Here is a 56,935-nt window from a genome sequence, read left to right as displayed (position 1 = left end):
GTCCGCCAGCAACGGCGTCCTCTACTACCGCACCGACCTGTTCGAGGCGGCAGGCCTCGACGCGCCCACCACCTGGTCGAAGTTCTACGCGGCGGCCGAGAAGCTCACCGACCGGGGCGCCAACCGCTTCGGCTACACCATCCGCGGCGGCGAGGGCTCCATCGCGCAGGCCCTCGACGCGATGTACGGCCAGTCCGGCATCGGCTCCTTCTGGGACGGCGACAGGACCACCGTCAACCACCCCAAGAACGTGGCCGCGTTGAAGAAGTACGCCGCGCTCTACAAGAAGGCCACGCCGTCGGCCGACCTCAACAACGACTTCACCAAGATGAACGCCCAGTGGGACAACGGCCGCATCGGCATGCTCAGCCACAACCTCGGCTCCTACGCGGACCATGTGAAGGCCCTCGGCCCGGGCAGGTTCCGCGGCCTGCCCAACCCGACGACCGACGCCGGGGTCCGCGTCCAGGTCTCCAACCCCGTCGACGGCCTGGCTCTGTTCAAGCCGGGCAAGAAGAAGAGAGCCGCCTGGAAGTTCATCGAGTTCGCGGCCTCGCACGCCGCCAACAGCAAGTGGAACGAGTCGGCGGGCGCCATTCCCGCCAACACCGAGGCCGCGAAGGACCCCTGGGTGAAGAAGGCGGAGCCCACCGCGCTGGCGGCGGCCGCGCTGAGCGACGGTTCGACGAAGATCGTCCAGCTGCCCTACCACCTGCCCGACTGGAACACCCTCAGCAAGGCGGAGAACGAGCCGGGCTTCCAGAAGGTGCTGCTCGGCAAGTTGTCCGCGAAGGACTTCCTCGACCGGTTCGCCGAGCAGCTCAACGAGGCGCAGGCCGAGTGGCAGAAGCAGAACGGGTGACCGCCGCGCCGGTGCCGGGCAAGGCGCCGGGGACGTCCTGCCGGTCGTGCGGTGCGGCGGCGGGGGAGAAGGAGGTGGCGGCGGAGCCGGTGTCGACGGTGGTCGCCTGGCCGCCGCCCGCGAGCAGCCCGCCGAGCAGGCCGAGCAGGGCGGGGACCGCGCGTGCTCTGCGCGCGCGTGGCAGGGAAGGCATGGGGGGTCCCTTCGCACGTCAGGTGGGGGTTTCACACGACGGTCTGGCCTCAGGACGCCAGCAGCTCCGCGTACGCGCCGAGGGCGAGGGCGACGTCCACCTGGGCCCAGAACCGGTGGTAGGTGAACGTCGGGGCCGGGCCGCCCGCCAGGTACCCCTCGACCTTCGGCCAGTCGGGATCCTTGCGGTAGAAGGAGCGGATCGAGGAGAACGTCGACGACGGGTCGACGGTGTCCCCGTTCGGCATCCTGCCGCTCCAGCCGTTCGGCACGTACACGCCGTCGCCGAAGCGGCTGTAGTCGGCGCGCCGCTCCGCCACCGCGACGCCCCGGGCGCCCCTGTGGTGCGTCCACACTCCGTCGAGCAGCGCTTTGGCGGTCGCCGCCGCCTTCGCGTGGCCGGACCTGGCCGCGTAGTAGACCAGGGTTCTCGCGTAGGCGCCCGCGACCCCCACGTCATCGGTGCGGTCCACGACCGTGACGTGCAGGCCCGCGTTGGCGCCGGGACTCGACGGGTTCCAGGTGTCGGGCTTGCCGGACCAGGCGAGGGTCGAGGGGAAGAGGTATGTCCCGTCGGCGCCGACGGTGGTGTGCGCCAGCGCCCAGTCGACCCACTTGCGCAGGACGGCCCCGGCGTCCGCGGCACCCGTCTGGTGGTAGTACTCGGCGACCCGCTCCATCGACCAGGCCTGGAAGCCGAACCACTGGTTGGACGGCGGGTCGTGGTACACGGGCTTCTCGTCGTAGTACATGCCGTAGAACGTGGGCGTGCCGGCCGGCGGCGTCGCGTAGCGGCCCTGCCAGCTGTTGGTCGCGCCCCCTGCGATCGCACCCTCGGCGCACTGGAGCCAGCGGTAGAACTCCAGCTGCCGCTGGAGGCTGCGTGCCCAGTCCGCCCTGCCCGAGGCCGACTTGGGGGTCAGCGCCGCGTACGAGCTGAGGGCGTACGCGGCGAGCGGGTTCTGGTAGCCGCCGTGGCTGTGGCTGCAGCCGATGCGCCAGGCCCAGCCCGCCGAGGTGTCGAGGGCGCCGCCCCACGCGTAGTACCAGGAGATCAGGTAGTGCGCGCTGCTCTTGCCGCTGCCCGGCGCGCAGCCGGCCGGCGACGTGCAGCCGCCGACCCGCTTGAAGTACTTGTCGAACATGGCGTAGCGCAGGTAGTCGCCCATCTTCGCCGCCTTCGCGACGACCGCGGCGACCTGCGACTGTCTGCCCTGCGCGGTGGCCCACTTGTGCGCCCAGTAGGCGGCCTGCACGGCGCGCGCGTCGGCGTCGGGAGCGTTGGTGAACTTCCACTGCCTGGCGTACGAGGCGTCACCGGTGAACAGGTCGAGGTAGCCGTTGCGGCCCCCGTAGGTGAAGTCGTCGCGGCAGGGCTGGGTGACCGTCTCCCAGACCGACTCCTGGGGGCCGCGCTGGAAGGTGTTGATGTACGTCGGCGTGGCGCCCGGGCCGCCGAAGCCGTAGGTGTTGTCGACGTCCTGCAGCCAGTGCATGCCGTAGATGTCGTCGGTGCCGTACGCGCTCTTCAGCTCGGCGGCGAGCGGGTCGGATCCCGCGGCGACCGAGGGGTCGAGCCGGGCGGGGTACTGCGCGGGCTGATCGTGTTCGGGAGCGTATGTGGCGGGTTTCGCGGGCTGGTAGAAACCGTTCGTCGGCTGGTCCGCGCGCGTGGGGATCATGAATTTCTCCATGGTTTCCCACGCCGCGCCGAAACGGCTCCAGTCGCCGGTGACCTTGCCGTACATGGCCTGTAGCCAGATCAGATAGCTGTAGGCCTCCGAGGTCGTCTCGTGCCCGTGGTCCGGGGCTTCCACTATCAGCGTCTCGACGGAGTGGTAAGGAATGCCCGACGGCGAGAAATAGCCGTTCGCGGGATCGGTGATCGTCGCGTAGAGGTCGAGGAAACGCTGTTCGTACAGCGTGGCCGCCGTCGGCCTCTCGCCGGCGTGAGCGCTCTGACCTGCCGGGCCCAGGGCCGGGACGGCCGGGATCACGGCCGCGGCCGCGCCGATGGACAGCAGACGACGGCGGCTGAGGGAGTGTCTGGAATCTGTGGGATCCGGTAATGGACGCACGGGGAAGCCCTTCTTCCGAAAGCTGGTGGGAGCGCTCCCAAAGTCCTTGTGCGACTTGGGGTTGTCAAGGGTGTCCGCGTGCATCGGCCGGTCGAATTCATTCGACGGGGAACCCCGCGGGATTCCGTGGGATTCCGCGGGATTCCCCGGAAAACGCGGCAACCTTTTCCCCGCGCCGCGGTGACTTGCTCGTCAGAGAGCCGTGTTCGGTCCTTCCGTACCCGACTGACAAGGAGTCGCCCGTGCGACACCCCCAGCGGCAGTTCCGCGCGCTCGCCGCCCTGGCCGTCCTGCTCGTCGCCGGCGGCCTCACGCCACCGGCGTCCGCAATGCCCGCGGGCCCCGCCCCGCCCGTCCTGCACGCCGAGGGGAACCGCCTCGTCGACGCGGACGGCGCCCCCCACCGCCTCCTCGGAGTCAACCGCTCCGGGAGCGAGTTCGCCTGCGTCCAGGGCTGGGGTGTCTTCGACGGGCCCGTCGACGACGCCTCCGTGCGGGCCATCGCCGACTGGCGGGCCAACGCCGTCCGCATCCCCCTCAACGAGGAGTGCTGGCTCGGCACCGCCAACATCGACCCGCGCTTCGGCGGCGCGAACTACCGGGCGGCCGTCGACGGCCTGGTCCGGCGCGTCCGGGCCCACGGCATGACACCGGTCGTCGAACTGCACTGGTCCCACGGCCGGTACACCGGCAACTCGGCCGGCTGCCACGACCTCCACGCGAGCTGCCAGAAACCGATGCCGAACGCCCGGTACACCCCGGCGTTCTGGACCTCCGTCGCCACCGCCTACAAGGACCACCCGGAGGTCGTCCTCGACCTCTTCAACGAGCCCTACCCGGACCGCGCGACCCCCACCACCGCCGCGGCGTGGAGCTGCTGGCGCGACGGCGGCACGTGCCCCGGCATCGACTACGAGGTCGCCGGCATGCAGGACCTCCTCGACGCGGTGCGCGCCACCGGCGCGAAGAACCTCGTCCTCGCGGGCGGCATCGCCTACTCCAACGACCTGAGCGGCTGGGCGGCGCACGCGCCGCACGACCCGGCCGGCAATCTCGCCGCCGCCTGGCACGTCTACAACTTCAACAGCTGTGCGGACGAAGGCTGTTGGCAACGCACCCTCGCGCCCGTCGCCGGGAGGGTCCCGCTCGTCGCGGGCGAGATCGGCGAGAACACCTGCGCCCACGGATTCATCGACCGCGTCATGAAGTGGTTCGACGACCGCGGGCTCTCCTACCTCGGCTGGACCTGGAACACCTGGGACTGCGCTTCGGGCCCGGCCCTGATCAGTTCGTACGACGGCACCCCCACCCCGTTCGGCGCCGGGCTGCGCGACCGCCTGCGCGCCCTCGCATCCTGAACCCCGCACCCGAGAGGCAGCGAACACCCCATGAGCCGCATACACCGCAGATCACGCACCCTGATGCTCGCCCTCACCACCGTCCTCGCCGTCAGCGGCGGCACCGCCCTCGCCCTGGACGGCGCGGCCACCGCGCGCTCCGCCGCCGCCCGGGTCGACAACCCGTACGCGGGCGCCAAGGTGTACGTGAACCCCGAATGGTCGGCGAAGGCCGCCGCCGAGCCCGGCGGGAGCGCCGTGGCGAACCGGCCCACCGGCGTCTGGCTCGACCGGATCGCCGCCATCGAGGGCGCCGGCGACGCGATGGGACTGCGCGACCACCTCGACGCGGCCCTCCAACAGCGGGCGAAGGTCGTGCAGTTGGTCATCTACAACCTGCCGGGCCGGGACTGCGCGGCACTCGCCTCCAACGGCGAGCTCGGCCCCACCGAGATCGACCGGTACAAGAAGGACTACATCGACCCGATCGCGCGGATCCTCGCGGACGCCAGGTACGCGAACCTGCGCATCGTCACCACCGTCGAGATCGACTCGCTGCCCAACCTCGTCACCAACACCTCGGGCCGCCCCACCGCCACCCCCGAGTGCGACGCGATGAAGGCCAACGGCAACTACGTGAAGGGCGTCGGCTACGCGCTCAAGCAGCTGGGCGCCGTCCCGAACGTCTACAACTACGTGGACGCGGGCCACCACGGCTGGATCGGCTGGGACGACAACTTCGCCGCCTCCGCGCAGGTCTTCCGCCAGGCGGCCACGGCCGAGGGCAGCACGGTCGACAACGTGCACGGCTTCATCACCAACACCGCCAACTACAGCGCCCTGAAGGAGGAGAACTTCAAGATCGGCGACACCGTCGGCGGCCGGTCGGTCCGCGAGTCCAAGTGGGTCGACTGGAACCGCTACACCGACGAGCTCTCCTTCGCCCAGGCCTTCCGCGCCCAGCTGGTGTCCGCCGGCTTCCGCTCCGACATCGGCATGCTGATCGACACCTCGCGCAACGGCTGGGGCGGGGCGGCGCGGCCCACCCGCCCCGGCCCCACGACCGACGTGAACTCCTATGTGGACGGCGGCCGTTACGACCGGCGCGTGCACGTCGGCAACTGGTGCAACCAGTCGGGCGCGGGCCTCGGGGAACGCCCGCAGGCCGCCCCGGAGCCCGGCATCGACGCCTACGTCTGGATGAAGCCGCCGGGCGAGTCCGACGGCGCGAGCAAGGAGATCCCGAACGGCGAGGGCAAGGGCTTCGACCGGATGTGCGACCCCACGTACGGCGGGAACGTGCGCAACAACTACAACAAGTCCGGCGCGCTGCCCGGCGCCCCGCTCTCCGGGCACTGGTTCTCGGCGCAGTTCCAGGAGCTCCTGAAGAACGCGCACCCCGCGGTATAGCGGTATAGGGGTCCGCGGTGGGGCGTCCCGCCCCTGTTCAGCAGAGTCGAAGCGCTTCGACTCCAGGTATGGACAGGCATGGGACGCCCCTCTAGGGTCGGTCGCACCGTTCCGCCGCCCACCCCAGGAGAGCCGCATGGTCACCCTCGCCGAGGTCGCCAAGCACGCCGGAGTCTCGGCCAGCACGGTGAGTTACGTCCTCAGCGGCAAGCGGTCCATCTCCACCGGCACCCGTGAGCGCGTCGAGCGCAGCATCCATCAGCTCGGCTACCACCCGAACGCGGGCGCCCGCGCCCTGGCCAGCAGCAGATCCAACGTCATCGCCCTGATGATGCCGCTGCGCACCGACATGTACGTGCCCGTGATGATGGAGATCGCCGTGGCCGTCGCCACCACGGCCCGCGCCCACGGGTACGACGTGCTGCTCCTGACCGGCGACGAGGGCCCCGCGGCCGTACGCCGGGTCACCGGCAGCGGGCTCGCCGACGCCATGATCCTGATGGACGTCGAGCTGACCGACGAGCGGCTGCCGCTCCTTCGCGAGACCACACAGCCCGCCGTGCTGATCGGCCTGCCCGCCGACACGGCCGGACTGACCTGCGTGGACCTCGACTTCGAGGCGACGGGCGCGCTCTGCGTCGACCATCTCGCCGATCTCGGCCACCGCGACGTCGCGGTCATCGGCGAGGCCCCGGCCGTCTACGAACGGCACACCGGCTTCGCCGAGCGCACCCTCGTCGGACTGCGGTGGCGGGCGCGGGAGCTGGGCGTGCGGCTGCTGCACCGGCCCTGCGACGCGGGGTACGGGCCCACGTCCGCCACCCTCGCCCGGGTCTTCGACGAGCGCCCCGGCACCACGGGCTTCGTCGTCCAGAACGAGTCGGCCGTCGAGCCGCTGCTCGGTCTCCTGCGCCAGCAGGGCCGGGCCGTCCCCGAGGACGTGTCGGTGATCGCGGTCTGCCCGGACCAGGTCGCCCTGCAGGCGTCGGTGCGGCTCACCTCCGTCGCCATCCCCGCCGAGGAGATGGGGCGCAGTGCCGTGGAGCGGATCGTGGCCAAGCTGGCGGGGCGCGGCGCGGACGAGGTCGAACTGATCGCCCCGGAACTGACCGTGCGGGCCAGCTCGGGACAGGCTCCCAGCTGACCCGCCCCCCCCGCCGCATCGGGGGCGCCCTCTCAGCGTCCGGAGACCCGCAGGGAGTTGGTCCGGAAGTCGAGGCCGCCGGCCGAGCCGCTGATCTCGTACCCGAACTGCACGTCGCCGATGGTCTCGTCGCCCATCCAGTGCTTGGTGTTCTTGATCCACTTGAGAATGGGCAGGATGTCGACGGTCCCTGCGGAGGAGTCCGCCGTGCGCAGGAACGAGAACACTTCGTTGGCGCCGTTGTTCCCCTTGTAGACCGCCCAGGTGTGGCCGCCGAGCGTGGCGTCGCCCTGGTACGAGCCGAGGGCGCCCACGTTCCCGTGGCGGTTGACCCAGAGCATGATCTCGTAGTCGTAGTCGGTGTCCCAGATGTCGTACGAGGAGTTGTAGTCGCCCGCCGACGGCACGGTGACGTCGTACGAGCTCTTCAGGGACGAGAGTGCGTCGACCCGCTTGCCCACCACCTTCTTGGAGTTGGGGTAAGACTTGATGCCGCTGGTGTTCGGGTGGTCGGCGCGCACGCTCCACCGGGTGCCGGAGTCGGCCGCGATGCACTGACTGCCCGCTCCCGAGCCCCAGATGTTGTTGTAGAGGGTGTAGCCGTCGAGCGTGGTGGTGCCCCACTGGTCGCAGGAGGTCCAGACGGCGGCGCGGGCGGGGGCGGCGGCCAGGGCGCACGCCACGCCCGCGGCCAGGGCGGGGGCGAGGAACAGCCGGGTCAGGGTGGTGCGGTGCGGGTTTCGTCGCATGGTCTCTCTCCAGAGGTGGGGGGAATCATCGTGAACTCGGGGTTCAAGGACAGGCTCTGAGGGCGCGGAAGCCGTGTCGTCAGCCCTTGACCGCGCCGGTGAGCATGCCCTGCTTGAAGTGCCGTTGGACGAACGGCGAGAGCACGGCGACAGGGATCAACGCCAGCACCATCACGGCCATCTGGACGGCGAGCGGTGACAGGTGGCCCGTGTTGATCGCCTGGCTGAGCCCGGTCGGCTTCTGCTGTTTGAGGACCAGCTGCTGCAGCACGTTCTGCAGTGGCAGCATGTCCGGGTCGCTGAGGTAGATCGACGCGTTGAACCAGGCACTCCAGTAGCCCACCGCGTAGAACAGGGTGATCACCGCGAGGACCGCGCGCGACAGCGGCATGACGATCCGCCACAGGATGCGCAGGTCCCCGGCGCCGTCGATGCGGGCACTCTCCACCAGCTCCTGGGCCGTGCCCATGAAGAACGCGCGCAGGACGAGGATGTTGAAGACGTTCAGGGCGCTCGGCAGGATCAGCGAGAGATAGGTGTCGGTGAGCCCGAGGCCCTGCACCACCAGGTACGTGGGGATCAGACCGGCGCCGAAGAACATGGTGGCGACGATCACGAGCAGGAGCGGGCGGTGCAGTACGGACCCGGGGCGCGAGAGCCCGTACGCGCACAGCACCGACACCACCATGCTGAACAGTGTTCCGGCCAGCGTGACGCCCGCGCTGACCAGCGCGGCCCGCGTCACCTGACCGCCGCCGAGCAGTTCCTGGTAGTGGATGAACGTGACGCCACGGGGAATCACCACGAGACCGCCCGTCTCGGTGATCGTCCGCACCGAGGAGAGGCTGGTGACGACCACCACCCAGACCGGGAAGAGCACGGCCAGGCAGACGAGCGCCAGGGTGACGCCCTTGGCGGCGAGACCGGCCCGGGTCGGCGGCTCCTCCCACGCGGGGCGCAGACCGGACCTGCTGCCCGGCTCGATGCCGAAGTTCAGTACCTTCAGGGCACTCACCGCTTGTACACCCCCTGCTCGCCCATGAGATGGGCGGCCTTGTTGGCGCCGAGGACCAGCACGAGGCCGAAGACGCCCTTCACGATGCCGATCGCGGCGCCGTAGCCGAAGTTGCCGTTGTCGAGGCCGGTGTTCCAGACGTAGGTGTCCAGGACCTCGGACGCGGAGGGGCCCACCGCGGCGCGCTGCAGGAGGATCTGCTCGAAGCCGACCGTGAGCGCGTTGCCGACCTGGAGGACCAGGAGCAGGGCGACGACCGGGCGCAGCGCGGGGAGCTGGATGTGCCACATGCGGCGCCGGCGGTTCGCGCCGTCCATCGCGGCCGCCTCGTACAGATCGGGGCTGACCGCGGCGAGCGCGGCGAGGAAGACGATGACGCCCCAGCCCGCGTCCTTCCAGATCATCTCGAAGGTGACCAGGAACGTGAACAGGCGCGGATCGGTCATCAGGTCGAAGCCCTCGTGACCGTGGTCCCGCAGGACCTGGGCGACCAGGCCCGCCCCGCCGAACATCTGCTGGAAGACGGTGATGACCAGGACCCAGGAGAAGAAGTGCGGCAGGTAGAGGACCGCCTGGGCGACGGCCCGTACGCGCGGGCGCACGAAGCTGTGGACGAACAGCGCGAGCGCGACCGGCACCGGGAAGAAGAGCGTCAGCTGGATCGCGAAGATCGCCAGGGTGTTCCTGACGGCCTGCCAGAAGAGCCGGTCCTCGGCCATGTGCCGGAAGTGCTCGAAGCCGATCCAGGGGCTCTGGGACATCGCCCGGAACGCGTTGTCCGCGATATAGGGGTCGTAGTCCTGGAAGGCGACGATGTTGCCGATCAGCGGGACGTAGGTGAAGACGAGGAGCAGCAGCAGCGCGGGCAGCACCATCAGGAGCAGGGCGCGGTCGCGGCGCAGCCGGTGGCGCAGCGGTACGCGCGCCGCGCGTGTCCGCGCCGGAGAGGACCGGGGCGCGGCGGGGGCGGGCGCGGGCCCGCCGGGGGCGGCCGGGCGCGCTTCGGTGGTTCCGTGCGCCATGTCAGGACGCCGGATCGCCGGCGGCCCCGGACTCGTCGAGGAGCTTCTTGTACCAGTCCCGCAGCTTGTCGCCGCCGCCCGCCTTCCAGTCCGCGGCGGCCCGCCGCACGTCGGAGACCTTCCTGCGGCCGCGCACGACGTCCTTCTCCAGGTCCTCGAACTCGGCGTCGAGCTCGGTGTACCGGACCGGCTCGATGATCATCATGCCGTGGAAGAGGGGCTTGCGGGTGTGGGCGCCCTGGCGCTGCTGCCACTCGACCATGCCGCGGGTGACGTCCGGCAGGTCGGGATAGGCGACGAAGGGCGCGGGCGACGCGAGGTACTCGTACGTCGAGAAGACCTCGTCGTTGCCCCGGCCCGTCTTGGTGAGGACCCCGTCCTCGAAGGTGTGGTGGACGCCCTCGACGCCGTACATGCGCAGCCGCTGCTCCTTCGAGCCGTAGGGCGCGGCGGTGAAGTCGGCGAGGGCGAGGATGTCGCGGACGGTCTTCTCGCCGGCCTTCTCGCTGATGAACGTCCAGATGTCGGCGGGCGGGCGCGCGTACAGCGTGGGGGCGCCGCCGTCGGGGGCGAAGTAGTCGAAGGCCTCCATGCGGAACCGCTTGTCGTCCACGCGCTGCACCGCGGCCTTGCCGTACCAGTCGGAGAGGTCCTGGCAGTACATCCACACCTTGCCCGCGGCGCACAGGTCGCCGATGCTGCCGGTCTCGGCCTTCGCGTCGGGGTGGACGAAGCCCGCCGAGTAGACCTTGCGCGACCATTCAAGGGCTTCGAGGTACTCGTCGGTCTCACAGCGGTTGACGAGCCTGCCGTCGACGAGCTTCCAGTAGTACGGCTTCTCCGGCAGCACGCCGAAGACGGCGTACGCCGCCCAGGTCATGTCGCCGCACGCCCACACCTTGCTCCTCGGGGCGTTCAGCTGCTTGCACAGGTCGTAGAACTCCTGGGCACTGGTGGGCGCCCGCAGGCCCTCCCTCGCGAAGAGGTCGGTGCGGTGGAAGGGAGCGATGTTCGGGGTGGTGGGGGCGGGCATCGGCAGGCCGCGCAGTCTGCCGCCGAAGACGGAGCGCCGCCAGGCACCGGTCGGGATCGCGGCGAGGTTCGGGTACTCCTTGACCTTGTCGCCGCTCAGGTAGGGGCCGAGGTCCGCGAACTTGTGGGTGATGGCGCTCGGTATCCTGCCGGTCAGCTCCCAGCCGGGTACGACCACGGCGTCCGGGACGTGGCTCGAGGCGAGGACCGCGCCCAGCTTCTGGCCGTACGTGTCGCCCTGCTGGTTCTGCCACGTGACGTGGACGCCCGCGGCTCTGTCCATCGCGGTCCAGTACGGATTGCCCTGCTTGGGCACGTTCCCCCAGAGGGGCGCCATGACGGTGAACCGGCTGCCGCTGCCCAGTCGTTCGGGCACCGACACCTTGAGCTCGGCCGCGGGCAGGGCCTTGGTGAAACCGGCCGCGGAGCCGTTCTTCGCGGGGATGTCCGGCGTGGCGAGGTCCGACGCCACGTACGCGGGGAGCAAATCCTTGAGCTTCTGGCCCGTCGTGGTGCCCTCGGACTTCGAGCCGCCGCCACCGCAGGCGGTGAGCAGCGGGGCGGCGCCCGTCAGGGCCAGCGCGGCGAGCCCGGACGACGAGGCGAGGAGGCCCCTGCGGGTCGGGCCGGGTCTGGGGGAGGGGGAGTTCGGTGTCATTGCGTCAACCCTTCGTGGCGCGCCAGGACACACGGCGATGACCGCCGGTCGGCTTCCGGAGCACAGGCGAGAGTGAGTCTTCTTCTCCTGATCGAAGCGCTTCGATGCGGAGCGAGAGTAGGTGACGGGCCGGACCGTAACAAGCCTCCGGGTTCGAATTCCTCAACGGTGCCGCAGTGTTGGCCGCATATGGCGTGACGGGAGGGCGAACTCGCCAGTCTCCTCAGGCTCCTTGACATGAACGCTGTCGACACCCGAGCATCGAAGCGCTTCGAAACCCGCCTCGTCCGCCGCTCTCCCTTCCGAACGCCCCACCCCGCCGTCCGATCAGCCCGCCTCCCGCCGAGGGGACCCCCCACGTGACCGAGACCCAGCCCCCATTCCGTGACCCCGGCCTGCCCTCGGACAAGCGGGTGGAGGACCTCCTCGCGCGGCTCACCGCGGGCGAACGCGTCGCGCTCCTCCACCAGTTCACGCCCGCGGTCGACCGGCTCGGCATCGCCGCGTTCCACACCGGGCAGGAAGCCCTGCACGGCGTCGCGTGGAGGGGTCCCGCAACCGTCTTCCCGCAGGCCGTCGGGCTCGGCGCGACCTGGCACGACGACCTCGTCCGGCGGGTCGGCGAGGCCATCGGCACCGAGGCGAGGGCCATGCGCACCCGCGACGACCGCGTCGGCCTGAACCTCTGGGCGCCCACCGTCAACCTCCTGCGCCACCCGCTGTGGGGCAGGAACGAGGAGGGCTACGCGGAGGACCCCCACCTCACCTCGGCCCTCGCCGTCGCCATGACGCGCGGCCTGCGCGGTGACCACCCCACCCGGTGGCGCACCGCGCCCGTCCTCAAGCACTGGCTCGCCCACAACAACGAGACGCACCGCGACACGTCGAACTCCTCCGTGCGCCCGCGCGTCCTGCACGAGTACGACCTGCGCGCCTTCCGCGCCGCCGTCCAAGCGGGCGCCGTCGCCGGTGTGATGCCCGCCTACAACCTGGTCAACGGCCGCCCCAACCACCTGTCGCCGTACCTGCGCGAGCAGTTGCGCCGCTGGACCGACCAGGACCTGTTCGTCTGCTCCGACGCGGGCGCCCCCAGCAACCTCGTCGACTCCGAGAAGTACTTCGACACCCACGAGGAGGCCCTCGCCGCCGCCCTCGTCGCCGGTGTGGACAGCTTCACCGACCACGGCACCGACTCGACGCGCACCGTGGGACGCCTCCAACGCGCCCTGGAAAACGGGCTGGTGACCATGGCCGACATCGACACCGCAGTCCGGCGTCAGCTGTCCGTGCGGCTGCGGCTCGGCGAGTTCGACCCGGGCGGCGGCCCGTACGGCGACGCCACCGCGCACGACATCGACACCCCCGCCCACCAGGAGCTGGCCCGCGAGGCCGCCGAGCAGGCCGTCGTGCTGCTCAAGAACGACGACGGTCTGCTGCCGCTGCGCGAAGGCACCCGGATCGCGGTCGTCGGGCTGCTCGCGGACGAGTGCAAGACCGACTGGTACAGCGGCACCCTGATCCGCCGCAGCACCGTCCTCGACGGTCTGCGCGACCGCTTCGGCGCCGCCCGCGTGACCTTCGCGGAGGGGGCGGACCGGGTGCGCCTGCGGTGTGCGGCGGGCTGGCTGCGGGTGCCGGCCGCCCCGCGCGTCACGACGGCCGGGGTTCCCGGCGCCGCCGAAGCCCTCGACCCGGCGCCGGCCGCCGGCCGTACCGACCTGCCCCCGCTGACCGTCTGCGACGACCCCGCCGCCGCGGCGGAGTTCGCCCTCGTCGACTGGGGCGGCGGCGCGTGGACCCTGCGGGCGGCGGACGGCCGCTACCTCTCGGTCGCCGACGACGGCTGTGTGCGCGCGTCGGCGAAGCAGCCGGGCGGCTGGGTGGTGCGGGAGACGTTCGGCCTGGTCCAGCACGGAGACGGCTACCTCATCGAGCACACGGGGACGGGTGGGTACGTGTCTGTCGCCGCCGGGGTGGTGAAGGTTGCCGCGCGGGGAGAAGTCTTTCCTGCGGCGGGTGCGGGCGGCCCGCCCGGCATCGCGGCCCTCTTCTCCCTCGAGGTCCTGGAGCGCGGTGCGGACGCCGTGGCCCGGGTGGCCGCCGGTGCCGAGACCGTGGTCGTCGTCGCGGGCAACGATCCGCACATCAACGGCCGCGAGACCCAGGACCGCGCCACCCTCGCGCTGCCGCCCCACCAGGAGCGGCTGTGGCGCGCGGCCCGCGCCGTCAACCCGCGCACCGCGCTCGTGCTGACCTCGTCGTACCCGTACGCGGTCGCCGACGCCCACGCGGAGCTGCCCGCCCTGCTGTGGACCGCGCACGGCGGGCAGGCCGGGGGCACCGCGCTCGCCCGCGTCCTCGCCGGTGACGTCTCCCCGGCCGGGCGCCTCCCGCAGACCTGGTACGCCGCCGACTCCGACCTGCCCGACCTGCTCGACTACGACGTCATCGGCTCGCGCCAGACCTACCTGTACGCGGACCGCGCCCCGCTCTACCCGTTCGGGCACGGGCTCGGCTACTCCTCCTTCACGTACGAGGGCCTGACCGTCGCCCGCGACGGCGAGCGGCTCCGGGTCGCGTTCACCGTCACCAACTCCGGGCCGCGCGCCGCGGACGAGGTGGCCCAGCTCTACGTACGCGCTCCCCAAGAGGCCGTGGCGGGTCTCGTCCTGCCGCGCAGGCAACTCCTCGCGCACCGGCGCGTGTACCTCGTGGCAGGCGCCGCGCACCGGATGGAGTGCGAGGTGCCGCTGACCGACCTCGCCTTCTGGGACGTGCGGCACGACCGCTGGGCCGTGGCGCCCGGCACGTACGACCTGCTGGCCGGGGCCTCCAGCGAGGACATCCGGCTCACCGCGGCGGTCGAGGTGGCCGGTGCGCCGATCGCCGCCAGGCCGGTGCGGCGGAACGGCCTGGCTGCGGGCGGCTACGACACGCAGCTCGGCACCGAGATCGTCGACCGCACCAGGACGTCCGGCGACGCCGTGCGCGCGGTCACCGGCGGCACGGGTGAACTCACCTTCTGCGCCTGCGACTTCGGCGGTGGCGTGAGCGCCGTATCGGTCGAGGCGGCGGGCGAGGGGGCCGTCGACCTCGTCGCGGGACGCGCCACCGCCACGGTCACGGTCCCGCCGGCCGGCGGCAGGTACGACTACGCCCGCCACGGCGCGGCCTTCGACGCCGCCGGGGTGTGCGATCTGCGCGTGCGCCTGCGCGGGCCGCTGCGGCTCGCACGGATCACCTTCACGTCCGACCGGGAGGGCGAGGGCACGGCATGAGATTCACCGACGGATTCTGGCTGATGCGCGACGGGGTACACGCCTCGTACGCGACCGACGTACGCGAAGTGCGGGAGAACGGCTGCGGCTTCACCGCGTACGCGGCCGTCAAGGAGGTGCGTGAACGGGGCGACACGCTCAACTCGCCCCTGATCACCGTCGACTGCTTCTCGCCCGCCGAAGGGGTGATCGGTGTCCGGGCGACCCACCACGCCGGAAAAGCGCACCGCGGACCGGACTTCACCCTGCTGGCCACGGAGACGGCACAGGACGCGGCCGCGACGCGGCTCCGTCGCGACGGCACCGTCACCGAGCTGAGCAGCGGCCCGCTCACGCTCCGCCTGGACAGCGCGGCGCCCTGGGCCCTCACGTTTTTGGACGCCGAAGGGCGGACCCTCACCGGCGTCGGACGCCGCGGCACCGCCTTCGCGACCACCCCCGACGGCGCCCACCACATGATCGGCCAACTGAGCCTCGGCGTGGCCGAGTTCATTTACGGCCTCGGTGAACGCTTCACGCCGTACGTCAAGAACGGCCAGAGCGTGGACATCTGGCAGGCCGACGGCGGCACCAGCAGCGAACAGGCCTACAAGAACATCCCCTTCCACCTCTCCTCGCGCGGCTACGGCGTCTTCGTCAACCATCCCGGCAAGGTCTCCTACGAGGTCGGCTCCGAATCCGTCGGGCAGCTGCAGTTCAGCGTCGAGGACCAGGTGCTGGAGTTCTACGTCGTCGCCGGACCCGCTCCGAAGGACGTCCTGCGCCGCTACACCGCTCTCACCGGCCGGCCCGCCCTGCCGCCCGCCTGGTCGTTCGGGCTCTGGCTCACCACCTCCTTCTGCACCCCGTACGACGAGGAGACCGTCACCGGTTTCGTCGAAGGGATGGCTGAGCGGGGCATCCCGCTCAGCGTCTTCCACTTCGACTGCTTCTGGATGCGCGAGCACCAGTGGAGCGACTTCCGGTGGGACCCGGACGTCTTCCCCGACCCGGCGGGCATGCTGCGCGGGCTCCGCGCGCGCGGGCTCAAGGTCAGCGTGTGGATCAACCCCTACATCGCGCAGAAGTCCCCGCTGTTCGCCGAGGCCGCGGCCGAAGGCTTCCTCGTCCGGCGTCCGAACGGCGACATCTGGCAGTGGGACCTGTGGCAGCCCGGCATGGCGCTCGTCGACTTCACGCACCCCGGCGCCCGCGCCTGGTACGCGGCCAAGCTGCGCGGCCTGCTCGACCTCGGCGTGGACTGCTTCAAGACCGACTTCGGCGAGCGCGTCCCCACGGACGTGGTCTGGCACGACGGTTCGGACCCGCACCGCATGCACAACTACTACACGCAGCTCTACAACAGCACCGTCTTCGAACTCCTGGAGAAGGAGCGCGGCACGGGCGAGGCGGTCCTCTTCGCACGCTCGGCGACCGTCGGCGGCCAGCAGTTCCCCGTGCACTGGGGCGGCGACTGCTTCGCCTCGCTGGACGCCATGGCCGAGTCGCTGCGCGGCGGCCTGTCCCTCTCGCTGAGCGGCTTCGGCTTCTGGAGCCACGACATCGGCGGCTTCGAGGGCACCCCGGACCCCGCCGTCTTCAAGCGCTGGCTCGCCTTCGGCCTGCTGTCCTCGCACAGCCGCCTGCACGGCAACGTCTCCTACCGGGTGCCCTGGGCGTTCGGCGCGGAAGCGGTCGACGTGGCACGGAAGTTCACCCGCCTCAAACACCGGCTGATGCCCTATCTGTACGGCGCGGCCGCCGAGGCCCACCACGAGGGCGTGCCCGTGATGCGCCCGATGGTCCTCGAGTTCCCCGACGACCCGGCCTGCCGCACGCTCGACCAGCAGTACATGCTCGGCCCCGACCTGCTCGTCGCCCCCGTCTTCACCGAGGCGGGCGAGGTCGAGTTCTACGTCCCCGACGGCACCTGGACCCACCTCCTGACCGGCGGATGCGTCCAGGGCCCCGGCTGGCGCCGCGAGACCCACGGATTCGACAGCCTGCCGCTGTACGTACGCCCCGGCGCACTGCTCCCGCTGGGCGCCGACGACATGCGGCCCGACGGCGACTGGCTCGACGATCTGACGCTCCTCGCCGCCCCGGGCGGGACGCGCGAGCGCACCGAGGTCACCGTCCCCGACCGCGAGGGTCGCCCCGCGGCCGTCTTCCACGCGACCCGGCGGGGCGCCGGCCTCAAGGTCCTCGCGTCCGGCTCCCGGCGGCCCTTCCGCGTACGGACCGTGGACGGCCGCGCCGCGGCCGGCGGGGTGGGGGAGGTGACCCTGACCGATGTCTTCACGGACCGAGGGGACGGCTAGCGTGCCCGGCGGAGCGCCGGCCGCGAGCGACGCGGCCACCGAGTTCCACGCCTTCTTCGAACGGCACTACGCCGAACTCGCCCGCCTCGCCCACCTGTTGACCGGCGAGGCCGACGGCGCGGACGACCTGGCGGCCGACGCCCTGCTCGCCCTCTGGCACCGCTGGGAGCGGGTGCGCGCCGCCGACCACCCGGCCGCGTACGCCAGGGGAGTCGTCGCGAACATGGCGCGCAGCCGCATCCGCAGCGCCGTACGCGAGCGGCGCCGCGTCACGCTGTTCTGGTCGGGCCGCGACGAGGACGTCGCGGGCCCCGACATACCGGCGGTCGTCGACGTGCGGGAAGCGCTGCGCGCGCTGCCCTTCCGCAAGCGGGCCTGCGTGGTCCTGCGGCACGCCTTCGACCTCTCGGAGAAGGACACCGCACAGGCCCTCGGAGTCTCGGTGGGTACGGTGAAGAGCCAGACGTCGAAGGGAATGGCTGAGCTGCAACGACGCCTCGGCCCGCACCCCGCTCTGCAACGGGTGCGCGCGGTCACGGCGGACACGGGGGGAAGCACATGAGGGACGACGACACCGAGGTGCGCAGGAAGCTGCGCGGCGCGGCGCAGGCGCACCGGCCCGACCGGGAGCGGATGCGGGCCCGCGTCGAACGCGGCATGGCCGAGGGGGAGGAGCCCGGGCACCGCGCCAGGACCCGCCGGGAGACGGGCGCCTCCTGGCTGCGGGTGGTGAGCGCGACCGCCGCCGTGGCCGGGGTCTTCGCGGTGGCGGGATACGGGGTGGCGACCGCGCTGCGGGAGGCGGGAACGATGCCGCAGTCCGTGGCGACGAACACCACCCCCCGGCCGTCGGCGCCGACGCCGGAGTCCACGCACACCGGCACGGCTCCGGCCCACCGCCCGAGCACCCCACCGCGCACGCCCCGGCGCTCGCAGCCCGCGGACCCGCCGCGGAACCCGGCCGACGCGAACGGCCCGGGGCGTGCGGGGTCCACGCCCCCGGACGCCCCCGCATCGCCCGCGGAGCGGCACAAGAGCGTGCCCGCCGCCCGCCTCCTGTGGGCGGACGGCTCGATCGACCCCGGCTCCAGTACGTACTGGTCGCAGAGCGACATCACCGTCAAGGCGAGGAAGCCGCTGACCGAGCTCACCGTCGAGGTGCGCGTCGCCCGGAGCGACGAGGTCGCCGACACCGGCAACTGGCGCTCGCTGCCCGCGGCGGACTTCGACGTCTTTGTGGCGGAGCGGGACGGTTTCCTCGTCTACCGCTGGACGCTCAGGCCCGGGCGGACCGTACCGGCCGGCGAGCACGTCTTCGCGGGGCAGTACAACCACCCGGCCGGGCAGCGGGACGCAGGCGACGACACCTGCGCGGTCCGCGCCGCCACGTCGGGTGAACGGGCCTCCTGGCGCGGCGACTTCGCCTGAGCCGGGCGGACAGATTTCCTCGGGGCGGCGGCAACCCATCGCAGGTCGGCGGAGACCAGAGAGCGAACACGATCTCCCCCACGTACGAGGAATGGGACACATGACTTCACGAGCTGACCTGCGTAAGGGCCGTCGACGGCGCCTGACCGGGCGCAGGACCCTCGGCGCACTGACCGCCGCACTCGCCCTGACGGGCGCGGGGATCGCCACGAACGTCCTGCTGTCGCCCGCGGGCGCGGCCACCGCCTGGCCCGAGGCGAGAGGCGAACAGCCGGTGTCGAAGACCATCGACGTCTCCGGCACCCGCGACGGCGGCCTCAAGCGCTTCTACGGCACCGGCGACCTGGGCGGCGACGGACAGGAGGAGGGCCAGGACCCCCTCTTCGAGCTGGCGGACGGCGCGGTCCTCAAGAACGTCATCCTCGGCTCCCCGGCCGCGGACGGCATCCACTGCCAGGGCAGTTGCACGCTGCAGAACGTGTGGTGGGAGGACGTCGGCGAGGACGCGGCCACCTTCAGGGGCACGTCGGCGGGGGCCACGTACACCGTCCACGGCGGTGGCGCGCGGAAGGCCGACGACAAGGTCTTCCAGCTGAACGGCGCGGGCAAGCTCGTCGTCACCAAATTCCAGGTCTCCGACTTCGGCAAGCTGGTGCGCTCCTGCGGGAACTGCTCCAAGCAGTACAAGCGGTCCATCATCGTCAACGACGTGGACGTCACCGCGCCGGGCACGTCGATCGTCGGCATCAACACCAACTACGGCGACACGGCCGCGCTGCGCAACATCCGCGTGCACGGCGACCGCAACAAGAAGATCGCCACGTGCGACCGCTTCACCGGCAACAACACCGGCGCCGAGCCGGTGAAGACGGGGTCGGGCCCCGACGGCACCCACTGCCGTTTCACGGCCTCGGACATCAGCTACGAGTAGCAGCCAGTACGGGGGCGGGCCCTAGCTGCCGCCCCCTCCGGCTCCCCACCAGTACGGGTCCTCGTCGGCGGCTTCGGTGGCCGACGGGGACTCCGCGCGGTGCCGCAGCTCGTCCAGCGCGCGGGCGGTGCTCAGGGTGTGCGGGTGCGCCTCGCCGAGCAGCCGGACCTGTCCGTCCAACACGGCCCGGTACTCGGTCTCGGCGGCGGTGAGGTCGCCGCGTCGGCCGAGGACCCAGGCCCGCGCGTGCCGGGTGTGGAGGGTGTGCGGGTGGTCGCGGCCCAGGAGCCGGGAGCGGTCGGCGAGGACGGCCCGGTACTCGGCTTCGGCGGCGGTGAGGTCGCCGCGTCGGGCGAGGACCCAGGCCAGCGCGTGCCGGGTGTAGAGGGTGTGCGGGTGGTCGCGCCCCAGGAGCCGGGAGCGCTCGGCGAGCACGGCCCGGTACTCGGCCTCCGCCGCCGCCAGATCGCCTCGCTGACCGGCGATCCAGGCGAGGTTGTGCCGGGTCCACAGGGTGTCGATGTGACCGGCGCCGAGGACCCGGGACCGGCCCGCGAGGACCGCCCGGTACGCCGCCTGCGCACCGTCCAGATCCCCGAGCAGGTTCAGTACGTGGGCCAGGAAGTGCTGCGTCTCAAGGAGTTGGGGATCGGTGCCGGGCAGTGTCCGGCGCTGGATGCCGAGCAGGGCGCGGTACTCCGAAGCGGCGGCCGTGAAGTCACCGGCGAGGCAGGCGAGCTGCGCGCGTTCGCGACGCAGTCGCAGGGCGGTCCGGCCGTCGGCGGGCAGCGAGGCGCAGACGGCGGCGGCCCGCTCGGCGGTGACCTCGGCGAGATCGTACAGTCCGGCGTCCCTGGCGTACTCGATGCAGGCGAGGGCCACGACCATGACGGTCTCCGCGTCCGGGCCGGACTCCTCGGCGTCCTGCGCCTGTTGGATCAGGCTGTGCAGATGCGCGGTGGCGAGGTCCCAGAAGGGCCAGTCGGAGGGGTTGCGGGGGTCGTGTCTGGCCGCGCCGTCGCGCAGCCCCCGGGCGACCAGGGCGAGGTACTCGCCACGGTCGCGGCGGACGTCGTCGAGCTGCCGGGTGACTTCGGCGACGAGCGGATGCAGGGTCACGGTGTGGTGGCCCCGGCGGTGGGCGTCGCTGCCGGGGGCCCGAGTGGTGACCAGGGCGTAGTCGGCGAGCGCGTTGACGGCCTGCTGGAGGTCGGCCCCGGCCGGGAGCCGGAACAACGGTGAACCGCGCAGGGCCGCGCAGGGCAGCACCTCCGTGTACGGGATGGGGGCGTCGCCGAAGTGCGCGAGGAGCCGGAGCAGCGGCCGGGTGTGGCCCAGCCGCTGCCCGGCCAGGAGGTCGAGGGTGACTTCCCAGGTCGCGGTGGCCCGCGGGCCGTGCAGGTGCGAGGGCCGGGCGGTGGGGCTGTCCAGGAGTTCGTGGAGGCGGTCGTCGAGCGCGAGGTGGTACGCCCCGAAGGTGCCGGGGCACCGGGGCGCGTCCGGCCACGAGGGGTTGCGGTCCGCGCGGGAGAGGTAGAGACCGGCGTGGTGGAGCAGGAGCGGCAGATGTCCGAGCCGGTCGGCGAGCGCGGCGGCCTGGACGCCGGGGCCCGCCCTGGGGGCCCGGTCCAGGAGCAGCTCGGTCGCGGCTCCCCGGGAGAGGACGTCGAGCGTGTGCAGGGTGGCCCCGGAGCCCCACGCCTCGTGGTTCTGGTTGCGGCTGGTGATCAGCAGCCGGCCGGGCGCCGGCGGGCGGCGGATCCAGCCGTTGCCGTCCTCCACGTGGCCGTCGGGGCCCGCCAGTATCGTCAGGTCGTCGGCGTTGTCGACGATCAGCAGCCAGGGCCGCACCCGCCGTTCGAGGGCTTCCCACACCAGGTCGGGGGCGTCGCCGGACGAGCCCGACCAGGCGAGCCTGAGCCGCTCGACCCCGACACCGAGGCGTACGGCGAGGGCCCGTAGATGCGCGTCGAACGTGGCGGCGTCCACGGCGGACAGCTGCCACACCTCGGCGCCCCGCGCCCTTGCTTGCGCCGCGACGGCCAGCGCCACCGTCGTCTTGCCGGACCCGCCGGTGCCGCACACCACGTGCACGGTTCCGCAGGGCGCGGTGAGCAGGGCGTCGACCACGCCCTGCCGGCCCCGTACCGGGTAGGCGAGCTGCCGGGGCGCGATGGACACCTGGCCGGCCGGGCCGAAGTTCTCTCCGCCGTGGTGCACGTGCAGGTTGTTGGCGGCGGCGTAGGTGTCGCGGTCGGATCCGATCCAGATGCTCGGCTGTTCCGAGTGCGGTGCGCTCATGGCGAGGAGCGGTCCCCGTGGTGATGCGTGACCGTCATGTCGTGCGCGGAGGTGTAGGCGTCTCTTCCGGCGTGCACTTCGAAGGGGGCGGCCGCCTGTGGCCCCTGTGCGTCGGGGAGTTCGGACCGCACGCCGTCGATCGCCTGCCGCAACGCCTGCGCCGCGTCCGGGTGTTGCTGGAGCAGATCCGCCAACTGCAGCTGCCAGACGGGGAGCAGGGCCGCCCGGGCGGCCGCCCTGTCTCCCTGCGCGGCGCGCTCCACCACGGCCGCCTGAGCCGTCAGCCGGTCCTCGGTGTCGGCCGGGCCTGCGTCACGTGCGAACAGCGGGAGGAAGCGGGCCCGCGCCGTCTCCCACGCGTCCGTGGCCATCGCCCCGACCAGGGCCGCTCCGCCGGCGGCCGCGAGGCCGGCCATCGCTTCGGTCGTCATATGTCCCCCCACTCCTCCCGGAGTCGGCGCACGGTCTTCGCACCGTCTTTCGGCACGGTCATTGAGTTCATCGGGCCAGGGGCATATGACGTTACGCAATTCCCGTACTACGTGAAGTAGTCGAAACGGAGGGGTGTCCATGCCCGACGCAGGAGAGGCCATGTTCGATCCCGTGGCGGCGGACCCGGCCGTCGGCCCGGGTGAGCCCGCCACCACGCCCCCGCTGCACATCCGCAGCGCGGGGGAGGCGTTGCTGGGGCTGCTCCACCTGCCGCCGGGCCCAGGGCCGCACCCGACGGCGGTCCTGTTGCACGGATTCCCGGGCAACGAGCGCAACTTCGACCTGGCACAGGCGCTGCGCCGTGCGGGCTATGCCGCGCTGGTCTTCCACTACCGGGGCTCCTGGGGCGTGGGCGGGGTCTATTCCTGGCGCCACGTCCTGGAGGACAGTGCGCGCGTCGTGGCCGCGCTGCGGGAGCCCGCCGCCGTGGCCGAGCACCGGCTCGATCCGGACCGGCTCGCGGTCGTGGGCCACAGCATGGGGGGTTTCGCGGCGCTGCTGACCGCCGCCGCGGATCCACGGGTCCGCGCCGTGGCGTCCGTCGCGGGGTTCGATCTGGGCGCGGTGGGGGCCAGGTGCCGAAGGGATCCCGCGGCGCGGGCCGCGTTCGTCGGCGCGTTCGGCAGGGAGTTGCTGCCGCTGCGCGGGACCAGCGGTGAGGCGCTCGTGGTGGAGGCGGAGGACGGCGGGGCCGATTGGGAGCTGGTCCGGCTTGCCCCGCGTCTCACCGGGCGGCCCGTGTTGCTGGTGGGCGCGGGCCGGGATCAGGTGGCGCCGGTCCGGGTCCACCACGACCCCGTGGTCGCCGCGTACCGGGCGCACGCGGGCCCCCGTCTCGAACACCGTGTCTTCGCGACGGATCACTCGCTGTCCGACTGTCGCGTGGCGCTGGCCAGAACCGTGATCGACTTCCTCGACCGGGGCATGGGAGCGGCGCCGGACAGCCCCTGAAAGTCCCTTCTTCGCCGGGTTCTTGTTCGGCGGGGCGAACCCAACTCCGTTTTCTGCGCGATGCGTTGACGCCGTACCTCACGCTGCCTACATTGCCGTTCGTAATCCTGATCAGTGTCCGAAATCTCGAACACGACAGGGCGTGACGGAGACGGATGGTGGACATGGTGCACAGACGCCGCAGGCTCGGGCTCACTCTCGGGGCCCTCGGGTCCCTGCTCGCGGGGACGCTCGCCGCGAGCCCCGGTGCGGGTCCCGGGAGTCCCGGTGCGACGGCGGGCCCGGCCGCCACGGACGCTCCCGTCGACTACACGATCGACGTCGACACCGATCGCACCGGCGCGAAGATCGACGACTCGATGTACGGCGTCTTCTACGAGGACATCAACCGCGCGGCCGACGGCGGTCTCTACGCGGAGCTCGTACAGAACCGGTCCTTCGAGTACAGCGCCGACGACAACGCATCCGCCACACCGCTGACGTCGTGGCAGACCTCGGGCACCGTGCGCGCCCTGGCCGACGAGGGCCGCCTGAACGCCCGCAACCGCACCTACGTCTCCCTGGCCGGCGGCGCGTCCGTCACCAACTCCGGGTACAACACCGGCATCGCCGTCGCGAAGGGCAAGCGGTACGACATCTCGGTGTGGGCCCGCACCGACCGGGCGTCGCGGGCGCCGCTCACGCTCACCCTCCGGGACACCGGCGGTGAACTGGCCACGGGCCGCCGCGTCACCGCGCGCGGCGGCTGGGCCAAGTACGAGGCGACCTTCACCGCCACCCGCACCTCCGCCACCGGCCGGCTCACCGTCGCCGCCGGTGCCCCGGTCGCCCTCGACATGATCTCCCTCTTCCCCCGCGACACCTACAAGGGCCGCGAGAACGGCCTGCGCGAGGACCTCGCCCAGAAGATCGCCGACCTGAAGCCCGGCTTCCTGCGCTTCCCCGGCGGCTGCCTGGTCAACACCGGCAGCCATGAGGCGTACGACGAGAAGTCCGGCTGGCAGCGCAAGCGCTCCTACCAGTGGAAGGACACCATCGGCCCGGTCGAGCAGCGCGCCACCAACGCCAACTTCTGGGGCTACAACCAGAGTTACGGCCTCGGCTACTACGAGTACTTCCAGTTCGCCGAGGACACCGGCGCCATGCCGCTGCCCGTCGTGCCCGCCCTGGTCACCGGCTGCGGACAGAACAAGGCCACCGACGACCCCGCGCTGCTGAAGCGGCACATCCAGGACACCCTCGACCTCATCGAGTTCGCAGGCGGCCCCGCGACCTCCCGGTGGGGAAGCAAGCGCGCGGCCATGGGCCACCCCGCGCCGTTCCACCTCACCCACCTCGAAGTCGGCAACGAAGAGAACCTCCCCGAGGAGTTCTTCGCCCGCTTCAAGCAGTTCCGCGCCGCCATCGAGGCCGCGCACCCGGAGATCACGGTCGTCTCCAACTCCGGGCCCGACGACAGCGGTGCGACGTTCGACAAGGCATGGCAGCTCAACAGGGACGCCGATGTCGCGATGGTCGACGAGCACTACTACAACAGCCCCCAGTGGTTCCTGGAGAACAACGACCGCTACGACTCCTACGACCGCAACGGCCCGAAGGTCTTCCTCGGCGAGTACGCCTCGCAGGGCAACACCTTCGGCAACGCGCTCTCCGAAGCCGCGTACATGACCGGCCTGGAGCGCAACGCCGACATGGTGCAGCTCGCCTCGTACGCGCCGCTGCTCGCCAACGAGGACTACGTGCAGTGGAAGCCGAACATGATCTGGTTCGACAACGACCAGTCCTGGGGCTCGGCCAACTACGAGACGCAGAAGCTCTTCATGCGCAACGCCGGCGACGAGGTCGTGCCGTCCACCGCGTCCGCCACCCCCGCCGCCTCCGGCCCGATCACCGGCGCCGTCGGCCTCTCCACCTGGGCCACCAGCGCCGCCTACGACGACGTGCGGGTCACCGGCGCGGACGGCGAGGCACTCCTGTCCGACGACTTCTCGGCCGGGGACTCCCGCTGGACGAAGGCCGCGGGCAGGGGGAGCTGGGCCGTGACGGACGGGGCGTACGTCCAGTCCGACGAGAACGCCGAGGACACCCTGGTCACGGCGGGCGAGCGGAGCTGGCACAACTACGACCTGCGCGTGAAGGCCACCAAGAAGGCCGGCAAGGAGGGCTTCATGGTGGCCTTCGGCGTCAAGGACACCGGCAACCACTACTGGTGGAACATCGGCGGCTGGAACAACACCCGCTCGGCCGTGGAGAAGACCACCGACGGCGCCAAGCAGACGATGGTCCAGGACGACACCACCGTCGAGGCGGGACGCGCGTACGACCTGCGCGTCGAGGTGCGCGGCCGCCAGGTGACGCTCTACCTCGACGGGAAGAAGTGGGGCTCCTTCACCGACGACAAGCCCGCCGAGCCGTTCCGTCAGGTCGTCACCCGCGACAAGGCGACCGGTGAACTCATCGTCAAGGTCGTCAACGCCCAAGGGGCGCAGGCCCGTACGAGGATCGACCTCGGCGACGGCGCGGGCGTCGCGGCGAAGGCCCGCGTGACCATGCTGGCCGCGGACCCCGCCGCCGAGAACACCAAGAGCACGCATCCCGTCGCCCCGAGGACATCGGTGTTCGACGGGGTGGGCGACCGCTTCACCTACACGTTCCCCGCCCACTCGGTGACGTTCCTGCGCATCAAGGGCGGGGCGGCCGCGCGCCGCTGACGTGACAAGCCCCTGCATCCCGGCGGCGCCCGCAGAGGGCGCCGGAAAGGCGGAGACCTCCCATGAACCCCATGAACTCCATGAGCACGAGCAGTGAACCACCCCGTCGCAGAGCCCTGCTGAAGGGCACGCTCGCCGTCGGCGCCGCGGCCGCCGGCGCGCTGGCCCTCCCGCCGGGAGCCGCCCGCGCCGCCGCGCGGGAGGCCGCCGGAAGAGCCCCGGCCGTCAACCCCCTCGTCCGCCACCGCGCCGACCCGCACGTCCACCGCCACACCGACGGCCGCTACTACTTCACGGCCACCGTCCCCGAGTACGACCGCATCGTCCTGCGCCGCTCCCGCACCCTGCGCTCCCTGGCCACCGCCGAGGAGTCCGTGGTCTGGCGGCGGCACACCAACGGCGAGATGGCCGCGCACATCTGGGCGCCGGAGATCCACCACATCGACGGCAAGTGGTACCTCTACTTCGCCGCCGCCCCCTCGCACGACGTGTGGAAGATCCGCATGTGGGTCCTGGAGAACGCGCACAGCGACCCCTTCAAGGGGAGCTGGGTGGAGAAGGGCCGGATCACCACGGCCTGGGACACCTTCTCGCTCGACGCGACCACCTTCACCCACCGCGGGGCGCGCTACCTCGCCTGGGCGCAGAAGGACCCCGGCGAGGACCACAACAGCGCTGTCTTCCTGTCCAGGATGGCCGGCCCGTGGACGCTGACGGGCCCTCAGGTCCGGCTCACCACACCCGAGTACGACTGGGAGTGCGTCGGTTTCAAGGTGAACGAGGGGCCCTCGTTCCTCCAGCGCCACGGCCGGGTCCTCATGACGTACTCCGCGAGCGCCACGGACGCCAACTACTGCATGGGGCTGCTGACCGCCGCCGCGGACAGCGACCTCCTGGACCCCGCCTCCTGGACGAAGTCCCCCCGGCCCGTCTTCACCAGCAACGACACCACCAAGCAGTACGGGCCGGGACACAACTCGTTCACGGTCGCGGAGGACGGCCGGACCGATGTCCTCGTCTACCACGCCCGCCCGTACAAGGACATCGTCGGCGATCCGCTGAACGACCCCAACCGGCACACCCGCGTCCAGCGCCTGGGCTGGAAGGCGGACGGTACCCCGGACTTCGGTGTGCCGGTGGCGGACGGGCCCGGTTCGGTGCTCGCGTCAGCGGGCCGAGAAGCTGTGGACCGTGCTGGACCGGTACCGCTCGCCGGGCCGTAGCACCGTCGAGGGGAACGACGGCTGGTTCGGCGAGTCGGGGAAGTGCTGGGTCTCCAGACAGAGCCCGTCCCCCTGGCGGTAGAGGCGGCCGGAGGAGCCGGTGAGAGTGCCGTCGAGGAAGTTGCCGGAGTAGAACTGCACCCCGGGTTCGGTCGTCGCGATCCGCATCGTGCGGCCGGACCCGGGGTCGCGCAGTGACGCGAAGGGCTCGGGGCGGGTCGTGATCCCCTTGTCCAGGACCCAGTTGTGGTCGTAGCCCTTGGCCGTGACCAGCTGTGGGTGCGCGGTGCGGATGTCCTCGCCGACGGTCTTCGCGCGCCGGAAGTCGAAGGGCGTGCCCGCCACCCGCGCCAGCTCGCCGGTCGGGATCAGCCCCTTGTCCGTGGGCGTGAACCGTGCTGCGTCCAGGGCGAGTTGGTGGCCGTAGATGTCACCGCTGCCCTCGCCCGCGAGGTTGTAGTACGTGTGGTTGGTGAGGTTCACGACCGTGGTCCTGTCGGTCGTGGCCTCGTAGTCGATCCGCCAGTCGCCGCGTGCGGTGAGGGTGTACGTCACCTTCACGCGCAGCGTCCCCGGATAGCCCATCTCGCCGTCGACGCTCACGTAGCGCAGGACGAGGCCGACGCCGGTGGCGTCCGCGAAGGGCTCGACGTCCCACACCCGGGTGTTGAAGCCCTTGGCCCCGCCGTGCAGGCTGTTCTCCCCGTCGTTGACGGAGAGCTGGTGGACGGTGCCGTCCAGGGTGAAGCGGCCGCGCGCGATGCGGTTGCCGTAGCGGCCGATGAGGGCGCCGAAGAAAGTGGTGCCCGCCACGTACTCCTCGATCGTGTCGTAGCCGAGGGAGACGTTCGTGTACCGGCCGCGCCGGTCGGGGAGTTCGAGACACTGCACGATGCCGCCGTAGGACAGGACCTTCATCCGCGTGCCGCCGTTCGCCAGCGTCCAGCGGTGCACCTTCGTGCCGTCGGCGAGCTCACCGAAGAGCTCCTTCGTGGGGCGCCGCCCCGGCGCCGCGTGCGCGGTGCCGGCGGTGGTCGCGGCGATTGCGGCTGTGGCCGCCGCCGTCAGGACAGTGCGTCTGCTCGTTTCCATGGACAGCTCCATCGGAGAGGGAACGGGGGGAGGAAAGCGGTGCGGGGTCAGCGGCCGGCCTTGCGCTTGTTCCACACGTCGAAGCCAACCGCCGCGAGCAGCACGAGCCCCTTGATGACCTGCTGGTAGTCCGTGCCGATCCCGACCAGCGACATGCCGTTGTTGAGGACGCCGAGGACCAGGCCGCCGATCACCGCGCCCATCACCGTGCCGACGCCGCCGCTCATCGACGCGCCGCCGATGAACGAGGCCGCGATCGCCTCAAGTTCGAAGTTGAGGCCCGCCTGCGGGGTGCCCGCGTTGAGGCGGGCCGCGTACACACAGCCCGCGAGCGCCGCGAGCACGCCCATGTTGACGAAGACCAGGAAGGTGACCCGCTTGTCCTTGACGCCGGAGAGCATCGCGGCGGCCTTGTTGCCGCCGAGGGCGTACACGTGCCGGCCGACGACGGCGTTGCGCATCACGTAGCCGAGGCCGATCAGCAGTGCGCACATGATGAGCATGACGACCGGCACGCCGTGGAAGCTCGCGAGCGTCAGCGTGAAGGCGACCACCGCGGCCGTCATCGCCACGCACTTCGCCGCCCACAGGCCGGTCGGCAGCACCTCCAGGTCGTACGCCGTCTGCCGCTTGCGGTCGCGCCATTCGCGGATCAGCAGGAAGGCGACGGTGGCGAGGCCGAGGACGAGTGTGGGGTTGTGGTACTGCGTGTACGGGCCCGTCTCCGGGATGAAGCCCTTGGCGATGTTCTGGAACCCCTCGGGGAAGGGCGCCAGCGACTGCCCCTCAAGGACGATCTGCGTGAGGCCCCGGAAGAGCAGCATGCCGGCCAGCGTCACGATGAACGACGGAATGCCGACGTACGCGATGAAGAAGCCCTGCCACGCGCCCGCGACCGCCCCGATCAGGAGGGAGAGGACGAGCGCGAGCACCCACGGCATGTCGTGCTTGACCATCATCACCGCCGACATGGCGCCGACGAAGGCCACCAGTGAGCCCACGGACAGGTCGATGTGGCCCGCGATGATGACGATCATCATGCCGATGGCCAGGATGAGGATGTAGCCGTTCTGCTGGATCAGGTTGGAGACGTTGTTCGGCAGCAGCAGCGTGCCGTCGGTCCAGATCTGGAACAGCACGACGATGAAGGCCAGGGCGACGAGCATGCCGTACTGGCGCATGTTGGAGCGCATGCTCTGGATCAGCAGCGCCCCGGCCGACGGCGCGGCGGGCGCCGAGGGGGCGGACGGGTCCCGCGGAGGAGTGGTCGTGGTGGTCATGGCGGGCCTCAGCTCCTGCTGCTTCTGGTCTGGGTCATGTGGCGCATCAGGACTTCCTGGGTGGCCTCCGCGCGCGTGACCTCACCGGTCAGGCGGCCCTCGGCCATCGTGTAGATCCGGTCGCACATCCCGAGCAGCTCCGGCAGCTCGGAGGAGATGAACAGGACGGCCTTGCCCTGTGCCGCGAGCCGGTCGATGACGGTGTAGATCTCGTACTTGGCACCCACGTCGATGCCGCGCGTCGGCTCGTCGAGGATCAGGACCTCGGGGTCGGCGTGGATCCACTTGCTCAGGACGACCTTCTGCTGGTTGCCGCCGGAGAGGCGGCCCACCTGCTCGAAGACCGTGGGCGCCTTGATGTTCATCGACTTCCGGTAGCGCTCGGAGACCCGTCGCTCGTGGTGCTCGTCGACGACGCCACGCCGCCGCATGCCGGGCAGTGAGGCCAGCGAGACGTTGCGGTTGATGTTGTCGATGAGGTTGAGGCCATAGCGCTTGCGGTCCTCGGTGACGTACGCGATGCCCGCGTCGACCGCGGCGGGAACCGTCTTCGTGACCACGGTCCGGCCGTTCACCGCCACGGCGCCGGCGACGTACTGCCCGTACGACCGGCCGAAGACGGACATCGCGAGCTCGGTGCGGCCCGCGCCCATCAGGCCCGCGATGCCGACGATCTCGCCGCGCCGCACGGTCAGCGACACGTCGTCGACGACCGTGCGCTGGTGGTCGACCGGGTGCCGCACCGTCCAGCCCTGGACCGAAAGCGCGAGCTCGCCCGCGTCCGCGCCCGCGTACGGCGTGCGGTCGGGGAAGCGGTGGTCGAGGTCGCGGCCGACCATGCCGCGGATGATGCGGTCCTCAGACAACTCCGGTGATTCTGAGCCTTCCTGACGTACAGTCAGGGTCTCTATGGTGCGACCGTCGCGCAGGATCGTCACCGCGTCGGCGATCTGCCGGATCTCGCCCAGCTTGTGGGAGATGACGATGCTCGCGATGCCCTGACCGCGCAGCTCTACGATCAGGTCGAGGAGCTTTCCGCTGTCCTCGTCGTTGAGCGCGGCCGTCGGCTCGTCGAGGATGAGCAGCTTCACCTTCTTCGACAGGGCCTTGGCGATCTCCACCAGCTGCTGTTTGCCCACGCCGATGTCGGAGACCGGCGTCTGCGGCTTCTCGTGCAGGCCGACCCGCTTCAGCAGGGCGCTCGCCCTGCGCAAGGTGTCGTTCCAGTCGATGAAGCCGCGGCTGGACTGTTCGTTGCCGAGGAAGATGTTCTCCGCGATCGACAAGTAGGGGATGAGGGCCAGCTCCTGATGGATGATCACGATGCCCTGGCGCTCGCCGGCGCGGATGTCCTTGAACGCCACCCGCTCGCCCTCGAAGAGGATCTCGCCCTCGTAACTCCCGTGCTGGTGCACGCCGCTGAGGATCTTCATCAGGGTCGACTTGCCCGCGCCGTTCTCGCCGCAGATCGCGTGGATCTCGCCCGGGCGCACCGTCAGGTTCACGTCCGAGAGCGCCCTGACGCCCGGGAACGTCTTGGTGATCCCGCGCATCTCCAGAAGCGGCCGGGCCTCTCCCGCGCGCCCGGTCACTTGAGCTGTCCTGCCGAGAAGTACCCCTCGTCGACGAGCAGTCGCGTGTTCTTCCTGTCGACGCTGACGGGCTTGAGGAGATAGGACGGCACGGTCTTCTCGCCGTTGTCGTAGTCCTTGGTGTTGTTGACCTTCACCTTCTTGCCGGTCAGTACCGCGTCGCCCATCTGCACGGTCCGCGCGGCCAGCTTGCGGGTGTCCTTGAAGACGGTCTGCGTCTGCTCGCCCCGGATGATCGACTTCACCGACGCGAGCTCCGCGTCCTGCCCGGTGATGACGGGCAGCGGCTGGCTCCTGCTGCCGTAACCGGCGCTCTTGAGCGCGGAGATGACGCCGATCGAGATCCCGTCGTACGGCGAGAGGACCGCGTCGACGCGCTGATCGCCGTAGCTCTTGCTGATCAGGTCGTCCATGCGCTTCTGCGCGGTGCCGCCGTCCCAGCGCAAGGTCGTGGCCTGGTTCATCCTCGTCTGCTTGCTGCGGACGACGAGCTGTCCGCTCTTCAGGTACGGCTGGAGCACCTTCATGGCGCCGCTCCAGAAGTACTTGGTGTTGTTGTCGTCGGGGGAGCCCGCGAACAGCTCGATGGTGTGCTTGTCGTCGGAGTCCGCGTCGGGCTCGCCGAGCTTCAGCTTGTCGACGATGTAGCGGCCCTGCAGCTCACCGACGCGTTCGTTGTCGAAGGACGCGTAGTAGTCGACGTTCTTCGTGCCGAGGATGAGGCGGTCGTACGAGATTACGGGGATGCCCGCGTCGTGCGCCTGCCGGAGCACGTCGGTGAGCGCCGAGCCGTCGATCGAGGCGACCACGAGCAGCCGGTGGCCCTTGGTGATCATGTTCTCCAACTGGGCGACCTGGTTCTCCACCTTGTCGTCGCCGTACTGGAGATCGGTCTTGTAACCGGCCTTCTGGAACTGCTCGGCCATGTTCTTGCCGTCGGCTATCCAGCGTTCGGAGGACTTGGTGGGCATGGCGAGGCCGATGGTGCCGCCCTTGCCGGTGTCCGGCTTGTAGCGGCTGCCGCCCTTGGCCTCCTGGCCGCAGGCGGCGAGGGAGACGGTGAGCAGCGCGGCCGTCAGGGCCACGCCGAGTGTGCGGGGTCGGGTGCGCATGGTCAGTCCCCTTCCGGGACGGGGAAGCGGCTCAGTTCGCCGGGGAGCCGTGAGCCGATCGGCGACATCCCGCCGTCCGCGCCGTGCCGGGCGAGCAGGTCGAGGGCGAGCCGGCCGCGCCTGACCCGCTCGCGGGCCGTCGCCAGGGTGTGCTCGCGCAGATGGGCGCCGTAGGGGTAGATGCCGGTGGCCTTGGCCAGGCCGAACTTCACGTACAGGGGGGCGCCGCGCCGGATGAGCTCGGCGACCTCGTACATCCGGATGTAGCCGCCGAGGTCGTCGGGCGCCTCGACGTACATGTCCATGGGGGCCCGGCTGACCCGGCGGATCTCGGTGAGATGGGCGGGGGTCAGGTCGGACGGCACGTTGAGGGAGTCGGCGCCGAGCCGCTCGTACACGGCGTACGAGGCCGGGTTGACCGGGCCGGTCAGCGCGGACAGCTTGAGGGTGGTGCCGGCGGGCAGGATTCCGGCGGCGCGCAGCCGGTGCAGTGTCCACAGGACGCCCTCGTCGGCCACGAGGAGGCAGGTGACGCCCAGTTCGGTGGCGCGCACGGCGTCCTCGACGCAGCCCGCGAGCGCGTCGTGGCCCCGGGCGCGCAGCCCGGCGCCGCCGGAGTCGGTCCGGGTGGAGGCGCCGGTGTCCCAGGTGCCGCGCGGCCCGGTGAACAGGCAGAGCTCGATGTCGCGCTCGGCGGCGCCCCCGACCATGTCGGTGATCTCGGCGTCGGACAGCATCCAGACACCGCTGCCCTGGCTGATGCGGTGGATCGGCACGTCGAGCCGTGCGGACTCCTTGAGCACGACGCCGAGCGCCTCGGGCCCCTCGACGGAGGGGATCTCGACGCGCCAGGTGCCGCCGTCGGGGAAGGTGTGCGGAGAGGCGTCGGCGGGGTCGGGGGCGGGGGCGGCGAGACCGAGGGCGGTGAGCGCGGGTTCGCCGGGCGGCCGGGGGAGGAGGGTGGAGGGGTCGGTCACGGGTGTCCTTGGTGTCGGATTGATCGTCCGATATTTCGAACGAAGTTCGGTTCGCGAGGTGTACTTCGGTACGGCCGGATGCCCTCAGGGGCGCGGGGAACTGCGCGACCAGCCCCACACGGCAGGCGGTCAAGAGCTCACGGCACCAGCAAGACCTTCCCGGTCCCGGGATCACCGCCCCCGACCAGCGCGACCGCCTCCCCGTACCGCTCCAGAGGAAACTCGTGCGTGATCAGGGGAGCCGGATCAAGGAGCCCGAGAGCGAACGCCCGCACCGCGTCCGACCAGGCGGAGGACGGCGCCCCGAAGACGGACCGCACTTCCAGCTGGCTCAGGGACAGGTGCACGGGGTCGATCCCCACCGCCCCTTCCCTGAACATCCCGGTGAGGACGACCCGCCCGCCCCTGCGGGCGAGCAGGCAGGACGAGGCGGCGGTGGTGGGCGCCCCCGCGGTCTCCACGACGAGGTCGAAGGAGGCGTACGCCGACTCCGCCTCGGCGGGGGACAGGGCCCGGGCCGCCCCGAACTCCATCGCCTGCTCGCCGCGGGCCGCGCGGGGGTCGACGACGGTGAGCTCGGCGGGGTTGGACGCGGCGAGCAGCTGCACCGCGAGGAGCCCGAGCGTGCCCGCCCCCACCACCGCGACGCGCTCGCCGGGCCGGGGCCGCCCGGTCCGCACGGCCGCCGCGATCACGGCGGCCGGTTCAAGGAGTGCGGCGGCGCGCAGGTCGGCGTCGTCGGGCAGGAGGTGCAACAGCCGTGCGGGCACGGCGAGATGGTCGGCGAAGGCGCCGGGCTCGGTGAACCCGGTCTCGGCGTAACCCCCGGTGCACAGGCTCGTCTCGCCGCACCGGCAGCGCTCGCACACGCCGCACGCCCGGAACCCCTCGGCGACGGCCCGGCGTCCGACGAGCGCGGGGTCGGCCCCGCTGCCGACGGCCACCACGGTGCCGGACCACTCGTGGCCCGGGGTCACCGGGTAGCGGACGTGGGCGGCGTCGCGGTGTCCGTCGTACACCTCGCGGTCGCTCATGCAGATCCCGGCGGCGGCGACCTCGACGAGGACCTCGCCGGGGCCCGGCTCCGGGCGGGCGCCGGTGACGAGACGGTGGCTGCCGGGGCGGTCGATCACGATCGCGCGCGATGTCGCGGTCACCGCCGCTCCTCCCGGCCGCGGGCTCTCACGCGCCGCTCCCGCCGGGCGCCCGCTTCTCCCAGCCCTCGGCCCACAGGTCGAACCGGGCCTGCTGCTGCGGGAATTCGGCCGCCGCGTCGGTGTCGAGCTCGACGCCGAGGCCCGGCTCGTGCGACAGGTGGAAGCAGCCCGTCTCGGGGTCGACCTGGGGCGCGCCCTTGACCACCTTCTTGATGTCCGCGTCGGCGAAGTCGTTGAAGTGCTCCAGGATCTTGAAGTTCGGTGCGGTGAAGCCGACTTGGAGTGAGGCGGCGGTCAGCACGGGGCCGCCCACGTTGTGCGGGGCCACCAGCATGTAGTGCGTCTCGGCGGTGGCCGCGAGCTTGCGGGTCTCCCAGATGCCGCCGATGTGGCCGACGTCGGGCTGGATGATGTCGGCGGCCTGGCTCTCGAACAGCTCGCGGAACTCGATGCGGTCGTGGATGCGTTCGCCGGTCGCCACCGGCATGTCCACCTTGGCCGCGACCTTCGCCAGGGCTTTGAGGTTCTCCGGCGGCACGGGCTCCTCCAGCCACGCGGGCCGGAACGGCGCGAGCTCGCGGGCGAGCCGGATCGCGGTGGCGGGCGAGAACCGGCCGTGCATCTCCAGCATCAGCTCGGCGTCGGGACCGATCGCGTCGCGCACGGCCTCGATCAACGAGACGGCGTACAGGCTCTGTTCGTGGTCCAGCTCGTAGTGCCCCGTCCCGAACGGGTCGATCTTCAGGGCGCGGTAGCCGCGCTCCATGACCGCCTGCGCCGCCTTGTGGTACGCCTCCGGGGTGCGCTCGGTGGTGTACCAGCCGTTCGCGTACGCCTTGACCCGGTCGGTGACCTTGCCGCCGAGGAGCTGCCAGACGGGTACGCCCAGCGCCTTGCCCTTGATGTCCCAGCAGGCCGTCTCGATGACGGCGATGCCCGACATCACGATCTCGCCGGCCCGGCCGTAGTCCCCGTACTTCATCCGGCGCACGAGGTCCTCGACCGCGAACGGGTCGGACCCCTTGATGTGGTTGGCCGCCGCCTCGTGGAGGTAGCCGATGAGCGCGTCGGTGCGACCGAGCATGCGGGTCTCGCCGACACCGGTCAGGCCCTCGTCGGTGTGGACCTGGACATAGGTGAGATTCCGCCAGGGCGTTCCGACGACATGCGTGCTGATTCCCGTAATGCGCAAGGCAGTTGCCCCTTGACTTGTTCGGTATTTCGTCACACGTTCGAAATGTTGGCGTGACGGTATTCACGGTGGCGGGAACGTGTCAATGGGCCGGACGTCATGAAGGCCATTGCGCCGCGAACTGCGCCGTGTCTACCCTGTGTTCGTCATATCGATCAGCGACCGAAATTTCGGACGCGCAGGGTGGGAGGCCGAACTCATGGGACGACTGGTGCCCGCGGTGACCAGGTCGCTGGACATACTCGAACTGTTCCTGGAGGGCGACGGGACGCTGTCCGCCCCCGAGGTCACCCGACGGCTCCAGCTTCCGCGCACCACCGTGCACGAGCTGCTCACCACCCTGGCCGCCCGCTCGTACCTCGTCCAGATCCCCGACCAGCCGGGCCGCTACCGCCTCGGCGTCCGCACCTACCAGCTCGGCAGCCGGTACGCCGAACAGCTCGACCTCGCCGCGGAGGGCCTGCAGGTGGCCCGCGAGGTCGCCGAGACCTGCGACGAGACCGTGCACGTCGCGATCCTGGAGGACGCCGACGTCATCTACATCGCCAAGGTGGACTCCACACACGCCGTGCGCATGGTCTCCGCCGCGGGCCGCCGCCTCCCCGCGCACTGCACGTCGGTCGGCAAGATGCTGCTCGCCTCGCTGTCCCCGGCCGAGCTCGAATCCCGGCTCCAGGGGCGGGAGTTCACCGCCATGACGCCCGACAGCATCACCGACCCGGCCGAGCTCCTGACCGCGCTCACCCGGATCCGCGAGCGGGGCGTCGCCGTCGAGCACCGGGAGTCCAACCCCGACGTCAGCTGCGTGGCGGCGCCGGTGCGCGACGGCGCGGGACAGGTCGTCGCGGCGCTCTCCATCTCCGTGCCGATGATCCGCTGGAGCGAGGAGCGCGAAAACGAACTGGCCGGGCTCGCCGCCAAGGGCGCGGCCGACCTGTCGCTGCGCCTCGGGCACCGGGGCGGGCGATGAGCAGACGCGCGTACGACGTGGCGGTGCGCACCGAGGCCTCGCTCGGCGAGGGCCCCACCTGGGACGCCGCCACCGGCCGCCTCGTCTGGGTCGACATCCTCGGCTCCCGCGTCCACACGTACGCGCCGGGGGACGGCCGGCGCACGGTCATAACGACCGGACAGCACGTCGGCGCCGCCAAGCCCCGCGCGGGCGGCGGCCTGGTGGTCAACCTCCGCGACGGCATCGGCCTGTACGGGCCCGGCGGCGCCCCCTTCACCTGGCTGGTGCGCGACCCGGTGCCCGGCCGGCGGGGCAATGACGCGGCCGTCGCGCCCGACGGCGCGCTCTGGGCGGGCACCATGCGCTACGACGAGGCCCCCGGCGGCGGCAGCCTCACCCGCGTCGCCCCCGACGGCACCGTCCGCGACCTGCTCGCCCCCGTGACCGTCAGCAACGGCACCGGCTGGAGCCCTGACGGTCGGCTCGTCTACTACGTCGACAGCCCCACGCGCCGCATCGACGTCCTCGACTACGACGCCCAACAAGCCCTGAACAGACGCCCGTTCGTCCGCGTCGAGGACGGGGCGGGTTTCCCCGACGGACTCACCGTCGACGCCGAAGGCTGCGTGTGGGTCGCGCTCTGGGACGGCGCGGCGGTCCGCCGCTACACTCCCGACGGGCGGCTCGACAGAACGGTCGAGCTGCCGGTGCGCCGCCCCACGGCCTGCGCCTTCGGCGGCCCCGGCCTGCGCGACCTCTACATCACCACGGCCCGCACCGGCCTCGACCGGCCGCATCCCCTCTCGGGTTCGGTCCTGGTCGTGCCGGACGCGGGCCGCGGCCTGCCGGGCGTCGCCTTCGCGGGCTGAGCCCGGCCCTTACCGGTCAATCAACCCTTCTCGGTGGATCAGCCCTTCTTGGTGAGGGTGCAGGTGGCCTTCGCGGTCTTCTTCGGGTCGCTCACCGAGCGGGCGGTCAGGGTGAGTTTGCCGTGCGGGCGGGCGTCCGGCCGCGCGGTGACGGCGACGTCCACGTCGACGGTGGAGCCCGCCTTCGCGGTGGCCAGCCTGCTGGGCAGCCAGGCGGACCAGCCGCGGTCCGAGGCCTCGGCGGAGAGCCGGTAGACGTCGGAGCGGAGGTAACGCGTGGCGTCCTCGGGGTGGCCACCCGGCGGGTCCGCCATCGCCCGGCCCGTGTTGGTCAGCGGGAAGGTGCAGGTGGCACGGCCCTTGCCGGGGCTGCCCGCCGCCGCGCCGCGGCCCAGCGCGGTGCCGCGGCGCTGCGGACCCGCGCCGTCCAGGGACTTGACGGCGATCGTGTACGACAGCACGCCCGTGCGGCCGCGCCGGATGTCGGTGACGTAGAAGTGCAGGCGGTTGGCGCGGTCGACGTACTCGTAGGAGCTGCCCGAATCCGCTCCCGCGTGGAAGAGGGCGTCGCTGAGCTGGCGGTAGTCGCCCATGGTGATCTTCTGCGGGGTGCCGTCGGGGCGTGTGAAGTCCACCATGTCGATGTCCTCGGGGTGCGCGTCGATCACCCAGGCGAACGGGGCCCGGTCCTCGTTCTTGGTCTTGGTGATCAGCACGCCGTTGTCCGGGGTGAAGGAGTCCATGCCCATGCGGTCCACCACCTCGGCGGTGTAGTTCTGGTAGCCGCCGCCGTCGCACATCGGGTCGGTGTCGCGGTCGCAGGCGGGCGACAGGTCGCGGGACAGGGTGATGTTGAGGCCGGACAGGCCGGTGGCGCCGGGCGGTGCGGAGCGGGCGGTGACCTGGGCGACCACGACGCCGGAGTCCTTGAGCGCGTCACGGTCCAGGCGCAGCACGTTCTTCTCGTCGACGGTGCCGAGCTTGAGCTTGTCGCGCAGGATGTGGTGGGAGCCCATCGAGCCGCCGTCGGTGGCCGGGATCTTCCAGCGGGTGTGCGGTCCGCCGGGCCCGTTGAACGAGCCGCGCGAGAGCATGCTCCAGATGCCGGTGTACGTGCGGCTCAGGGGCGTGCCGTAGGGGTTGTTGTAGTTGTCGCCGATGCCCAGGATGTGGCTGAGCTCATGGGCGTACACCCCCATGCCCGAGCTCTCGGCCTGGGTGGAGGAGCCGGTGACGGCGTTGGGCCAGATGCGGGCCGCGGCCTGCCAGGACGTCCAGGGCACATAGCGGGTGGCGGCGGCGTTGCTGCCGGAGGCTATGGGGGAGGGCGGGCCCCATGCGCCCGGCACCTGTCCCGCCGAGCCGAACTTCATCTGGCCGAACTCCTGCCAGGTGGAGGACTCGTCCTGCCCGGCGGTGAGGAAGAAGACGAAGTCGTACTTGGCCGCCTCCGCCTCGCCGACCTGGGCGATCCAGGCGGCCCTGCCGTCGGTGCGGATGTTCTTGCCGCAGGTGGTGCCGGTCGGGCAGGCGCCGGGGTTCATGCCGGGCTCGATGCCGTACTGGAACGACTTGAACGGCATGCGGTACACGCCGAAGGCCTTGAGGTCGACGCCGACGCGCCCGCCGGAGTCCTCCATCCAGTACTCGTTGATGGTGTGCCCGTGGTTGAGAGGGCCGGGCTTGTTGAGGAAGTCCTGGTAGAACCGGGGGAGTTGGGCGCGCGGTACGTCGGAGGCCGTGGGCTGGGGGTTGCCGAAGACGCTCGACCCGGGCGGTCCGCCGACCGTGAACCCCTCATCGGGGTAGTCGAGGAGCACCAGGGCGCCCTTGAACGTCCGGTCGGTGGGCTCGATGCCGGGGTTCGCCCAGTCGGTGCCGGGCACGGAGCGGTAGTCACTCCAGGTCATGTCGTCGGGGTTGCGCCAGTTCTGCGGGTCGATGGGCCGGGCCAGGGAGGGCCGGGTCCGGTCGGTGTCGGCGGTCCTGTCGGGGGTCGCCCGGGCGGTGCCGACGGCGGCCGCCGCCAGAGTGGCGAGGACGGCGGCGACGACGGTGGTGCGTCGGGCCGGGCCGCGCCGTGGACGGGGGGTGTGTCCGTGCGTGGGGCGTCTGTGCCGGAGGAACATGGCTCACCTCGTGCCTCTTGCCGGGACATAATGGACAAGTGCATGACAAGCCGTGCGAGTAGTGCGTCACCGCTGCCAAGGTAAGCCGCCCGAAGCGGTGATGCCAGAGTGCCATCAGGGCGTTCCCGGGTGACCGGGGGCGTTCCCCGCGAAACGGTCACCGTGCGTCAAGTGCCGTGCGGCGGGGCAGAATCGGCTTCCCGCCGCCGCACCCCGCTCGGTCATGGGCCACGTCCTGGCCGCCCACCTCGGCCTGCTCGGCATGGAGGAGAAGGACGCCGCCGTGGCCCGCGCCAGGGCGGCCGACCAGGCGGCCCGAGGGGCGATGGCCCTCAGGAGCGGGAGGCGCGTCGAAAGCCCTTAGCGGAATTCCTGGCGGTCCAGTTCCCGCAGGTACTTCCCGAACTTCTCCAGGCCGTCCACGTTGCGCGGCCCGCTGATGCCCTCGTTGTAGTCGAGGACGAAGAAGTGGTTCTTCCTGACGGCGGGCAGGTCCCTCGTGTGCGGGGACTTCTTGAGGAACTCGATCTTCTTCTCGGCGGGCCGGTCACCGTAGTCGAAGACGATGACGACCTCGGGCTCGGCCTTGGCCACCGCCTCCCAGTTGACCTGCGTCCAGCGCTCGTCGAGCCCGTCGAAGACGTTCCGGCCGCCTGCGCTCTTGATGATGTCGTTGGGCGGGACCTGGCTGCCCGCCGTGGAGGGCCGGTCGGTGCCGGAGTCGTAGAGGAAGACCGGCACCCGCTCGCCGCCCCGGGGCGCCTTCCTCTCGACGGCCGCCACCCGCTCCTTCAGTCCGGCGACGACCCGGTCCGCCCGCTTCTCGACCCGGAAGATCTTGCCGAGCCGCTCCAGGTCGCTGTACAGGGCCTTGAACGGGGTGACCTTCTGTGGAAAACCGGGGTAGTTGTAGCAGCTCTCCGTGTGCAGGAAGCTCTGGACGCCGAGCTTGTCCAGGATCTTCGGGGTGATGCCGCGCTGATCGCTGAAGCCGGAGTTCCAGCCCGCGACGACGAAGTCGGACTTGGCCTCGACGACCAGTTCCTTGTTGAGCAGGTCGTCGCTGAGCATCTTCACCTTGGCGTAATCGGACGCCCAGGGGGACTCGCTCACCGGCGGATTGGCGGGCGGCATCACATAGCCCTGGACGTGTTCGGTCAGGCCGAGGCTGAACAGCTTGTCGGCGCTGCCGCCCTCGTACGCGACCGCGCGCTGCGGAACCCGGTACCGGACGGGCTCGCCGCAGCGGTCGACGGTGATCTCTTTCGAGGCCGCGGCCGCGTCGTCCTGGCCGACCTCGGCGCCGCAGCCGCTGACGAGCAGCGTCAGGGCGAGCGCGGATCCGACCGCGACGGATCTGGTGTGAGGCATGGGAGTGGTGCCTTTCGAGAAGGGGGCAGAGAGATAGCAGAGAGATAAGGGGGGTCAGAGAGAAGGGCCGAGCGAATACAGCAGCTGAGGGCCGCCCGTCAGCGGATGCGGCACCACGCTGGCCCGCACCCCGAACACGTCGGCGACCAGCTCCTGCGTGAGGACATCGCCGGGAGTCCCGGCCGCGACCAGGCGCCCCTGGGACAGGACCCCGATCCGGTCGCACGCCGCCGCGGCGAGGTTGAGGTCGTGCAGGACGACGAGGACGGTGAGCCCCGCGCCGCGCAGGTACGAGAGGACCTCGACCTGGTGGCGTACGTCGAGGTGGTTGGTCGGCTCGTCGAGGACGAGGACCTCCGGCTCCTGGACGAGCGCGCGGGCGAGCAGCACGCGCTGGCGCTCGCCGCCGGACAGGGTGAGAACGCTGCGCCGGGCCAGCCGGCGGATGCCGAGCCGCTCCATCGCCCGTGCGCACAGCTCCCGTTCGCGCCCGGTGAGGGCCTGGTTGCCGCGCTGGTGCGGGGCCCGGCCGAGGGCGACGACCTCCTCGACCGTGAGGTCCAGGTCGACGGCGCCGTCCTGCGTCATCGCGGCGACGAGCTGCGCGCCGCGGCGCATCGTGAGCAGGGAGAGGTCGTCCCCGCCGACCCGGACGGTACCCGTCGTCGGGCGCAGCGCACGGTAGACGCAGCGCAGCGCCGTCGACTTGCCGCTGCCGTTCGGGCCGACCAGGCCGACGATCCGGCCGCTGTCCACGGTGAGCGACAGGTCGCGCACCAGGTTCTTGCCGTCGGTGACGACACTGAGGCCGTCGATGCGCAGATCCACCTCAACGGCCCCCGAACACATAGCCCTTGCGCCGCATCAGCGCGATGAACACCGGCACGCCGACGAGCGCGGTGATGACGCCGAGCGGCAGTTCGCGCGGCGCGACCACCGTCCGGGAGAGCAGGTCGACCCAGACCATGAACACCGCGCCGACCAGCGGTGCCACGGCGAGGACCCGGGCGTGCGTGGCGCCGACGACCATCCGCACCAGGTGCGGCATGACGAGCCCCACGAAGCTGATGGCGCCGCTGACGGCGACCATCACGCCGGTGACCAGCGAGACGAGTACGAGCAGGTACCTGCGGTGCCGGTCGGCGCCGACGCCCAGGCTCGCGGCGGTCTCGTCGCCGAGCGCGAGCACGTCAAGAGCCCTGGCGTGCCGGTACAGCAGGACGAGGCCGAGCAGGACCACCGCCGAGACGACGGGCAGCGCGCCCCACGAGGCCGCGCCGAAGCTGCCCATCGTCCAGTACAGGACCATGCCGGTCGCCTCGCTGTCCGGCGCGAAGTAGATGATCACGCTCATCAGGGCCTGGAACCCGAGCGACATCGCGACGCCGGTGAGGACCAGGCGCAGCGGCGAGAGCGATCCCCGGTCGCTCGACGCGACGTACACGAGGAAGGACGCGACGAGCGCTCCGACGAACGCGCCGGCCGACACCGCGTACACCCCGAGCGCGGCCAGGCCCCCGGTCACGGTCACGCCGACGGCGCCCACCGACGCCCCCGAGGAGACGCCGAGCACGAACGGGTCGGCGAGCGCGTTGCGCACCATCGCCTGGATGGCCGTGCCGACCGCGCTCAGACCGGCCCCCACCAGCGCGGCGAGCAGCACGCGCGGCGTCCGGATCTGCCAGACGATCTGGTACGCCGTCCGCTCCTCGGCGTCGATGCGGCCACCGCTGAGCGCCGCCCACAGATAGCGGGCGGTGTCCCCCGGCGTGATCACCGCCGCGCCGAGCCCGACCGCCACCACGACGGAGGCGAGCAGGACGAGGAAGAGGGCGAGGCAGGTCAGGACGAGCGCCCTGGGGGACGCGAGGCGTTCGCGCACCCCGACGCGCCCGGCGGGCACGGTGGGCGCCTCGGCGGTCACGGTCATGTGGGCTCCCCGTCAGGGACGGCTCCGGCCCGCAGCACGAACACCGAGGCCCCGACCGCGATGACGACGAGGACGCCGAACACGACGGCCACGCCCGGGTACCCGGCGAGCCCGAGCCCCGCGCCGCCGAGCGCCGCGCCGGCCATCACGCCGAGGCTCATCCCGGCCGCGTTGACGCTCAGCGCCGAACCGCGCAGGTCCGGCCCGCACCGCCGCACGACGAGGCTCACCACGCACGCCGCGACGACGGCGTGGCTCGCCGCGTGCAGCGCGGTGAGGGCGAGCGCGAGCGGCAGCCAGTGCGCGAAGTAGAAGCCCACGACCGACACGAGGGCGCCCAACAGGCCGACGGCAAGCAGCCGTTCGGTGCCGATGCGCGGTCGTGCCGCGTTGGTGAGCCGTCCCGTGAGGAGGTTGCTGACGAAGAACGACGCGCCGCTCAGCGTCCATACGAAGGTGAAGAGCCCGGCACTCAGGCCGAACCGCTCCTCGTAGAACGCGGCCAGGTACGCGAGGTAGCCCATGAACACGGCGGTGCGCAGGAACGCGATCAGCAGGAGCGGCACCACCCCGCGCACCGCGCTCAGCGCCCTGAACGAGGCCATGTAGCCCAGGCGTTGCGCGGCGCCGGTCTTGTGGACGGCGCCCGCGTCCTTGTGGCGCGCGACGAACACCACCGCGAGCAGCAGCGAAAGCACGGTCACCCCGAGCAGGTCGCCCTGCCACCCCCAGAACAGCGCGGGCAGCGCGATGACCGGCGCGGCGAGCATGGCGGTCATGGACTGGGTGGCGGTGACCAGGGTCGCCGCGCGCCCGGCCGCCCGGCCCGTGCCGAAGCGGTCGGCGGCCGCGGCGGTCAGCGCCGGGTTGAGGACCGACGTACTGGCGCCGGTCAGCAGACAGAAGACGGCGAGCAGGGCGAAGGTCCCGCCGGCGCCGAGCGCGGCCGCCGCGCCGAGCAGGGCGAGCGCGCCCGCCGCCGCCCACTCCCGGGGAACCCGGTCGATGAGCGGGGCCAGCGCGGTTCCCACCAGCAGGGCGGCGAGACCGCCGAGTCCGCGCAGGCCGCCCATCGCGGCGACACTGCTGCCCGCCTCGTCGGCGATGGGCACGAGGTAGGTGCTGAAGACGGTGAACGGCAGCAGCCCTACGGCCGAGGCGAGCAGCACGGGCCACAGCGTGCGGGCCATCCGCAGGTCGCCGGTGCCGGTGCCGGTGCCGGTGCCGGTGTCCGTGTCCGTGCCGGTGTCCTTGGTGGTGTCGACGCTCACGCGGCCGCTCCGTTCGCGAGGGCGGCGCGGTAGCGGTACATCGGTGTGGGGTCGGCGCTGAACTGGGAGAACGTGAAGGGCTCCGCGTTCAGGGCGGTGACGCCCGCGCCGAGGAAGGCGCGGGCGACGGCGCTGCCGCTCTGGGCGTAGACGATCAGCGGCACGGCGTGCTCGACGCAGTGCCGCAGGATCAGGTCGAACGTGCCGTTGCTGAGGGTCATGCCGGTGGCGACGACCACGTCGGCCGAGGCGAGGACCTCGGTCATGTCGTCGGCGACGGGCTCGCCCCACGCGGTCGTGCGCAGGTTCAGGTCGCAGGGCAGGCAGACGCCGCCCCGCTCCCGTATCGCCGCGACGAGGGGGTTGACCACGCCGATCAGGGCGACCCGCGCGCCGGGCTCGATGTCGAGCAGACCCGCGACGGCGGCGTCGCGGGCCTCGGCGCGGACCTCGGGCGTGCCGGCGGGCAGGGTGACGCGCTCGGCGCCGTGGGCGTCGCGGTGCGGGCGGACCCGCGCGAGGTAGGCGTCGAGCGCCGCGGTGCGCACGGGGGCGGACTCGTCGCGCAGGAGCTTGTCCAGGGAGTGCCCCGAGGCGTTCTCGCAGAAGCCCGGGGCGAGTTCACCCGCCTCGAAGGAGCAGGCGCCGAAGGAGTCGCCGACGCGGAGCAGCAGGTAGTGGTTGTGGTACGTGACCTCGCCGTCGGCGAGCCGGGTGGTGTGGTAGAGCCAGAAGGCGCTGGTGACGGTGAGTTCGGCCGGGTCGGGGCCGTGGGCGCCGGACAGGACGGCGTCGGTGAGCTCCGCGACGGTGTGGGGCGTGGGGTGCGACATGTGGGTTCTTTCTCGGTGCTCAGGTGTTCAGGTGGTGGGGTGTTCAGGAGGTGGCGGCGGGGGGCCAGGCCGTCGTGGACCAGGGGAGGTGCAGCTCGTCGAGCGAGGTGATCTCGCAGGGCTTCAACGTGTCGATGTCCGGAGCCTGTTCGTGGTGGGCGTAGGCGCTGTCCACGTACCGGTGTCCGGTGTCGGCGGCGATGAAGACGTACGTCCGTGAGCCGTCCCTGCGCCGCTCCCAGCGCGCGGCCAGATGGGCGGCGCCCGCCGAGAGCCCGGCGAAGATGCCGCTGGTGCGCAGCAGGGAGACCGCTCCGGAGAGGGCGCTGTCGAAGTTCACCCAGTGCACGCGGTCGTACAGCTCGTGCCGGACGTTCTGGAACTCGATGGCGCTGCCGATCCCGGCGATGATCATGTCCGGGTCCGCGACGTGCTCGGCGCCGAAGGTCACGCTGCCGAAGGGCTGCACGCCGACGAGTGACACGTCCCGGCCCGCCTCGCGCAGATAGCAGGCGAGCGCCCCGGTCGACGCGCCCGAGCCGACGCCGCCGACCAGCGCGAGGGGACCGGCGGGCAGCTCCTTGTCGATCTCGTCGGCGACCTCGCGGTAGCCGTAGTAGTGGATGGAGTCGTGGTACTGCCGCATCCAGTGGTACGAGGGGTTGTCCGCGAGGATCTCGGCGATGCGCCGCACCCTCGTCTCCTGGTCCAGGCGCAGGTCCCGGGAGGGCGCGACCTGTTCGAGGGTCGCGCCGAGTATCTCCAGCTGGACCCGGGTGGCGCGGTCCACGGTGGTGGAGCCCACGATGTGGCACTTCATGCCGTAGCGGTGGCAGGCGAGCGCGAGGGCCTGGGCGTAGATGCCGCTGGAGCTGTCCATGAGCGTGTCGCCCGGCCGGACGGCGCCGGTGTCAAGGAGGTGCCGGACGGCGCCGAGGGCGGAGTAGACCTTCATGGTCTCGAACCGGAGGCAGGCCAGATCCGGCTCCAGGGATATGAGATCCGGTCTCTTCACCGCTTCGGCGATATGTGCGTGCATGACGGAGATCCCCCGTAGGGACGTGTGGGCAAGGGAGGGCTCCGGGGGAGAGCGGGCGGCCCCCGGGAACGCCGAGAGCATCACACTAGATGAAAATGATTGTCAAGAGCAGGTAGGCTCGGCACACTGATGCCCGAGGGAAGCGGCGCTCGTGTGCGCCGCGATGTCGAGAGGAGTCGCGTGAAGCTGTTCCAGGAGGCCGGGATCCGGCCTCGACCGCCACGGGAGGCGGCACCGGCGGCGCCGCCGAGGGTGGGCGTGGGCACCGCCTTCGGCACGTTCGGCGAACTGCTCCAAGGCGCGCTGCCGGAGGAGGACGGCGACTTCCTCGTGACGCTCCCCGTCGCACGGTGGACGATGGCCACGTTCCGGCCCTCGCGTCCGGGGGACGCGCCGGGGGAGATCGAAGTCCGGCCGGCGCACAAGACGAAGGCGCTCCGACTGGCCCGCATGGTCGCCGACTTGGCTACGTCCCGGCCGGGTTCCCCGCGCGGCGGGCTGCTCACCGTCAGCAGCGTGATCCCCGAGGGCAAGGGGCTCGCCAGCTCCTCCGCCGACCTCGTCGCCACCGCGCGGGCGGTCGGCCGGGCCCTCGGCGTCGCCATGCCGCCCGCCAGGATCGAACGCCTCCTGTCCCGCATCGAACCCACCGACGGCGTGCTCTACCCCGCGATCGTCGCCTTCCACCACCGCAGCGTCCGGCTCCGCGCGGTCCTCGGCTCGCTGCCCGCCATGGCGGTGGTCGGCATCGACGAGGGCGGCTCGGTGGACACGGTGGACTTCAACCGCATCCCCAAACCGTTCACGGCGGCCGACCGGCACGCCTACGCCGCCCTGCTTGAACGCCTCGCCGACGCCGTGCGCCGCCAGGACCTGGCGGAGGTCGGCCGGATCTCCACCCGCAGCGCCCTGATGAACCAAGCCCTGCGCCACAAAAAGGCGTTGGGGCCCATGACGGCCATCTGTCGCGAAGTCGGCGGTCTGGGCGTGGCGGTGGGGCACAGCGGTACGACCCTGGGGATACTCCTCGACGCCACGGACCCCGCGTACACGCGACGCGTCACGGCGGCGGCGCGGGCGTGCGCGGAGCTGTCGGGCGAGGGCCCGGCGGGCGGCAGTGTCGCGGTCTACCGCACGCTGAGTTTCGGCAACGTCCCTGGCGGAGCGGGGAGTTCGGTGCTCCCGGTGACCGGCGCGGTCGCCGGGAGCTGTTGAGGCCGGCCGGTGACGGCTATTCCGGCACCCCGAGCCCTGGATCCGGTCTGCGTTCACCGAGCGGGCGCGTTGCCCGGCGGCGGTCGACCCGGTGGGGGCCCTCACCCGGGGCGGGGCCCGCGGCCGTGCGGTCGGCCAGGTCGTCGACGACACCGAGCAGGCTGCCGGTGCGGGCGTGGGCGGCGCGCTGGCGCCCGGCGTCGCCGCCGTGCGCGACGAGCTGCCGCAACACCGCTGTCACCTGGGGGAGTTCACCCTGTTCGGCCAGGGTCGGGCGGGCGTACGCGAGGAGCTGCCTGAGCCGGTGCAGGGTCGGCACGAGCCGGCCGGTTCGGGGGTCGAGGCTGTGTCCGCTCAGGCCGTCGCGGGCGCAGCGCCAGTACGCGGCGCGCAGCAGGGAACCGTCGACGGCGGGGCCGGGGTCGCCGCGACGCACCCGCTCCAGGGCCTGGACGACCAGCGCCCGGACCAGGACGGCGAAGACGGCCGCTTCCTCGACGCTCGTGGTGACGTCCATCGCCCTGATCTCCACGGTGGGCAGATGCGCGCACGGGCGCACGTCCCAGTACAGCGAGCGTTCGCCGTGGGTCGCGCCGGCTGCCTGCAGCGAGGCCGCGAGCGCGTCGTAGTGGGCGGCCGATGAGAAGTACGGCGGAGGGCCCGCCACGGGCCACCGGGCCGTCCCCAGCGTCCGCCAGCTGCAGTAGCCGCTGTCCCGCTCCTCCCAGAAGGGGGAGTTCGCCGCCATCGCCACGAGCGTGGGCAGCCACGGCCGCAGGTGGTTGCCGACCCGGACGGCGTGCTCCCGGTCGGGGACCTGGACGTGCACGTGCAGTGCGCAGAAGGCGAAAGTATCGTACAGCGACCGGAACGTCTCGACCTGCGCGCGGTAATGAGGGTCGGGGTTGAGCGGGACGGGTGCCCGCATGCCGAGCAGCGGCGTGGCCGAGGCGACGAGGCGCAGGCCCTCGTCGGCCGCCGCGGCGGCGACGACCCGGCGGACCCTGCGCAGCCCGTGACGGAGTTCGCTCAGGGTCCCGCACGGTGGTGTCTTGCCCTCCACCTGGTACTGGGACGCCTCACCCGTCACCAGGTCCCCGGCCACGGGCTTCACGCGGGGCAGGACCCGGGAGGCCGCCGCGACGACGGCCCGGTGCGATGCGTCGACGAGGAAGTACTCCTCCTCGACGCCGACGGTGGGAAGGTGGTTCGCCATGCCTGTCGTGCTCCTTAGGGGAGACGGCGGGTTACACGTGCTTGTCCACCTTCCTCGCCCTGCGGGCCCGCTGCGAGTGCGCACGGCCGGGACCGGTCCTGGCCGGACCTCACCGGTGCACACCCACACCGGACAGGCCAGGAGCGAGTCCGGGCCGCAGCACCAGATCGTCGTCGTAGGCGCCGCCGTTCTCGTGGTGGAAGGGCAGCGGACTCGTGGTTGCCAGGGTGCGCAGCCGCTCGCGCAGCTCCGCCGCGCCGCGCGCGTACCCGGCGTCCGTGAGCCGGTCCGCGCCGTACACCACGAACGGCGGGAGCGCGGCCATGCCCGTGTACCAGAACGTGCCGTGGAGCAGCGGGAACAGCACCTGATCCAGCTGGCCGTGGATCCCGCGCGGGCCGAAGCCGGACTCCCGGGCGCCGACCGAGGTGACGATCAGCGCGCGCTTGCCGGCCAGGCCGCCGTCGCCGTACCGCAGGGTCCGGCCGTCGGGTCCCTTGACGCCGAAGCCGAAGCCCTGGACGAGTACGCGGTCGAACCAGCCCTTGAGGATCGCGGGCGGCCCGAACCACCAGAGCGGGAAGTGGAAGACCACCGCGTCCGCCCACGCGAGCTTCTGCTGTTCCCGGCGGATGTCCTCGCTCAACGCCCGCTCCTGGTAGGCCCGTTCCTGCTCGGGCCCGACGAAGAGCCGCTCGTGCGAGGCGCCCCCGAAGTCGTCGGCGTCCACCACGGCCTTCCAGCCCATGCCGTACAGATCCGATACGCGGTGCTCGTGCCCGAGCGACTCCAGCGTGGCCAGCCCTTCGGTCATGAGGGAACCGGCGAGCGAGCGCCGTTCCGGATGCGCGAATACCCAGAGAATCTTCATGCCCCGATCGTGTGCCGCCCGCCCTGCCCGCAACGAGTGGCCAGATGGCCATGGTGCGCAAGGATCTGGCCACCGGGGAACTCGGGCCCGTTCGCAGCCGACTCCTGAAGCGGTGCGGACCGGCCGGTCCGCGCCCTCGCGCGATCCGGGAGCGGTGATGGCTGAGCACCAACGGCGAAGATTCGTGCCACCGCCCGCGCTCTGCGGCTTCCTCGTGCTGCTGGCGCTGGTCTTCGCCGTGTCGTACGCCGTCGGCACGGCCGCAGGGCCGGTCGCGCCCGGCCTGCACGACACCGGGACGGACCCCGGTGGCGACGGTGGCGGCAGCGGCGACGGCGACGACGGCGGTACGGGCGGCACGCACGGGGGAGGTCACTGATGGGCACCGGAGCGGCCGACGCCGTCGTGACCACGGACGTGGCCGTCGGCGGCATGACCTGCGCGGCCTGCGTGAAACGGGTCGAGAAGCGGCTCGGCAGGCTGGACGGCGTGAGCGCGACGGTCAACCTGGCGACCGGCCTCGCCCGGGTGAGCCACCCGCCGCACGTCCTGCCGGACGACCTCGTCGCCGCCGTGGAGCAGGCCGGATACACGGCGGAACTGCCCGCACCCCCCGCACCCCCCGGACCGGTGGGCGCCCCGGCGGACGGACGCCCCGCGCCGGACGGGGCGTCGACGGAACCAGGGGACCCGCAGGCCGCGCTCGAACGGCAGCGGCTGCTTGTCACCGCCCTGCTCGCGGTGCCGGTGCTCGTCCTGTCCATGGTCCCCGCTTGGCAGTTCCGCAACTGGCAGTGGCTGTGCTTCGCGCTCGCCGCGCCGGTCGCCGCCTGGAGCGCCTGGCCGTTCCACGTGCGCGCGCTGCGCGGCCTCCGGCATGCGGCGGCCACGATGGACACCCTGGTCTCCCTGGGGGTGGCGGCGTCCTTCGGCTGGTCGGCGTACGCGCTCTTCCTCGGCGGCGCGGGCCTCCCCGGCATGACGATGCCCTTCAGCCTGCGGCCCTCCGCCGGTGACGGCACCGCGCACGTCTACCTGGAAGCGGCCGTCGGCGTACCGCTGTTCGTGCTCACCGGAAGGTTCCTGGAGGCGCGGGCCCGGCACGGCACCGGTGCGGCGCTGCGCTCGCTGGCCGGACTCTCGGTCAAGGACGTCGTCCTGCGCGAGGACGGCGCCGAACGCCTCATCCCCATCCGTGAGTTGACCGCGGGCCAGGTCTTCGTGGTGCGGCCCGGCGAGCGGGTCGCCACCGACGGCGACGTCGTGGAGGGCAGCTCCGCCCTCGACCTGTCGCTGGTCACCGGGGAGAGCGAGCCCGTCGAGGTCGGACCGGGTTCAGGGGTGACCGGCGGGGCCGTCAACGCGGGCGGGCTGCTCCTCGTCCGCGCCACGGCGGTCGGCGCCGAGACCCGGCTCGCCCGTATCGCCCGCATGGTGACCGACGCCCAGGCGGGCAAGGCGCGGGCGCAACGGCTCGCCGACGCGGTGGCGGGCGTGTTCGTACCGGTCGTGCTCGCCCTGGCCACGACCGTGCTCGGCTTCTGGCTCGGCGCCGGAGCCGACCCGCAGGCCGCCGTCACCGCCTGCGTGGCCGTGCTCGTCGTCGCCTGCCCGTGTGCCCTCGGCCTGGCGACGCCCACCGCCCTCATGGCCGCCACCGGCCGAGGCGCCCAGCTCGGCGTCCTGGTCCGCGGACCCCAGGCCCTCGAAGCCCTCCGCCACGTCGACACCGTCGTCCTGGACAAGACCGGGACCCTCACCTCCGGTCACATGAGCGTCACGGCGGTCACGGCGGCGCCGGACGGCATCGGCCGTGAGGCGGCGCTGCGGCTCGCCGGGGCCGTGGAACAGGGTTCGGAACACCCGCTGGGCCGCGCGATCACCACGTACGCGCGCAAGTGCCTGCCCGAAGGGCCGCTGCCCGCGGTGCGCGGGTTCCACGCGACGGCGGGCCGGGGCGTGCGGGGCGAGGTCGACGGCCGTACGGTCGAAGTGCGTTCCCCCGACCACGAGTTGACCGGAGAGCTGACCCGCGCGCTGGCGGCGGCGGAGGGCGCCGCGCACACGCCCGTCCTGGTTCGTGTGGACGGCGTGCCCGAGGCGGTCCTCGCGGTCGGCGACCTGGTGCGGCCCGGCAGCTACCGCGCCGTGGACCACCTCAGGCGGCTCGGGGTGCGCCCCGTCCTCGCCACCGGAGACAGCGAGGCGACGGCCCGCGCCGTCGCCGATGGCCTGGGCATCGACGACGTGCACGCCCGCCGTACGCCCGAGGACAAGGCGGCGCTGGTACGGGAGTTGAGGGCGCGGGGCCGCCGGGTCGCGGTCATCGGCGACGGCGTGAACGACGCCGCGGCGCTGGCCGGCGCCGACCTCGGGATCGCCATGGGCGGCGGCACCGACGTGGCCATCGGGGCCGCCGACGTGACGCTCGTCCGCGGCGACATCGAGGCCGTCGCGGACGCGGTCCGCCTCGCCCGGCGCACGCTCGGCACCATCCGCGCCAATCTCCTGTGGGCCTTCGGCTACAACGCCGTCACCGTGCCGCTCGCCGCGGTCGGCCTGCTCAACCCCATGGTCGCCGCCGCGGCGATGTCGGCGAGCTCCCTGCTGGTGGTCGGCAACAGCCTGCGGCTGCGCACCTGGCGACCGCGGCGCGACGGCCGAGGAGGAACACGATGACTGACGCGATGACCGATGCGAAGACCGGCGCGCCCCCGTGGCGGCCGTCCCGGCGCGGGCTCCGCGACGGCCTCGCCGCCGCGCTCGCACCGGTGGCGGCGTGCGCCGTGGCCCTGGGCGCTCTGACCGCGTGGACGGGGTCCGGGGCCGCGGGCAGCCCGGCCCGCGTCGAGGTGGCCCGCGGGACCGTCTTCCTGCCGGCCGCAGGCCGGACCCAGACCTCCGCCTTCTTCTCGATCGCCAACTCCGGTGGCTCCGACGACCGGTTGACGTCGGTGTCCTCGCCGGTCCTCGACGACGTGATGCTCAGCCGACTCGTGGCCAACGGCCGCGGGGGCGCCACCATGGGGATGGTGAAGTCGGCCGCGGTGCCGGCCGGCGAGGGCCTCACCATGTCGCCGAGCGGCCTGGACATCATGGTGCGCACCCGCGCCCCGTTGAAGTCGGGGGACAGGGTCCCGTTCGTGCTGACCTTCCGGTACGGCGGACGGATCGAGGCGGAGGCGGTGGTGGTCGGGCCCGGGAGCTGAACCGGACCCGGCAGCTGAACCGGGCCAGGCCTCGGCGTCGGACTACAGCTCGGGCTTCTCCGCCGAGAAGAGCCAGGTGTCGAAGAGGTCCGAGAGGTCCTTGCTCGACTTCTTCTCGCACAGCGCGATGAACTGCTCGGTGTCGGCGTTCTCGTGCCGGTGCTCACTCGTCCAGGCGCGCAGGACGGCGAAGAAGGCGCGCTCGCCAATGGCCTTGCGCAGCATGTGCAGTGTCATGGCGCCCCTGCCGTACACCGGGGAGTCGGAGACCCGGGCGGCGGCCGGCGGGTCGGCCGGCGGGAAGTCCCAGATGTCTTCGCTCTCCTTGTGCGTGCCCTCGTAGAAGGAGTCGAAGGTCTGCTGGGCGCTGCGGTGTCCGTGCTCCTCGTCCCAGAGCCACTCGGCGTAGGTGGCGAAGCCCTCGTTCAGCCACATGTCCTGCCAGGCGCGGGGAGTGACGGAGTTGCCGAACCACTGGTGGGCCATTTCGTGCACGACCAGGCTCTCGTCCGGTGCCTTCTCGTAGTACGGCTTGGTCTGCGTCTCCAGGGCGTAGTCAAGGTCGGGCAGGTGGTCGACGACGGATCCTGCGGAGGAGAAGGGGTAGGGGCCGAAGCGGCCCTCCGCCCAGTCGATGACCTCGGGCACCAGCTCGTGGACGTCGACGGGTCCGTCCGCCTCGTCGGGGTCGACGGCGGTGTAGAGGGGCAGACCGTCGTCCGTCGTGCCGGTGGAGACGTCGAAGACGCCCGTGACGACGGACGCGACATAGCTCGCCATGGGCTCGGGGTTGCGCCAGCGGAAGGTGGTGCGCTTGCCGTGCTGCCGCTTCTCGCGCAGCTTTCCGTTGCTGACGGCGGTGTAGTCGGACGGCACGGTGATGTCGATGTCGTACGTCGCCTTGTCCGAGGGGTGGTGGTTGCCGGGGAACCAGGTCATGGACCCGGTGGGCTCGCCGAGCGCCGCCACGCCGTCGTCCGTCTCGATCCAGCCCTCGTTGCCGCCGTCGACCGCCGTGATCATGCGGGGCGTCCCGTCGTAGCGGACGGTGGCGTGGAAGGTCTTCCCCTTGCCGATGGGCCGGGCCGGGGTGAGCGTCAGCTTGTTCTTCTTCCTGCTGAACCGCGCGCCGGAGCCGTCGATGTCGGCGTGGCGCACGTGCAGGTCCGCGAGGTCCAGGCTGAAGCGCGACAGGTTCTGGGTCGCCCGGGCGGTGATCACCGCGGTGCCCGTCAGGTCGTTGTCGTCGGGGACGTAGTCGAGGGTCAGCGCGTAGTGCGCGACGTCGTAGCCGCCGTTGCCGAGCGCCGGGAACAGGTGGTCGTCGACGCCGGTCGCGCCCGCGCTCGCCCGGTCGTGGTCCTCGGGGCCGGACGAGGAGGACGTGCAGGCGGCCGTCGCGGTGAGGAGCAGGGCAAGGAGGAGGGCGCAGCGGCGGGTGCGGGGGTGGATGGCGGACTCCTGTCCGGGGCGGCGGCGGGGGAGGACGGGCACGGTCACAGGCGGGTGTGGCCGAGGCGGTTGCCGCGCACATCGAGCAGGACGAGGTCTCGCGCGCTGCCGTCGCCGTCGTCGCCGTCCCACCAGGTACGGAAGAGCCCGGCGAGCTCCTCGGTCCGCTCCGCGCGTGCGGGCCAGTCGGTCTTCAGCTCGACGTCGTAGTCGTACGCGCCGCCGGAATCGGCGAGTCGGACCGTGAACACCGCCCGCGCGTGGCGTGCGGTGCGGGACTCGCCGGTGTCGCGGGCCCAGGAGCGGAACTGCTGCAGGAGGCGGTGGTGGGCCTGCCGCGCGGAGCCCTCGGGGGGCGCAGGGTCAGCGGCGCTTCCGGTGCCGCACGCGGACAGGGCGAGGCAGCCGACCGCCGCGGGGAGACCCAGAGCGGGGCGTCGCCGGGGGCGGCGGTGCCTCGCGTACCAGTGTTTCATCATCTCTCTCCGTGCGGTCGGCTGCCGTGGGACGGGTCTGTCCCGGGTGCCAGGACGTGGCCCGGTGAGGAAGAGGGGCGCACGCGCCATGAGGTTGCCGCCCCTCTCCCCGTGAATCAGCGTGAATCAGTCCGCCGCTACGGAGCCACGAGCTGGTTCTCCGCGCCGATGCCGGACGCGTTGCCGTCGGCGTACAGGGTCAGTTCACCGTCCGACCAGCGCACGATGGTGTCGTCGGCCCAGGGGTTGTCGGTGAAGTCGCCGCCGCTGACGAGCAGGGCGTGCTTCCACAGGCCGTTCGGGGCCTGCCACTTGTGCTCGCCCCAGGAGTTCCCGGTGCCGGTGAAGTCCTGGTACTGCGTGAGCTCGCCGTCGGACCAGCGCACGATGAGGTCCCAGTCGTCGTCTCCGGAGTAGTCGCCCGCGGTGATCTGGGTGGCGTGCTTCCAGGTGCCGGCCTGTGAGGTGCCCGGCGCGACGACCTCGATCTCCTTGCCGAGCTTCTTGTTGTCGCCGGTGTTCTGGTAGAGCGTGACTTCGCCGTCCGACCAGCGCACGACGAGGTCGTCCTGCCACTTGTTGCCGCCGAAGCGGCCCGCGGTCATCGCCTCGGCGTGCTTCCAGGTGGAGTTGGGCGCGACGAGCTGATGCTCGCCGTGGAAGCCCTTCTCGTCCACCGACGGGTAGAGCGTCACCTCACCGTCGGACCAGCGGACCACGAGGTCCGAGCCGTTGTCACCGGTGAAGTCGCCCGCGACGACCTGCACGGCGTGGTTGCGCCACAGGTCGTTGGGGCCCTGGACCTTGAACTCCTTGTCGAAGTGGTTCTTGCCCTTGCCCGCGCCGCGGTAGATGCTCAGCTCGCCGTCCGACCACATGACGAACATGTCCATCCGGTCGTCGGAGACCGGGCCGTCCAGGGCGAAGTAGCCGTTGGCGATGGACTTGGCGTGCTTCCACGTGCCGGCGCCGGGCAGGACGGGCTCGGCCATCGGCGGCGGGTTGATGCTCGCCGGCTGCTTGTTCGCCTTCGCGGCCTCGTAGATCCGCTTGACGTCGTCGTCGAAGTACGACGAGTACGAGGTGTCGGAGCTGTGGCCGCCGGTCATCCAGCCGCCGGTGACGCCGATCAGCTTGGCCGACTCACCGCCCGCGGTGATGAAGGGTCCGCCGGAGGTGCCGCCGACGTAACCGTCGCAGTTGATCTCGGTGAAGGTGCCGCCGCGCCAGAGGCGGCCGCCGCTGTCCTTGGCATTGCCCGACGTGTACTTCTTCGTCGGCGTGGTGCAGCTGAGCGGGTCCTGCTTCGGCTTGTACTTGGCGCCGCCGTACAGGTACGGGTAACCGATGGCGTGCGCGGTGTGGTTGAAGCCGGTGTTGAAGCCCATCGGGATGGCCCCGACGACGTTCTCGACGTCCTTGCCGTCGCTGCGCGGCTCGGTGGCGAGGAAGGCGACGTCGACGTCGGTGTAGTCCTCCTCGCTCTTCTTGGTCCCGGTGTACCCGGGGTCCTTGAAGATGTGACCCTTCTTGATGGGGTACATGCCGTGCGGCATCGGGCTCTTCGCGCTGTGCTGCGGCACGAATATCAGGTTCGTCTTCTGGTCGTTGCTGTCGAAGCAGTGCGCCGCCGACGCGACCAGGTTCTTGCCCGGGGACGGGACGACGGTGCCGCCGCAGAAGCGGTAGTCGTAGCGGTCCGGGTAGTCGTTGCCGGCCTTCTGCGCCCAGTAGAAGGTGCCGACTTCCTTGATGCCCTTGAAGGTGTGCGAGGGCGAGCGGAGCATGCCCTGACGGGGCGCGGCCTGCTCGTCACTCCCCCCGGCCCGCCCATCCTTCTTGTCCCGCTCGGCCTTCTCGGCCGCCGCGGCCTCGCGGGCCTGCTGTTCCTCGACCGGCTTGGCCGCGGACATCCGCTCCGGGGTCCAGAACTTCTCAAGCTCGCGGGCCAGGTCCTGGTCAGGGGCCTGGGAGGGCGACGCGGACGGGGACTTCGGGTCCGGCTTCGCGGTCCTCGACGGCTTCGCGGTCGCCGTCGGGTCCGGCTTCGCGGTCTTCGACGGTGCGTCGGACCGTTCCGGGGCCGGGGCCGGGATCGCCGACGAGGTCGGCGTCGGCGTGGCCGCGGCGGGCGCGGGGCCCGTGGCGGACCAGGCCGGTGCCGCGGCGGCCAGGAGCGCGGCCGCAGCGGCGATCGCAGGCAGGCTGCGTTTCATTCTCACAGTGGTGTTCCCCCACAAAAAACGGACCCCGGTCGTCCGGGGCCCGATTGGTACAGATCAATCGAGAAGGTACGTTACGCACACATCGAACGACGTGTCGATTGGGGCATAAACGACCATTTGCCCCGTAAGTAGCTTAATGCGCCTGTGGGTTGATCGGAGAATGCAGTGGGGAAAACGGGGCGAGTCCAGCGAACCGGGATGTATGCGGGGGCGTTCGGGGCGGCCGCGCTGCTTCTGACGGCGGGGTGCTCCGGGGGTGACGGCGACAGCGGCTCCGTGCGGGAACCGTCGAAGTCCTCCTCCCCGAGCGGCGCCGCGCGCAAGGGGGACGGGGTGTCGCGGAAGGACGACCCCAACCTGC

The 56,935-nt window shown here is 71.7% G+C and carries 47 protein-coding genes (2 of these 47 only partly in view); 20 read left to right on the top strand and 27 right to left on the bottom strand.

The window, feature by feature from the left end; all coding sequences use genetic code 11:
- Positions 1–862, top strand: partial view of an ABC transporter substrate-binding protein gene (locus ACFVYL_RS02205; protein ID WP_389712367.1) — the 3' portion only. 482 nt of this gene lie to the left of the window's left edge; only the last 862 of its 1,344 coding nucleotides appear in the window; the start codon falls outside the window, past its left edge; its stop codon occupies positions 860–862.
- Here ACFVYL_RS02205 and ACFVYL_RS02200 read toward each other — a convergent pair.
- Together ACFVYL_RS02200 and ACFVYL_RS02195 are read right to left on the bottom strand one after the other, a co-directional pair.
- Positions 822–1,055 carry a hypothetical protein gene (locus ACFVYL_RS02200; RefSeq protein ID WP_389712366.1) on the bottom strand — a complete coding sequence of 78 codons (234 nt, stop codon included), beginning with the start codon at positions 1,053–1,055 and terminating at the stop codon, positions 822–824. The two genes, ACFVYL_RS02205 and ACFVYL_RS02200, sit on opposite strands and share 41 nt — an antisense overlap.
- 49 nt (positions 1,056–1,104) lie before the next feature.
- Entirely contained in the window at positions 1,105–3,078 is a 1,974-nt protein-coding gene (locus tag ACFVYL_RS02195) for a glycoside hydrolase family 48 protein (RefSeq protein WP_389712455.1), read from the bottom strand.
- A 296-nt stretch (positions 3,079–3,374) separates the two neighbouring features.
- On the opposite strand from ACFVYL_RS02195, the gene ACFVYL_RS02190 reads away from it, so the two are divergent.
- The 3 genes from ACFVYL_RS02190 to ACFVYL_RS02180 all read left to right on the top strand — a co-directional run bounded on the left by ACFVYL_RS02190 (position 3,375) and on the right by ACFVYL_RS02180 (position 7,023).
- On the top strand, positions 3,375–4,490 hold the full coding sequence (locus tag ACFVYL_RS02190; RefSeq protein ID WP_389712365.1) for a glycoside hydrolase family 5 protein: 1,116 nt from the start codon (positions 3,375–3,377) through the stop codon (positions 4,488–4,490).
- A 30-nt stretch (positions 4,491–4,520) separates the two neighbouring features.
- Positions 4,521–5,879 (top strand): glycoside hydrolase family 6 protein, encoded by a 1,359-nt coding sequence (locus tag ACFVYL_RS02185; protein ID WP_389712364.1) that lies wholly within the window; start codon positions 4,521–4,523, stop codon positions 5,877–5,879.
- A 136-nt stretch (positions 5,880–6,015) separates the two neighbouring features.
- Entirely contained in the window at positions 6,016–7,023 is a 1,008-nt protein-coding gene (locus tag ACFVYL_RS02180) for a LacI family DNA-binding transcriptional regulator (RefSeq protein ID WP_389712363.1), read from the top strand.
- Positions 7,024–7,055: 32 nt separating this feature from the next.
- On the opposite strand, the gene ACFVYL_RS02175 is transcribed toward ACFVYL_RS02180, so the two are convergent.
- The 4 genes from ACFVYL_RS02175 to ACFVYL_RS02160 all read right to left on the bottom strand — a co-directional run bounded on the left by ACFVYL_RS02175 (position 7,056) and on the right by ACFVYL_RS02160 (position 11,499).
- Positions 7,056–7,772, bottom strand: a complete 717-nt coding sequence (locus ACFVYL_RS02175; RefSeq protein ID WP_389712362.1) for a hypothetical protein — start codon at positions 7,770–7,772, stop codon at positions 7,056–7,058.
- Positions 7,773–7,851: 79 nt separating this feature from the next.
- Positions 7,852–8,787, bottom strand: a complete 936-nt coding sequence (locus ACFVYL_RS02170) for a carbohydrate ABC transporter permease (protein ID WP_389712361.1) — start codon at positions 8,785–8,787, stop codon at positions 7,852–7,854.
- A complete protein-coding gene (locus tag ACFVYL_RS02165) occupies positions 8,784–9,809 on the bottom strand; it encodes an ABC transporter permease (protein ID WP_389712360.1) in 1,026 nt (341 codons plus the stop codon). Before ACFVYL_RS02165 ends, ACFVYL_RS02170 begins: the two co-directional genes overlap by 4 nt.
- 1 nt (position 9,810) lies before the next feature.
- Positions 9,811–11,499: an extracellular solute-binding protein gene (locus tag ACFVYL_RS02160; protein WP_389712359.1), complete on the bottom strand. Its 1,689-nt coding sequence runs from the start codon at positions 11,497–11,499 to the stop codon at positions 9,811–9,813.
- Between the two features lie 359 nt (positions 11,500–11,858).
- On the opposite strand from ACFVYL_RS02160, the gene ACFVYL_RS02155 reads away from it, so the two are divergent.
- From ACFVYL_RS02155 to ACFVYL_RS02135, 5 genes are all read left to right on the top strand, one after another.
- Positions 11,859–14,777 (top strand): glycoside hydrolase family 3 C-terminal domain-containing protein, encoded by a 2,919-nt coding sequence (locus tag ACFVYL_RS02155; RefSeq protein ID WP_389712358.1) that lies wholly within the window; start codon positions 11,859–11,861, stop codon positions 14,775–14,777.
- Positions 14,774–17,077 carry an alpha-xylosidase gene (yicI, locus tag ACFVYL_RS02150; RefSeq protein ID WP_389712357.1) on the top strand — a complete coding sequence of 768 codons (2,304 nt, stop codon included), beginning with the start codon at positions 14,774–14,776 and terminating at the stop codon, positions 17,075–17,077. Before ACFVYL_RS02155 ends, yicI begins: the two co-directional genes overlap by 4 nt.
- Positions 17,049–17,639: a SigE family RNA polymerase sigma factor gene (locus ACFVYL_RS02145; protein ID WP_389712356.1), complete on the top strand. Its 591-nt coding sequence runs from the start codon at positions 17,049–17,051 to the stop codon at positions 17,637–17,639. The genes yicI and ACFVYL_RS02145 overlap by 29 nt, the downstream gene beginning before the upstream one ends.
- Entirely contained in the window at positions 17,636–18,505 is an 870-nt protein-coding gene (locus ACFVYL_RS02140) for a hypothetical protein (RefSeq protein ID WP_389712355.1), read from the top strand. Before ACFVYL_RS02145 ends, ACFVYL_RS02140 begins: the two co-directional genes overlap by 4 nt.
- A gap of 100 nt (positions 18,506–18,605) precedes the next feature.
- Complete coding sequence (locus ACFVYL_RS02135) at positions 18,606–19,436, top strand: pectate lyase (protein WP_389712354.1); 831 nt, start codon at positions 18,606–18,608, stop codon at positions 19,434–19,436.
- A gap of 21 nt (positions 19,437–19,457) precedes the next feature.
- Here the strand turns inward: ACFVYL_RS02135 and ACFVYL_RS02130 are convergent, their stop codons facing one another.
- On the bottom strand, positions 19,458–21,737 hold the full coding sequence (locus ACFVYL_RS02130) for a tetratricopeptide repeat protein (RefSeq protein WP_389712353.1): 2,280 nt from the start codon (positions 21,735–21,737) through the stop codon (positions 19,458–19,460).
- A complete protein-coding gene (locus ACFVYL_RS02125; RefSeq protein ID WP_389712352.1) occupies positions 21,734–22,168 on the bottom strand; it encodes a hypothetical protein in 435 nt (144 codons plus the stop codon). The genes ACFVYL_RS02130 and ACFVYL_RS02125 overlap by 4 nt, the downstream gene beginning before the upstream one ends.
- A 139-nt stretch (positions 22,169–22,307) precedes the next feature.
- Between ACFVYL_RS02125 and ACFVYL_RS02120 the strand changes: the two genes are divergently transcribed.
- The 3 genes from ACFVYL_RS02120 (at position 22,308) to ACFVYL_RS02110 (ending at position 27,114) form a co-directional block, all read left to right on the top strand.
- A complete protein-coding gene (locus ACFVYL_RS02120) occupies positions 22,308–23,180 on the top strand; it encodes an alpha/beta hydrolase family protein (protein ID WP_389712351.1) in 873 nt (290 codons plus the stop codon).
- Between the two features lie 164 nt (positions 23,181–23,344).
- Entirely contained in the window at positions 23,345–25,891 is a 2,547-nt protein-coding gene (locus ACFVYL_RS02115; RefSeq protein ID WP_389712350.1) for an alpha-L-arabinofuranosidase C-terminal domain-containing protein, read from the top strand.
- Between the two features lie 80 nt (positions 25,892–25,971).
- Positions 25,972–27,114, top strand: a complete 1,143-nt coding sequence (locus tag ACFVYL_RS02110) for a family 43 glycosylhydrolase (protein WP_389712349.1) — start codon at positions 25,972–25,974, stop codon at positions 27,112–27,114.
- On the opposite strand, the gene ACFVYL_RS02105 is transcribed toward ACFVYL_RS02110, so the two are convergent.
- The 7 genes from ACFVYL_RS02105 to ACFVYL_RS02075 all read right to left on the bottom strand — a co-directional run bounded on the left by ACFVYL_RS02105 (position 27,058) and on the right by ACFVYL_RS02075 (position 35,516).
- Entirely contained in the window at positions 27,058–28,206 is a 1,149-nt protein-coding gene (locus ACFVYL_RS02105; RefSeq protein ID WP_389712348.1) for an aldose epimerase family protein, read from the bottom strand. The two genes, ACFVYL_RS02110 and ACFVYL_RS02105, sit on opposite strands and share 57 nt — an antisense overlap.
- A 47-nt stretch (positions 28,207–28,253) precedes the next feature.
- On the bottom strand, positions 28,254–29,486 hold the full coding sequence (gene mmsB, locus ACFVYL_RS02100) for a multiple monosaccharide ABC transporter permease (protein ID WP_389712347.1): 1,233 nt from the start codon (positions 29,484–29,486) through the stop codon (positions 28,254–28,256).
- Positions 29,487–29,494: 8 nt separating this feature from the next.
- A complete protein-coding gene (gene mmsA / locus ACFVYL_RS02095; RefSeq protein ID WP_389712454.1) occupies positions 29,495–31,039 on the bottom strand; it encodes a multiple monosaccharide ABC transporter ATP-binding protein in 1,545 nt (514 codons plus the stop codon).
- A 35-nt stretch (positions 31,040–31,074) separates the two neighbouring features.
- Entirely contained in the window at positions 31,075–32,190 is a 1,116-nt protein-coding gene (gene chvE / locus ACFVYL_RS02090) for a multiple monosaccharide ABC transporter substrate-binding protein (RefSeq protein ID WP_389712346.1), read from the bottom strand.
- Positions 32,191–32,192: 2 nt separating this feature from the next.
- The gene (locus tag ACFVYL_RS02085; RefSeq protein WP_389712345.1) at positions 32,193–33,167 is read right to left on the bottom strand and encodes a hypothetical protein; all 975 of its coding nucleotides are present in this window, start codon (positions 33,165–33,167) and stop codon (positions 32,193–32,195) included.
- A 137-nt stretch (positions 33,168–33,304) separates the two neighbouring features.
- Positions 33,305–34,324, bottom strand: coding sequence for a zinc-binding dehydrogenase (locus tag ACFVYL_RS02080; protein WP_389712344.1), 1,020 nt, complete (start codon positions 34,322–34,324; stop codon positions 33,305–33,307).
- A gap of 25 nt (positions 34,325–34,349) precedes the next feature.
- Complete coding sequence (locus tag ACFVYL_RS02075) at positions 34,350–35,516, bottom strand: mandelate racemase/muconate lactonizing enzyme family protein (protein ID WP_389712343.1); 1,167 nt, start codon at positions 35,514–35,516, stop codon at positions 34,350–34,352.
- Between the two features lie 199 nt (positions 35,517–35,715).
- Here ACFVYL_RS02075 and ACFVYL_RS02070 point away from each other — a divergent pair, with 199 nt between their 5' ends.
- Together ACFVYL_RS02070 and ACFVYL_RS02065 are read left to right on the top strand one after the other, a co-directional pair.
- Positions 35,716–36,486 carry an IclR family transcriptional regulator gene (locus ACFVYL_RS02070; RefSeq protein ID WP_389712342.1) on the top strand — a complete coding sequence of 257 codons (771 nt, stop codon included), beginning with the start codon at positions 35,716–35,718 and terminating at the stop codon, positions 36,484–36,486.
- Complete coding sequence (locus ACFVYL_RS02065) at positions 36,483–37,337, top strand: SMP-30/gluconolactonase/LRE family protein (RefSeq protein WP_389712341.1); 855 nt, start codon at positions 36,483–36,485, stop codon at positions 37,335–37,337. Before ACFVYL_RS02070 ends, ACFVYL_RS02065 begins: the two co-directional genes overlap by 4 nt.
- A gap of 38 nt (positions 37,338–37,375) precedes the next feature.
- On the opposite strand, the gene ACFVYL_RS02060 is transcribed toward ACFVYL_RS02065, so the two are convergent.
- Positions 37,376–39,466 carry a M6 family metalloprotease domain-containing protein gene (locus tag ACFVYL_RS02060; protein ID WP_389712340.1) on the bottom strand — a complete coding sequence of 697 codons (2,091 nt, stop codon included), beginning with the start codon at positions 39,464–39,466 and terminating at the stop codon, positions 37,376–37,378.
- Between the two features lie 223 nt (positions 39,467–39,689).
- Between ACFVYL_RS02060 and ACFVYL_RS02055 the strand changes: the two genes are divergently transcribed.
- Positions 39,690–39,830, top strand: a complete 141-nt coding sequence (locus ACFVYL_RS02055) for a hypothetical protein (protein WP_389712339.1) — start codon at positions 39,690–39,692, stop codon at positions 39,828–39,830.
- Here the strand turns inward: ACFVYL_RS02055 and ACFVYL_RS02050 are convergent.
- Genes ACFVYL_RS02050 through ACFVYL_RS02025 form a run of 6 tightly spaced genes read right to left on the bottom strand, consistent with a single transcriptional unit; the run spans position 39,827 to position 45,910 of the window.
- Complete coding sequence (locus tag ACFVYL_RS02050; RefSeq protein WP_389712338.1) at positions 39,827–40,837, bottom strand: ABC transporter substrate-binding protein; 1,011 nt, start codon at positions 40,835–40,837, stop codon at positions 39,827–39,829. The two genes, ACFVYL_RS02055 and ACFVYL_RS02050, sit on opposite strands and share 4 nt — an antisense overlap.
- A 54-nt stretch (positions 40,838–40,891) precedes the next feature.
- Positions 40,892–41,665 (bottom strand): ABC transporter ATP-binding protein, encoded by a 774-nt coding sequence (locus ACFVYL_RS02045; RefSeq protein ID WP_389712337.1) that lies wholly within the window; start codon positions 41,663–41,665, stop codon positions 40,892–40,894.
- Position 41,666: 1 nt separating this feature from the next.
- A complete protein-coding gene (locus tag ACFVYL_RS02040; RefSeq protein WP_389712336.1) occupies positions 41,667–42,767 on the bottom strand; it encodes a FecCD family ABC transporter permease in 1,101 nt (366 codons plus the stop codon).
- Positions 42,764–44,038, bottom strand: coding sequence for an MFS transporter (locus ACFVYL_RS02035; protein ID WP_389712335.1), 1,275 nt, complete (start codon positions 44,036–44,038; stop codon positions 42,764–42,766). The genes ACFVYL_RS02040 and ACFVYL_RS02035 overlap by 4 nt, the downstream gene beginning before the upstream one ends.
- Entirely contained in the window at positions 44,035–44,871 is an 837-nt protein-coding gene (locus ACFVYL_RS02030; protein ID WP_389712334.1) for a Rossmann-like domain-containing protein, read from the bottom strand. Before ACFVYL_RS02030 ends, ACFVYL_RS02035 begins: the two co-directional genes overlap by 4 nt.
- A 43-nt stretch (positions 44,872–44,914) precedes the next feature.
- On the bottom strand, positions 44,915–45,910 hold the full coding sequence (locus ACFVYL_RS02025) for a pyridoxal-phosphate dependent enzyme (RefSeq protein ID WP_389712333.1): 996 nt from the start codon (positions 45,908–45,910) through the stop codon (positions 44,915–44,917).
- 258 nt (positions 45,911–46,168) lie between these two features.
- Between ACFVYL_RS02025 and ACFVYL_RS02020 the strand changes: the two genes are divergently transcribed.
- The gene (locus tag ACFVYL_RS02020) at positions 46,169–47,125 is read left to right on the top strand and encodes a kinase (RefSeq protein WP_389712453.1); all 957 of its coding nucleotides are present in this window, start codon (positions 46,169–46,171) and stop codon (positions 47,123–47,125) included.
- 16 nt (positions 47,126–47,141) lie between these two features.
- Here ACFVYL_RS02020 and ACFVYL_RS02015 read toward each other — a convergent pair whose 3' ends face one another.
- Both ACFVYL_RS02015 and ACFVYL_RS02010 read right to left on the bottom strand, forming a co-directional pair.
- A complete protein-coding gene (locus ACFVYL_RS02015) occupies positions 47,142–48,341 on the bottom strand; it encodes a glutamate--cysteine ligase (RefSeq protein WP_389712332.1) in 1,200 nt (399 codons plus the stop codon).
- Between the two features lie 109 nt (positions 48,342–48,450).
- Positions 48,451–49,212, bottom strand: coding sequence for an NAD(P)H-dependent oxidoreductase (locus ACFVYL_RS02010; protein ID WP_389712331.1), 762 nt, complete (start codon positions 49,210–49,212; stop codon positions 48,451–48,453).
- 157 nt (positions 49,213–49,369) lie between these two features.
- Between ACFVYL_RS02010 and ACFVYL_RS02005 the strand changes: the two genes are divergently transcribed.
- The 3 genes from ACFVYL_RS02005 to ACFVYL_RS01995 are packed head-to-tail and all read left to right on the top strand — an operon-like array spanning position 49,370 to position 52,421.
- Complete coding sequence (locus ACFVYL_RS02005; protein ID WP_389712330.1) at positions 49,370–49,591, top strand: hypothetical protein; 222 nt, start codon at positions 49,370–49,372, stop codon at positions 49,589–49,591.
- Positions 49,591–51,891, top strand: coding sequence for a heavy metal translocating P-type ATPase (locus ACFVYL_RS02000; RefSeq protein ID WP_389712329.1), 2,301 nt, complete (start codon positions 49,591–49,593; stop codon positions 51,889–51,891). The genes ACFVYL_RS02005 and ACFVYL_RS02000 overlap by 1 nt, the downstream gene beginning before the upstream one ends.
- Positions 51,888–52,421: a copper chaperone PCu(A)C gene (locus ACFVYL_RS01995; RefSeq protein ID WP_389712328.1), complete on the top strand. Its 534-nt coding sequence runs from the start codon at positions 51,888–51,890 to the stop codon at positions 52,419–52,421. Before ACFVYL_RS02000 ends, ACFVYL_RS01995 begins: the two co-directional genes overlap by 4 nt.
- Positions 52,422–52,463: 42 nt before the next feature.
- Here ACFVYL_RS01995 and ACFVYL_RS01990 read toward each other — a convergent pair whose 3' ends face one another.
- The 3 genes from ACFVYL_RS01990 to ACFVYL_RS01980 form a co-directional block, all read right to left on the bottom strand.
- Positions 52,464–53,915, bottom strand: a complete 1,452-nt coding sequence (locus ACFVYL_RS01990) for a M1 family metallopeptidase (RefSeq protein WP_389712327.1) — start codon at positions 53,913–53,915, stop codon at positions 52,464–52,466.
- Positions 53,916–53,917: 2 nt separating this feature from the next.
- The gene (locus ACFVYL_RS01985; RefSeq protein ID WP_389712326.1) at positions 53,918–54,352 is read right to left on the bottom strand and encodes a hypothetical protein; all 435 of its coding nucleotides are present in this window, start codon (positions 54,350–54,352) and stop codon (positions 53,918–53,920) included.
- Positions 54,353–54,486: 134 nt separating this feature from the next.
- The gene (locus ACFVYL_RS01980) at positions 54,487–56,565 is read right to left on the bottom strand and encodes a trypsin-like serine protease (RefSeq protein WP_389712325.1); all 2,079 of its coding nucleotides are present in this window, start codon (positions 56,563–56,565) and stop codon (positions 54,487–54,489) included.
- A gap of 207 nt (positions 56,566–56,772) precedes the next feature.
- Between ACFVYL_RS01980 and ACFVYL_RS01975 the strand changes: the two genes are divergently transcribed.
- Positions 56,773–56,935, top strand: the beginning of a protein-coding gene (locus tag ACFVYL_RS01975; protein ID WP_389712324.1) for a hypothetical protein. 587 nt of this gene lie beyond the right edge of the window; 163 of the gene's 750 nt are visible here — the first part of the coding sequence; it begins with the start codon at positions 56,773–56,775; the stop codon falls past the right edge of the window.

This window comes from Streptomyces sp. NPDC058308 (assembly GCF_042880275.1).
Classification (GTDB): domain Bacteria; phylum Actinomycetota; class Actinomycetes; order Streptomycetales; family Streptomycetaceae; genus Streptomyces.
Note: the sequence above shows the minus strand (reverse complement) of the source record. Positions and strands in the feature narration are given on the sequence as shown.

Coding starts and splice junctions, on each gene's coding strand:
- ACFVYL_RS02175 (WP_389712362.1), bottom strand. CDS start 7,772: ATGCGACGAAACCCGCACCGCACCACCCTGACCCGGCTGTTCCTCGCC.
- ACFVYL_RS02185 (WP_389712364.1), top strand. CDS start 4,521: ATGAGCCGCATACACCGCAGATCACGCACCCTGATGCTCGCCCTCACC.
- ACFVYL_RS02050 (WP_389712338.1), bottom strand. CDS start 40,837: ATGCCTCACACCAGATCCGTCGCGGTCGGATCCGCGCTCGCCCTGACG.
- ACFVYL_RS02145 (WP_389712356.1), top strand. CDS start 17,049: ATGTCTTCACGGACCGAGGGGACGGCTAGCGTGCCCGGCGGAGCGCCG.
- ACFVYL_RS02030 (WP_389712334.1), bottom strand. CDS start 44,871: ATGTCGCACCCCACGCCCCACACCGTCGCGGAGCTCACCGACGCCGTC.
- ACFVYL_RS02070 (WP_389712342.1), top strand. CDS start 35,716: ATGGGACGACTGGTGCCCGCGGTGACCAGGTCGCTGGACATACTCGAA.
- ACFVYL_RS02115 (WP_389712350.1), top strand. CDS start 23,345: ATGGTGCACAGACGCCGCAGGCTCGGGCTCACTCTCGGGGCCCTCGGG.
- ACFVYL_RS02160 (WP_389712359.1), bottom strand. CDS start 11,499: ATGACACCGAACTCCCCCTCCCCCAGACCCGGCCCGACCCGCAGGGGC.
- ACFVYL_RS02025 (WP_389712333.1), bottom strand. CDS start 45,910: ATGCACGCACATATCGCCGAAGCGGTGAAGAGACCGGATCTCATATCC.
- ACFVYL_RS02110 (WP_389712349.1), top strand. CDS start 25,972: ATGAGCACGAGCAGTGAACCACCCCGTCGCAGAGCCCTGCTGAAGGGC.
- ACFVYL_RS02125 (WP_389712352.1), bottom strand. CDS start 22,168: ATGACGACCGAAGCGATGGCCGGCCTCGCGGCCGCCGGCGGAGCGGCC.
- ACFVYL_RS01995 (WP_389712328.1), top strand. CDS start 51,888: ATGACTGACGCGATGACCGATGCGAAGACCGGCGCGCCCCCGTGGCGG.
- ACFVYL_RS02060 (WP_389712340.1), bottom strand. CDS start 39,466: ATGTTCCTCCGGCACAGACGCCCCACGCACGGACACACCCCCCGTCCA.
- chvE (WP_389712346.1), bottom strand. CDS start 32,190: ATGCGCACCCGACCCCGCACACTCGGCGTGGCCCTGACGGCCGCGCTG.
- ACFVYL_RS02130 (WP_389712353.1), bottom strand. CDS start 21,737: ATGAGCGCACCGCACTCGGAACAGCCGAGCATCTGGATCGGATCCGAC.
- mmsA (WP_389712454.1), bottom strand. CDS start 31,039: ATGCGCGGGATCACCAAGACGTTCCCGGGCGTCAGGGCGCTCTCGGAC.
- ACFVYL_RS02120 (WP_389712351.1), top strand. CDS start 22,308: ATGCCCGACGCAGGAGAGGCCATGTTCGATCCCGTGGCGGCGGACCCG.
- ACFVYL_RS02200 (WP_389712366.1), bottom strand. CDS start 1,055: ATGCCTTCCCTGCCACGCGCGCGCAGAGCACGCGCGGTCCCCGCCCTG.
- ACFVYL_RS02040 (WP_389712336.1), bottom strand. CDS start 42,767: ATGACCGTGACCGCCGAGGCGCCCACCGTGCCCGCCGGGCGCGTCGGG.
- ACFVYL_RS02010 (WP_389712331.1), bottom strand. CDS start 49,212: ATGAAGATTCTCTGGGTATTCGCGCATCCGGAACGGCGCTCGCTCGCC.
- ACFVYL_RS02005 (WP_389712330.1), top strand. CDS start 49,370: ATGGCTGAGCACCAACGGCGAAGATTCGTGCCACCGCCCGCGCTCTGC.
- ACFVYL_RS02135 (WP_389712354.1), top strand. CDS start 18,606: ATGACTTCACGAGCTGACCTGCGTAAGGGCCGTCGACGGCGCCTGACC.
- ACFVYL_RS02015 (WP_389712332.1), bottom strand. CDS start 48,341: ATGGCGAACCACCTTCCCACCGTCGGCGTCGAGGAGGAGTACTTCCTC.
- ACFVYL_RS01980 (WP_389712325.1), bottom strand. CDS start 56,565: ATGAAACGCAGCCTGCCTGCGATCGCCGCTGCGGCCGCGCTCCTGGCC.
- ACFVYL_RS02105 (WP_389712348.1), bottom strand. CDS start 28,206: ATGGAAACGAGCAGACGCACTGTCCTGACGGCGGCGGCCACAGCCGCA.
- yicI (WP_389712357.1), top strand. CDS start 14,774: ATGAGATTCACCGACGGATTCTGGCTGATGCGCGACGGGGTACACGCC.
- ACFVYL_RS02180 (WP_389712363.1), top strand. CDS start 6,016: ATGGTCACCCTCGCCGAGGTCGCCAAGCACGCCGGAGTCTCGGCCAGC.
- ACFVYL_RS02140 (WP_389712355.1), top strand. CDS start 17,636: ATGAGGGACGACGACACCGAGGTGCGCAGGAAGCTGCGCGGCGCGGCG.
- ACFVYL_RS02000 (WP_389712329.1), top strand. CDS start 49,591: ATGGGCACCGGAGCGGCCGACGCCGTCGTGACCACGGACGTGGCCGTC.
- ACFVYL_RS01985 (WP_389712326.1), bottom strand. CDS start 54,352: ATGATGAAACACTGGTACGCGAGGCACCGCCGCCCCCGGCGACGCCCC.
- ACFVYL_RS02055 (WP_389712339.1), top strand. CDS start 39,690: ATGGGCCACGTCCTGGCCGCCCACCTCGGCCTGCTCGGCATGGAGGAG.
- mmsB (WP_389712347.1), bottom strand. CDS start 29,486: ATGACCACCACGACCACTCCTCCGCGGGACCCGTCCGCCCCCTCGGCG.
- ACFVYL_RS02065 (WP_389712341.1), top strand. CDS start 36,483: ATGAGCAGACGCGCGTACGACGTGGCGGTGCGCACCGAGGCCTCGCTC.
- ACFVYL_RS02165 (WP_389712360.1), bottom strand. CDS start 9,809: ATGGCGCACGGAACCACCGAAGCGCGCCCGGCCGCCCCCGGCGGGCCC.